Raw genomic sequence first — 55,473 nt, 5'->3', positions numbered from 1 at the left:
GCTCGTCGAGCAGCCCTGGCGCATCATGTCACTCGGACTGCGCCAATGGGCCCATGGGTTCTGATCAATGCACCTTGCTATAACGATGTGGCGAAAGCGCGTCCCTACTATGATGCCATTTTGCCCCTGACCGGCGGCACGATTTTCTCCGATTTCATGCCGCACGGCGTTTGCCACGAATTGCGCAACGGCGGGCACATCTGGGTTGCCCCTCCTCATAACCAGGAAGTTGCAATTCCGGGCAATCGCAACATGGTTGGCCTTTTGTGCGAATGCAAGGCTGAGGTCCGCGCCGTGCATGCCGCTGCATTGGCAGACGGGGGCAGTAACGAAGGTGATCCCGGCCCACGTCCGCAATATAGACCTAATTTCTACGGTGCTTATGCGCACGATATGGACGGTAGCAAGATGAGCGTCGTCAGTTAGGTGAGGAGTCCTAATTCCGTCACACAATGAGATATGAGGAGGGAAGTAGCCCCTCATACTCTGCCCTTCTTCGGTTTGGTCGGAAATCAGGACATTCTCGACGCCTGCAAGCCTTAGCGCATATCTGTGCCCGTTTTATGTGACGCCTCCCCCCTATCGGCGGATCGGGCAATCAGATCATGGAGGGCATGAACGACAACCGGGATTAGCTTAACTAAGCCGCCAAACTGTCCAAGAAGGCAAGACCATCTCGCTGTGCATCGCTGGACATGTCAGCAGCCTTTCCAGGCAGGCGGCCTTTTCTCGGCAAAGGCTTTCGGTCCCTCGGCCGCATCCGCCGAAGAGAGCATTGCTTTCATCGCGGGATACTCCCAACCGGCTAGGAGACTTTCCGCAACCGGGCTGGATAGGCTCCGAAGCGCCGCCTCCTTGGTCGCCCTCACCGACATCGGACTACAAGCCAGCAGGTCGGCCGCCCATCGCCTCGCGGCGCCCAGCACGTCATCGTCAACGACTTCATTGACCAGTCCCAGATCAAAAGCCTCCTTTGCCGAAACGCGGCGTCCGGTGAGAAGCAGATCCATCGCCCGTTTCAGACCTACCATCTGCGGCAAGCGTTGAATGCCGCCAGCTAGGGCCGCCAGCCCCACACGCGGTTCAGGCAATGCGAAAACGGCATTTGCAGACGCCACCGCAAGGTCGCACGCGAGAACGATCTCAAAGCCGCCGCCCATCGCCAAACCATTAACGGCTGCAATCACGGGCTTTGTGAGATTGAACCGCGATGCGAGCCCTCCAAATCCCGGAGACTGAGCCATATCTGAGGAGATCACCGGCTCGGCCCGAATGTCATGGCCAGCGCAGAAGGCTTTCGGACCCGCACCGGTTATGATCGCCACCCATTGACTGTCATCAGACGCAAAGTCGTCGAAAACAGCCCCCAATTCTCTCTGGGCCGCACTGTGTAAAGCATTATGCGAGGCTGGCCGGTTGATCGTGACGATGGTGAGGGTGCCTTCGTGCGCGACTTCGACAAACTCGTAGGTCATGCTGCTTCTGCTCCCTGCGGCAGAGCCGCAACCATGGAATTCAGCCTGTCGCGAATGATCGCCTCGGCTTCCCGGATGATGCGATCGATCAGGACCCGACAGGTCGGTACATCGTGGATCAGCCCCTGCACCTGCCCCGCCCAGACAAGGCCCGCGTCGAGATCGCCGGTCTCCAGCGCCTTGCGGCCCAGCGCGCCGCCGACCAGCGGCCGGATGTCCTCGAACACCGCACCGTCGCGCGCCGAGATTTCCACCACCTGATCCGACACGCTATTCTTCGCGACGCGGCCAGTATTGTGAAATTTGCGGAAGATGAGGTTCGTACCGCGCTCGTCATTGTCGACGATGAACTGCTTCACCTTGGCGTGGATCGGCGCTTCCACCGTGGCGCAGAAGCGCGTGCCCATGTTGATGCCTTCCGCCCCCAGTGCCAGCGCGGCGGCCAGGCCGCGGCCGTCACCAAAACCGCCGCTGGCTATAATCGGAATCTTCACCTTGTCGGCGGCGGCCGGGATCAGGATTAGGCCTGGAATGTCATCCTCGCCAGGATGACCCGCACATTCGAACCCGTCGATCGAGATCACGTCGACACCCATCCGCTCGGCCGACAGTGCGTGGCGGACCGCGGTGCATTTATGCAGCACCGTGATGCCGTGGCTCTTGAAATCCTCGACATGCTCCTGCGGCTTGTGACCGGCAGTCTCGACGACGCGCACGCCGCTTTCGATGATCGCTTTGCGATACTCCGCATAAGGGGGCGGAGTGACCGAAGGCAGGATCGTAAGATTCACGCCGAACGGCTTGTCCGTCATCGTCCGGCAGCGATCGATCTCGCGGCGAAGCTCATCGGGTGTCGGCTGCGTCAGCGCGGTCAGGATGCCGAGACCCCCGGCATTGGAGACAGCTGCGGCCAGTTCCGCACGGCCGACCCACATCATGCCGCCCTGCACGATGGGATGATCGATACTGAGCAGTTCCGTTATACGCGTGCTTATAGCCATTACAGGGCCTCCACGATCGTCACATTGGCGATTCCGCCACCCTCGCAGACGGTCTGAAGACCATAGCGGAGGCCGCGAGCGCGCAGTTCGTGGATCAGCGTAGTCATGAGCTTAGTACCCGTCGCGCCGAGCGGATGGCCCAGCGCAATGGCACCGCCATTGACGTTGAGCTTCTCCGGGTCGGCACCCAAAGCCTGGAGCCAGGCGAGCGGGACCGGCGCGAAGGCTTCGTTGACCTCGTAGAGATCGATATCATCGATCGTGAGACCTGCCTTTGCCAGCGCCTTGCGCGTGGCGTTGATCGGTTCCTCAAGCATAATGACGGGGTCGCCCGCGGTCACCCCCATGGTGACGATCCGGGCGATGGGAGTGAGCCCATGTACCTTGAAGGCCTGCTCGCTCACGACCAGAACAGCGGACGCTCCATCGCAGATCTGACTTGCATTCGCGGCCGAAATGACGCCGCCTTCCGTCAGCAGCTTGACCGAACCGATGCTCTCGAGCGTCGCGTCATAGCGAATGCCTTCATCCTTCACATGCAGTCCGCCCTCGATGGCAAGCGGTACGATCTGCTTGTCGAAGGCCCCCTTCTCGCTTGCTGCGGCCGCGCGTTGATGGCTGCGCAGCGCGAATTGGTCGAGCGTGTCGCGGTCGAAGCCATATTTGGCCGCAATCATCTCGGCGCCCTGGAACTGGCTGAAGGTCTCTACACCAAAACGCTGCTTGATGCGGTCGCTGAACGGGCCGATGCCCACACCGTCACGCTCATGATAAGAGATGTTCGAGAACATCGGCACGCGCGTCATGCTTTCGGAGCCGGCAGCCACGACCACATCCTGCGTGCCCGACATCACCGCCTGAGCCGCAAACTGCAGCGCCTGCTGCGACGAACCGCACTGCCGATCGACCGTGACGGCAGGTACGGTCTCCGGCAGCTTTGACGCCAGAACCGCGTTGCGGGCGAAGGCAAAGCCTTGCTCACCGGCTTGCGTCACGCAGCCCAGTATGACATCCTCTATCGCGCCGGGATCGATGCCAGACCGGTCGACGATGGCATTGAGCACTTCTCCGCCCATGTCGGCCGGGTGCCAATCGGCCAGCGCGCCTTTGCGGCGCCCACCGGCAGTGCGGACGGCTTCAACAATGTAGGCTTCGGCCATGGATCAGACTCCTTTGAAATCGGGTGTGCGTTTCGCAAAATAAGCGGCGAGCCCCTCGCGGCATTCAGGCAGAGCGCCGGCGCGGGCGATGTAGGCGGCCTCCTGCTCCATCTGGGTTTCGAGGCTGCTCTCGAAGCTCTGGCGCAGCAGACTGCGCGCCGCACCAATCGCGCCGACGGCGGCGTTGGCGAGCTGGCCAGCCATCGCATCGCCCTGTGCAGCCAGTTCATCATCATCGACGGTACGCGTCACCATGCCGATCGCCTCGGCTTCCTCGGCTTTGATGCGGCGGTTGGTGAGAATGATCTCCTGCGCCTTGCGCAGGCCGACCAGGCGCGGCAACAGCCAGCTCATGCCGCCATCGGGCGTCAGGCCAATCGCGCCATAAGCCGCCGTGAAATGCGCCGAGCGGCTCGCCAGCACCACGTCGCCGCAGATAGCGAGGCTGAGCCCCGCGCCCGCTGCCGGACCATTGACCAGCACCAGCAACGGCTTTTGCATCCGCGCGAAACGGGCGAGCGCCATGTGCAGCGTGCCGGCAAGTTCGCTCAGCAACGCATCGGCATGCTCGCCCGCCGCCTCGAACGCACCGAGATCGCCGCCAGCGCAGAACAGCCGCCCCGCGCCCGTCAGCACCACGCAGCGGATCGCCTTGTCAGTCTGGCAGCGGATCGCAATCTCGACCAGCGTGCGCGCCATGGAAAGGTCCAACGCATTACCTGCCTGCGGTCGGTTGAGCGTTATGCGGGCGATACCGTTCGCCACATCGAACAGGACTGGAGTCTCGCTCATCTGCATTTCTCCATCGAGGCGCGTGCGAGAGCAGCAAGACGCGGAAAGGCCTTCGCGCGTTCACGCGCATGGGCATTGGCGGCCGTGCCGCGGATCACCCGGCCCTTGATACCGTGGAAAATCGCCGCCATCCGGAAGTAGTTGAAGGCGATGTAGAAGTCCCAGTTGGGAATGCCGCTGCGCCCGGTACGCGCGCAATAGGCAGCAACATAGTCGGCCTCCGACGGAATATTCAGCACGCTCACGTCTATGCCGCCAAGTCCCGCCACGATGTCGGGCGGCATCTGGTACATCATCGCATGATAGGCGAAGTCGGCAAGCGGATGGCCGAGCGTCGAGAGCTCCCAATCCAGTACTGCCAGCACCCTGGGCTCGGTCGGATGGAAAATCATATTGTCGCAGCGAAAATCGCCATGGACGATGCTGCTTTCCTCGCCGACCGGAATATGGGCGGGGAGCCACTCGATCAGCGCGTCCATGTCGGCGTCGCGGCCGGCGTCCGTGTCCTCCAGATATTGCTTCGACCAGCGGCCGATCTGGCGGGCGAAATAGTTACCGGGCTTGCCATAATCACCAAGGCCGATCGCCGCATAATCGATGCCGTGCAGCTGCGCGATCGCGGCGTTCATCGCGTCGAAATAGGCCGGTCGCTCCTCACGCGGCACGTCGGGGAAAGTCGCGTCCCAGATGATGCGCCCCTCGACCATGTCCATGACGTAGAACCAGCTGCCGATGACGCTCTCATCCGTGCACAGACCGAACACATGGGCGACGGGGAACCCCACGCCGCCCAGCGCACTAAGCACCCGCGCCTCTCGATCGACCGCATGCGCGCCTTTCAGCGTCTCGCCCGGCGGCTTGCGGCGCAGTACATAGTTTCGCCCTGGCGTCACCAACTTGTAGGTCGGATTGGACTGGCCACCCTTGAACTGCTCGACCGTCAAGGGACCAGCATAGCCTGCGACATTTGCGTCCATCCACTGCGCGAGCGCGGCCTCGTCAAAGCGATAAGCCTCGCGCACGGCGGTCGTGCCGGCATTGGCGTCCTGTCCAACCACGCTCATGCCACTGCGGCCTCCTCAGCCTTTTTCCAGTCGCGCTTGATCTTCTTGGCGAGGCTCCATTTGTGGACCTCGGTCGGGCCGTCGTAGATGCGGAAGGCGCGGATCTCGCGGTAGACCTGCTCGACGATGGTATTGCTGGTGACACCGCTGCCGCCCATCACCTGCACGCAGCGGTCGGCCACGCGCATCAGCGCTTCGGAGACGGCGACTTTCGCCATCGAGCTTTCCGCCGTGCCAAGCGACCCGCCGTCGAGCACCTCGCCGCACCAGTCGATCATCAGTTCGGCCTGTTTGAGGTCGATGAGATTCTCCGCCAGCATGAAGCCGACGCCTTCATGATCGATCAGCGTCTTGCCGAAGGCCATGCGGCGATTGGCATAGTCAGTGGCTATCTCGTTCGCCCGGATGCAGGCGCCGAGCCAGCGCATGCAGTGCGACAGGCGCGCTGGGGACAGGCGCACCTGCGCATAGGTGAAGCCCTCTCCGCTGTTCCCGAGCATCTGGTCGGCCGGGACGCGCAGATTGTCGATGGTCAGCGTCGCATGGCCGCCGGGCATCGAGCTATCGATCGTGTTGGGCACATGATCAATGCGGATCGCGGGATCGGGAAGATCGACCAGGAACATGCAGGCGCCGTCCTGCGACTTGGCCATGACGATGCCGACACCCGCGCCCTGTGCGCCGGTGATGAACGCCTTGCGCCCGTTGATCACCCAGTGATTGCCGTCCTGATGGCAGGTGGTCTGCATCATTGAGGGATCGGAACCCGCGCCGCCCTCGGCTGCCGGCTCGGTCATGAAGAAAGCGGAGCGCTTGGTCCCGTCAACCAGCGGCTTCAGAAACCGTTCCTTTATCTCCGCGCTGCCGACCTGACCGAGCAGATAGATATTGCCTTCGTCAGGCGCCGCAGTGTTGCAGGCGAGCGGGCCGAGCGGCGACAAGCCTGTCTTGGCCAGAACGATCGCCGTTTCGCGCTGCGTCAGATGGCTCCCGTCAGGGAGGATATGCGGCGTCAGCACGCCGGCTTCCCGCGCTTTGTCCTTCAGCTCAGCGATAAGCTCATCGGTTGGGCAGTCATGATGATCCCGGCGCGGGTCACGTTCGTAGGGAACCACAACGCTGCGGACGAAAGCTTCCACTTTCGCCGCGATCTCAGCCGTCTTTTGCGGACCGGCCCCGCTTTGCTGCCCGCTCATTTCGGCGCCATCCGGATCGCGCCGTCGAGACGGATGACTTCGCCGTTGAGCATTGGATTGGCGATGATCTGCTCGACCATCAGCGCATATTCGTCGGGATGCCCGAGGCGGCTCGGGAAGGGCACCTGCTTGCCCAGCGAGTCCTGCGCCTCCTGCGGCAGACTGGCAAGGAGCGGCGTCAAAAAGAGACCGGGCGCGATCGTCATGACGCGAATGCCATATCGCGCGAACTCCCTCGCAACGGGCAGCGTCATGCCCACCACGCCGCCCTTAGAGGCCGCATAGGCGGCCTGGCCGATCTGCCCGTCATAAGCGGCAACGCTCGCGGTGTTGATGATGATGCCGCGTTCCTCGGGCCCGACGAGCTCGCCATCATGAATCCGCGCTGCAAATTTCGACAATATATTGAACGTGCCGATGAGATTGATGGACACGATCTTCGAAAAATCGCCGAGCGGAATCGCATTCCCGTCACGCCCGATGACCTTCGCAGGCGGTCCTATCCCTGCACAATTGACTAGGATGCGCGCCCTGCCGTTCAGGTCTTCGGCCTCCGCGATAGCCGCCTCGACGGCCGCTTCGTCGGTCACATTCACCTTGATGAAGTGACCGCCGATCTCTGAGGCGTGGGCGGTGCCGAGTTCCTCGTTGAGATCGAAGATCGTAACCTTCGCGCCGCCTCTCGCCAGCCTTGCGGCGGTAGCGCCGCCCAGGCCCGACGCGCCGCCGGTTACGATCGCCGCAACTCCCTTGATATCCATGACAAGCCTTTCTCGATTCTGGTTCAGTTGAGTTCGATCGCCACGGCCGTGGCCTCACCGCCGCCGATGCAAAGCGAAGCGAGACCACGTTTGAGACCGCGATTTTGCAGTGCTGCGATAAGCGTCGTCAGAATGCGCGCGCCGCTGGCGCCGATGGGATGGCCAAGGGCGGTCGCGCCGCCATTGACGTTGAGCTTCTCGGCCGGAATATCGAGGTCTTTCGCGGCAATCATCGCTACGACCGCAAAAGCCTCGTTGACCTCGTACAGATCGACATCGGAAGCCGACCAACCGGCCTTCTCCAGCGCCTTGCGCATCGCAGGCACGGGCGCCGTGGTAAAGAGCGCCGGCTCTTGCGCATGAGCGGCTGTGGCGACGACCGTCGCAACGATGGGCATGCCCTGCTGCTCCGCCACGGACCTGCGCGTCAACACCAGCGCAGCGGCTCCATCGGAGATGGAGGAGGCATTGGCCGCCGTGATTGTGCCGTCCTTGACAAAGGCCGGCTTGAGGCCGGGAATCTTGTCGGGTTTCGCCTTGCCTGGCTGCTCGTCAGTATCGACGATCACATTGCCGCCACGGCCAGAAACGGTAACAGGCGCGATCTCCCGCGCGAAAGCTCCCGATCCGATCGCATCATTGGCACGGGCAAGCGAACGGATAGCATAATCGTCCTGCTCTTCGCGCGTAAACTGATAGTCGCGCACCGCATCCTCGGCGAAGGCGCCCATCGCCTTTCCCGGCGTATAGGCATCCTCAAGCCCGTCCATCATCATCGTGTCGACGATGCGATCATGGCCGATACGCGCGCCCGCGCGATGCTTGGGCAGAGCATAGGGCGCATTGCTCATGCTCTCCATGCCGCCGGCGATGACGACTTCGACCGCCCCCGCCGCCAGCGCCTCGGCCGCCATGATGGCCGCTTGCATGCCGGAGCCGCACATCTTGTTGACCGTGGTCGCCTCGACCGATCGGGGAAGGCCCGCGCCAAGCGCTGCCTGCCGCGCCGGCGCCTGACCCAGACCTGCCGGCAATACGCAGCCCATGTAGATGCGGTCGATAGTTCGTGGATCGACACCCGCCCGCTCGACCGCCGCCTTCACCGCCGCCGCGCCAAGATCAGTCGCCTTGAGTGCCGAAAGCGCGCCCTGAAATACGCCCATCGGCGTGCGGGCGTACCCCGCAATGACTACCGGATCATCCTGCATCTCATGTCTCCTCAAAGGGCGCGCGCAATCACCATGCGTTGGATGTCGGACGTACCCTCGTAGATCTGGCAAACCCGCACATCGCGGTAGATTTTCGCGACGCCGAATTCTTCGAGATAGCCGTAGCCCCCGAGCGTCTGGATCGCCGCAGACACGACCGCCTCGGCTGTCTCGGATGCAAGAAGCTTGGCCATCGACGCCTCCTTGAGGCACGGAAGGCCGGCATCCTTCATCGATGCCGCATGCAGCACCAACTGACGCGCGGCCTCCAGCCGGGCAGCATGATCGGCGAGACGGAACCCCACCGCCTGATGCGCAATGATCGGCTGGCCAAAGCTCTTGCGGTCCTTGGCATATTCTACCGCGATCTCGAGCGCGGCCTGTGCCATACCGATGCACTGCGCGGCGATGCCGATGCGCCCGACCTCAAGATTGGACAGGGCGATGCCATAGCCCGCGCCTTCCGCGCCAAGCCGCAGTTCCTCAGCCACGAACAGATCGTCGAAGCGAATTGCGCAGGTATCCGACGCGCCCTGCCCCAGCTTGTGTTCGACCTTGTCGACCGAATAGCCCGCGCTGTCCGTCGGCACGATGAAGCCGGAAAGGCCGCGTTTTCCCGCCCCCGGATCGGTCACGGCATAGACAATGGCGATACCGGCGATCTTACCGGACGAAATGAACTGCTTGGCGCCGGTCAGCCGGTATCCGCCGTCCACCTTCACCGCGCGGGTGCGGATCGCCGACGCGTCCGAGCCGGCATCGGTCTCGGTCAAGGCGAAGGCACCGATCATCTTGCCGGCGATCAGGTCCGGCAGGAAGCGCGCCTGCTGGGCCGCAGTGCCATCCTTCAATATGCCCGATACGATCAAGCTGTTCTGGATCGACACGATGGTCGAGAGCGCGCCGTCCGCCGCCGCGATCTCTATCAGCGACAGCGCGTAGGACACATGGTCCGCGCCTGCGCCGCCCGCCGCTTCCGGAGCGGTCATGCCCAGCAGTCCCAGCGCAGCCATCTGTTCAAACAGTTCGGGCGGATAGGCCTTCGCCGCTTCATAGGCGGCGCTGTTCGGACGAATCTGCTCCTGCGCAAAATCGCGGACAGCATCGCGAATGGCGGATTGGGTCTCGGTGAGAATCATAAAACTCAACCTTCATAGGTCTACTCATTAGTAGATTGCTAAAGGAGGAGTTTTTTGTCAAGGAGTGTCGATGCAGACGGATGATTGAACGCTATGCCCGATGAAATCGTATCTCCCTTCCGCACGCGCGACGAACGAGCCTACGAGCGCGAGCAAAAGCGAGAGGCCGTCCTTCGCGTTGCAGTCAAACAGTTCAATGCGAAGGGTTTTCACGCCGCTTCTCTCGACGAGGTTGCGACGATCCTGAAAATCAGCAAGCCGACGATCTATTATTATCTTGGGAACAAAGAGAAGGTTCTGATTGAATGCCTTATACGTGGTATGGAATTACTGCGCGCTGCGGCCACGGATGTTGAAGCGCAAAGTGGATCAGGCTTCGACCGCCTCCGCGCCTTTCTCGTTCGCTTCGCGGAGAACAGCATGGAAGACTTCGGGCGCTGCGTCATTCGAACCAACGAAGACGCACTCTCTAAAGACGGAGCGAGGCAGTTCCGCGCCCTGAAGGCCGAAACCAATGACTTCATGCAATCGCTGATCGAAGATGGAATTGCGGATGGTTCCATTGCGCCGACCGATGCTAAACTCGCCGCCTTCGCCCTTGCCGGCGCCCTCAATGGACCGGCCAACTGGTACGACCCCAATGGTCCTAGGCCCCCAGCCGAGATTGCGAGGGACATGGTTGATTTTCTCACCGAGGGGTTTCGTCCCCGGACTTGAAACGCGCATTGACAGGAAATCGCGGACCACACACCAGCGCGGCTTCGCAGCGCAGCGCCTTGCCGCAAGTCCGTAAGATGACCGCATCGGGACGGCCGTCCAGCCCATCCGCAAGCCCGGGTCCGTCGCGGCCGAAAACGACCGTAGAACGACCGTAGCATGTACGTCAGCGATCACCCTGATCGCGTCATGCCGTTCGGCCAGTCATTGCGGTCCCGGCGCGGCCCGCCCCGCAGGAACAACGCCGCCCACTTGAGATGTGCATAGTGACGGAAATCGGTAGCCCCTGAGCCGAGACCGCATTTGAAGGCCAGCCGGACGACAGCCTCACCGCTTGGCGCGGAACTCGTCTGCAAGCTTGCGCTTCATGAGCTTGCCCGTGGGTTCGCGCGGCAACTCGGCCCGAAAGACGAATTGCCGGGGCGTCTTGACCCCGCCAAGCGCGGAACGCGCGAAATCGCGCAGTTGCAGCGCAAGCTGGTCGTCTTCTTGCACCCCCTCGGCAGGCTGGACAACGGCGAGCACGCTTTCGCCCAGATCTTCGTCGGGAACACCGATGACGGCGACGTCCGCGACGCCGGGATGGGTCACAAGGCAATTCTCGATTTCCTGGGGGTAGATGTTCACGCCGCCCGAAATGATCATGAAGCTCTTCCTATCGGTTAGGAACAGAAAGCCATCCTCATCAAGATGCCCCACATCCCCAAGCGACGCCCAGCCATTGCGGTCATAGGCCGCCGCGGTTTTTTCCGGATCCTTGTGATATTCAAAGGCAGGGCCGCCGGCGAAACAGACATTGCCATCGACGCCCGGCGGCACCTCCTGCCCCGCCTCATCGGTAATGCGAACCGTGCCCAGGACAGCCCGACCGACCGATCCGGGCTTGGCCAGCCACTCCATTGCTGAAATCGCCGTGATGCCGCACTGCTCGGTGCCCGAATAATATTCGTGGATGATCGGTCCCCACCAGTCGATCATGGCCTGTTTGACCGGGATCGGACACGGTGCGGCGGCATGAACCACGGCGCGCAGCGAGCGCATGTCATAGCGCGCGCGCATATCCTCATCGAGCTTGAGCATGCGGATGAAATGCGTGGGCACGAAGGTGGCATGTGTAATCGCGTACCGCTCGATGAGCGCGAGCGTCTCCTCTGCGTCGAACCGCTCCATCACGATGACGATACCGCCAAGCCTGAGAATCGTCATCGCCCAACGCAGCGGTGCGGCATGGTAAAGCGGCGATGTCGAAAGATAGATCGTATCGGGCCCCATTTCATAGAGTTGCCGCCCCATCGCCATGAGCGGCGTTTCCTGATCGACCAAGCCGACCGGCAAGGGAAACTTGACGCCCTTGGGCCGGCCGGTCGTGCCCGACGAGTAGAGCATGTCGGTGCCTGGACTTTGATCGGCGACCGGCGTGCCAGGAAATTCGCTCGTTCGGTCTGCCCACTCCTGCCAGCCGAACAGGTCAACATTGGCGGCAAGGGCTGTGGCTTGCCCTGCCAGGCCGAGGTAGCGCTCCGATGCGACGAGCAACGCTGCACCGCAATCTTCGAGGATGTAGGCGACGTCCGCCGCACTCAACTTGTTGGAGATCGAGGTCAGGTAAAGACCGATCCTTTGCGCCGCGAATCCGAAAATGAAGACTTCAGGTCCATTGTCGAAGAGCGTGGCAACCACGTCCCCCCGCTTTAGACCGAGCGCCCGCAGCGCATGCGCGATCTGATTGGACCGGACCTCGAGCGACGCATAATCGATGGTCTCGCCGGTCGCAGCCATGACGATCGCCGGCTTAGAGGGTGTTGAGCCAGCATGGGCCGACGGGTGCATCTCAGGTCCTCTCAATCGCTTCCTCACGCGATTTTTCGCGCCACATCAAAGAGACCGTTTGGGCCAGCATGCGCAAGATACGCGCAAGTTTTGTCAAATTCCGACACAAGCCTGTGCAAAGCCATTGGCGGTCCGCCCGGCTAGAAAAGACCATCGACGATCCGCAGCAAGACGGATTGACGACCGTGAAAAGGGAGAGGCTGATGACCCGTAATTCAAGAGATATTCACGCGCTGGCGGCTATGTTGCTTGCATCGGTTTCGACCCCCGTTCTGGCACAGACAAGCGCCCAAACCAGCAGCGATGTTTCCACCAGCGGAGCACCAGCCGCCGATGTAGACGCTGCGGTTGGCGACATCGTCGTTACCGCACAGCGCCGCTCCCAGTCCCTCCTGGATGTGCCGCTGGCGATCTCGGCACTGGGCGGCGACGCCCTGCAGAACAAGGGCATCACCAATTCCGCCAACCTCGCCACGGCCGTGCCGAATCTGCAGGTGAGCAGCCCCTATGGCAGCACACAGCCCAATTTCTCGCTGCGCGGCATCAGCGTCGCCAATGAGTATAATTCCAACCAAGCCTCGCCGGTCGGCGTCTATATCGACGATGTCTACATCGCCGCCCGCACCAGCCATGGCATGGGTCTCTTCGATCTTGACCGCGTGGAGGTCCTGCGCGGCCCTCAGGGCACGCTGTTCGGCCGCAATACCACGGGCGGCGCGATCAACTTCATCACCCGCGCGCCCAAGCTCAGGGGCAATGAGGGTTATCTCGAGGGCGGCTATGGCAATTTCGACACCTACAAGGTGCAGGGCGCTGTCGAGGCAACGATGGTCGAGGACCAGCTCGGCATCCGCGTGAGCGGCAACTATGAGAAGGGCGACGGCCAGTTGCACAATCTGGCGACCGGCGGACGCGACAGCAACAGTATCGATACGCTGCAGGGCCGCGTCTACCTGCGCATGAAACCCGGAAATGCCGGACTCGATATCAAGATCCGCGCCTATGCCGGACGTGACCGCGGGACGCAGGCGGGCATCCATGGCCTGACCGGTCCCACGACGCCGGGACAGGGCTTCTTCGACATCAACGAAAACCGGATTGGCGACAGCCGCACGGACGCATGGGGCGTTGCCGCCAATGTCGCCCTCGAACTTGCGCCGCGGGTCACCTTGACCTCCATCACCTCCTATGACGGGGGCAAGCAGGATCTCCAGCAGGCCGCGGATGGATCGCCCCTCGATGTGCTCGACATCAACTGGCGCTCGAATTTCCGCCAGTTCAGCGAGGAAGCGCGGATCAACTATGACGGCCAGAAGCTGAAACTGGTCGGCGGCGCCTTCTACGGATGGGACCGCACCATAACCGACAACACCTTCAATATCGGCAGCGCGCTTGGGCCCGGCGTGAACGGAGGCTTCTACCAGCACTATGTCCAGTCGCGCCGATCGAAAGCCGTGTTCCTGCAAGGCGACTATGACCTGACCGACAAGCTCGTGCTGACGCTCGGCGCGCGCTATACATGGGACAACGCTCAGTATCGGGATGGCCAGGCCTATCTGTTCGCCGGCGACGTCAACGGCGCGCAAACGCCGCTTGCAACGACCGTGCCCTGCACGGGTGTTGCCGGAACCTGTCCCTATAACCCGGCGGCGCGCTATGCGATCGACGGCAAGAACAGAGCTTTGACAGGCCGCGCAGCGCTGAGCTACACCTTCGACAGCGGCACGCTCGTCTATGCAAGCTATAGCCGCGGTTACCGTTCGGGTGCGTTTAACGGCGGCGGCTACACCTCGTCTGTCGGCATCACCTATATCAATCCCGAACAGGTCAATGCTTATGAGGCCGGCATCAAGGGCCGCTTCTTCGACCGCAAGCTGACGATGTCCGCGGCCACCTTCTACTATGACTACAAGAACCAGCAGGTGCAGGACACGCGCCCGGGCCCTGTGTCGTTCCTCGTCAATGCGCCCAAGTCGGAAGTCTATGGCGGCGAAGTCGAAGCCACGCTGCGCCTCCTCAAGGGCTTCTCGATCAACGCATCGGGCGGCTATCTCCATGCCACCTACAAGGAACTGACCCTTCAGGGCACCAATCTGGCGGGGAACGATCTCCCCTTCGCCCCGCGCTGGACAGCGACGGCCGGGTTCGACTGGACGGTCTTCGACACGGGTTCGGACTCGCTGACTTTCTCGCCGACGGTCAATTATTTCAGCCGGCAGTATTTCTCGCCGTTCAACGCCAGCAACGCCGCCGGCACCGGGCAACTGAACTCCGAACTGCAGCAGGGCGCCTATGCCAAGGTCAACGCTTCACTGGCCTGGACACACGGCCCGCTCATGGTCCGGGGCTGGGTGAACAACGCCTTCAACCGCAAGACCTACAGCTATGGGCTCGACCTGCGCGGAGCCGGTTTCCCTTACAACTTCCTCGTCCCTTCGACGCCGCGCACCTACGGCGTGACAGCGCGCTTCAGCTTCTGAAAGGACTAGGACCGATGCCATCAACAACCGCGCGGCCGGATCTCAAGGACCCCGATCTATACCTGGATCGCGCTCCCCACGACGTGTTCGCAGAGTTGCGGCGTAAGGAGCCCGTCTACTGGAACCCGGAGAGCGATGGCACCGGGTTCTGGGCCCTCACCCGCTATGCCGACATAGTTGAGGTCTCCAAAAATCCCCGCCAGTTTTCCTCGGCCTATGAAAATGGCGGCCACCGCATCTTCAACGAAAACGAGGTCGGCCTGACAGGTGCCGGGGAATCCGTCATCGGCATTCCCTTCATCTCGCTCGACCCGCCACTGCACACAAACTACCGCAAGTTCATCATGCCGGCCGTCTCGCCCACGCGGCTGGCCGGCATTGAGCAGCGGATCGAGGAACGCTGCCAGTCTCTCATCGAGAAGATTCCGCTTGGAGAAAAGGTCGACATCGTACCGCTCTTGTCAGCCCCTCTTCCTCTGCTGACCTTGTGCGAACTGTTCGATCTGCCTTCAGAGCTCTGGTCGAAGCTCTACGACTGGACCAACGCCTTCGTGGGCGAGGACGATCCTGATTACCGTCAATCCCCGGAAGCGATGGCGGCCGTTTTCGGCGAATTCCTCGCCTTCGCCGAGAAGCTGTTCAATGATCGGCGCCAAAATCCAGGCCCGGATCTGGCGACGCTTCTTGCCAATATGGAAGTGAACGGTGCGCCCGTGCCGTTCAAGGAATTTGTCGGAAACCTCATCCTTGCTCTGGTCGGGGCCAATGAGACCACGCGCAATTCCCTCAGCCACACAATGGCCGCCTTTTCGGCCAATCCGGACCAATGGGATCTCATCCGCGCAGACCATGACCTGCTGAAGACCGCGGTCCGGGAGATGGTCCGTTACGCCAGCCCCGTGATGCATATGCGCCGCACCGCAACGGCCGACACGGAAATCGGCGGAAAGCCGATCCGCCGCGGCGACAAGGTCGTGATGTGGTATATTTCCGCCAATCGCGACGAAGCGGTTTTTGCCGACCCCGATCGCTTCGATATCACTCGGGGGAATATCCAGCATGTGGGGTTCGGCACCGGCCAGCATGTCTGCGTCGGCTCGCGCCTCGCCGAAATGCAGCTGCGGGTGGCATTTCGTCTCCTGGCGAGCCATGTTCAGGCCTTTGAAGTCGAGAGCGCGCCGCGACGCTTCCGCTCCAACTTCATAAACGGGCTTAAGAACCTCGACGTCACGCTGGTTCCGGCCTGAGGGAGAGCACGCCATGGCCCAGAACAGCTACACCAACGACGAGGATATCATCGCTGACGCGCTAGGCCGCGCGCCCGACATGAGTCTCGGCGGCGAGCATGGCCGCTGGCGCCTGTGCCGCTGGCGCCAGTTCGTTGGAAGCTACACTCTCCCTGCCCTCCCCGACCCGATGTTCGTCGTCCATATCTCCGGCAAGCAGAACGTGCGCACCTGGGAACGGGACGGCTGGAGCGAGACCGCCTCCATCCCAGGCTGTGCGACCATCGTCCCGTCAAACCAGCCGACGGGCTGGCTGGTCGACGGCGAACTCGATGTCGTCACGCTGAGCGTCGCCTCAACCGATCTCCAGCGCGCGCCTGCCGTCGACCAGTTCAAACGGATGCGCTTTGCCTTCAATGATCCCCTGGGCGTCGCTCTCACCCGCCAAGTGCTGGGCGAACTCTATGCACCGCGCAGCGCCGAGCGCGATGTCTATGTGGGGGCACTGGTCGATGCGCTGAAAGCGCATATGCTCCGCGGGCCGGTCAATTCGACGGCAGCGGACATACCCACCTCGGCTTTTTCCTCCTACCGTATCCATCACATCATGAACGCAATCCTGGAGCGGCCGGAGGGGGACCACAGCATCGAGGAGCTGGCGGCACAGGCCGGTGTCGCCCCGACGCATTTCTGCCGGATCTTCAAGAAGGCAACGGGCGTCTCGCCCCATCAATATGTGATGAAGGCGCGCCTCAACCGGGCTCAGTACATGCTGGAACAGTCAGATGCGTCGATGGCGACGATCGCCGACTCCCTGGGCTTCACCAGCCAAAGTCACTTTACCCGCGCCTTTCGTCAGTTCGCCGGTGAAACCCCGAGCGACTTTCGCAAGCGCGGGCGGGAAACAATCCAATGAACCAGATACTGGGCTTTTACGACCTCACCCTTCCCGATCTCACCCTGTGGGCCGGCGCCGATCGGCTGGCGACGCCTGCAACTCTGTTCGACGTCGATCCCTGTTCGGGCGAACGCTTTGCCGAGATACCGGTCGCCAGCGCGACCGAGGTCGATCAGATCGTCGAGTCGGCTTGGCACGCGTTCAAATCTCCCGCCTGGCATGATCTCCACCCACTGGCGCGCGAGCGCCTGTTGCACCGGCTGGCCGATGCGATGGAAGCCGATCTGCTGACACTGGCAGCGCTCGAGGCGCTCGATACCGGTAAACCCGTCGCCATTGTCGAGACTGTGGATCTGCCGGCAGCCATTTCGTGGCTGCGCGCCTATGCTGGCTGGCCGTCCAAACTCGCTGGCCGTGCTGGAACGCTTGCCGCCACGCCAGGCCAGTATCATGTCTATTCACGGCGGGAACCCATCGGCGTCGTGGCGGCGATCACGCCGTGGAATTTTCCGCTCGTCCTGGCGATGTGGAAGATAGCCCCGGCTCTGGCGGCCGGCTGCACTATCGTGCTCAAGCCCGCACCCGAAACGCCGCTCACGGCATTAAGGCTCGCAGAGCTGGCGCGTCAGGCGGGCTTTCCCGCCGGCGTTCTGAGCGTCGTGACCGGGGACGGTGCAACAGGGGCTGCTCTCGCCGCCCATCCCCGCGTGGCCAAGGTCGCCTTCACGGGATCGACCGCCACGGGACAGGCGATCCTCCAGGCTTCGGTGCCCGATCTCAAGCGCGTGACCCTCGAACTTGGCGGGAAGTCGCCGACGATCCTCTGCGCCGACGCCGACCTTGCAAGCGCGATTCCGCAGGCGGCGATGGGCTGTTTCTTCAACTCTGGCCAGGTCTGCTATGCAGGCACGCGACTCTACGTCGACCGCTCGATCTATGACGAGGTCCTTGAAGGCATCGCCGCCGTCGGCGCTGCCCAAAAAATGGGCGTAAGCAGCGACCCGACGAGCCAGCTCGGCCCACTCATCAGCGCCCGCCAGCATGAACGCGTGACCGGCTTCGTCGAGAGAGCCAAGACGGCCGGCATCGAGGCGATCACCGCAGGTGCGGCGCTTCCCGACAAGGGGTTCTATTTTCCGCCCACAATCCTACGCAATGTCCCGGCCGATGCCGAGATCGCGCGGGATGAGGTGTTCGGGCCAGTTCTCGCCACGGCCGCCTTCGACGACATGGACGAGGCGATCGCGCTCGCCAATGACAGCGCCTTCGGCCTTGCGGCCCATGTCTTCACGAAGGATCTTGCAACTGCGCACAAGGCATCAGCCAGCATCGAGGCCGGCACAGTGTTCGTCAACTGCATCCTGCTGGCCGACCCAGCCTTTCCGTTCGGCGGCATGAAAATGTCTGGCATCGGCCGCGAGAATGGGAGCGAGGTACTCGACGCCTATCTCGAGCCCAAGTCCGTCATCATGGCGCTCGGTTAACGGCGCCATGGATTTCAGCAGGCCAGTTCGGACCATCGGACCAGGCCTGACAAGACCACTCTCCCGGCAAATCGGGAAGCGCACCCACTTCAGGAGAACCGACGATGGAAACGCTCGCTGCCATAGCACGCAAGCCCCATGGCGATTTCACGATCGAGACCGTCGAGGTCGAGCCCCCCCGCGCCGGCGAGGTTCGCGTGAAGATCGCTGGCGTGGGCCTGTGCCACACCGATCTCATCGCCCGCGATCAGTTCATTCCGATCCGTCTTCCGGCTATTCTCGGCCATGAAGGATCAGGGATCGTCGAAGCGGTCGGCGACGGCGTTATCAAGGTGCGCCCCGGCGACCGCGTCCTGCTCAGCTTCTCGAGCTGCGGGCACTGCGCGCGCTGCGAGGAACATCTTCCTTCCTATTGCCGTGATTTCCCCGCGCTCAACTATGCCGGCGTCCGAACCGACGGCAGCTCGGGCATCTCCATCGCGGGCGAGCCCATCTCGGCCAATTTCTTCGGCCAGTCTTCGTTCGCCGGCTATGCCCTCGCACACGAGCGCAATGTCGTAAAGATCGATGCCGAGGACGTTCCTCTCGACATTCTCGGCCCATTGGGATGCGGTCTACAGACCGGCGCCGGCGGGGTCATGCGTTCGCTTGCCTGCCCTGCGGGATCGACAATCGCGATCTTCGGCGGCGGCCCTGTCGGGCTTTCGGCCGTCATGGGCGCCCACATCCAAAATTGTGCCACGATCATCCTGGTTGAACCGGTGCCAGCCCGGCGCGAACTTGCGCTCTCACTCGGCGCTACGCACGTCATCGATCCAGGCAATGGGGACATCAGCGTCGCCATCCGAGACATCCTTCCAGATGGCGTGGGATTCGCCTTCGAAACAAGCGGGCGGGAACCAGTTGTCGAGGCGGCTCTGGCTTCGCTGACCAGCCATGGGCTGCTAGGGCTTGTCGGCGTGCCGCCGCGCCCCGAAAGTAGCCTGTCGGTCAACCTGGCATCGTTCATCACGTACGGCCACCGCGTCCATGGCATCATTGAGGGTGACAGCGATCTCGACGGCTTCCTGCCGGAGCTCGTTGAGCTGTATCGCGCAGGTCGCTTCCCGTTCGATCGGCTGATCAAAACTTACCCACTCAAGCAGATCAACGAAGCCGTGGCGGCGCAGGCACGGGGCGACTGCGTGAAAGCAGTGCTGATCCCCTGAACGTCGGCGCAACCGACTTCTTCACCGCTGCGGTCATACACCATTGCGGCTTTGACTGGGCAATGAGCTCTTTTAGCACGTCGCGATGCCGTCGGGATGGCGGCAACTACCCCATGTCTTTTGACGATGAGATCTCGTTCGATCGCTACCCGTGCCCGATCGCACGCCGACCAAGCTCAGCATCTCGGTTCTGCCCGATCTCCACCAGGCGATAGCCGACTATGCTGCGCTCTACGCCCAAACCTACGGTCGGGACGAGTCGGTCGCCGAGTTGATCCCTAGAAACGCGACAAGGTGGTTGATGTAGGATCGCCACTGATCGACTGTGGAAGGCGCAATCTTGGCTTGCGCCGCGGAGTTGTCGAAAAGGCCGGTAACCACAGGCGATGCGGCCGGGGCGGCAGGCTTATCGTGCCTGACAGGTGGCGCATCCGGGTTGGTCATCGGGGCGGTGACAGGACGGGCGATGTCGCGGCGCCTGCGGCGACCATAGCGCGCCTTGTACTGATCGCCGCGCGCCCGTTCCTCCGCCAGTAGGAGCATCGCGGGATGATCGGGCGGCAGGTTCGCAGCCCACGACTCGGCCGCCCCCATTCTTTCATCCTCGGCCGCGATCTTCCAAGCCTCGGCCCATTGCTCACGCTGGACGGCTTCCGCTTCCGCCTGGGTCATGCCTCCGAAAGGATAGAACGCGCCAGCATGCCCCGCCTGCCTGCGCGCCAACTCCTGTTCTGCTCGCTCGATAGTGACCTGTGCGGCGGCCAGCCACGCGGGATAGAGCGGGGTAGCTTCCTTCGCGTCCTTGGTCTTGAGCGAACGCCCCAGGTCGGACTTGCCGATTATCTGGCGAAGGCGGGGCGGCACGACAAGGCTGGTAGTACACAGCGCCACGGCGAAACATGTGAGAAGGCATGTTGCAATCCTCTGCATTTGTAGCAGTCACTTGCGACAAACCCTATGATTTCTACATTCCTGAGTATGTTCAAAGCCTTGAATGGCGATGGTCAGAAGAGCTTGATCGCTCGGCAGCTAAGCGATTTATTTCACAGTCAAATCATGGACTTGTTAAGTCGCCAACGGCACTATTAGCATACTTTCAAATCGTGGAAAAGGCTGGACGGCGATGGATGCAGCGGCTTGATTGCTCCCGCAGCCTGGTGCGTCTGATCCTGGGACTTTGCGGCCGTTCCCAGCGCACGCGGCGAACGGCCGCTTCCAACCAAACTCCCGACATTCAAAAAGTAGGGCGCGCGCGCCCACGAACGAGAAAGATTCGCCGGTTGCAGACCGACAGCTTTCGGATGGAGAAATGCGCAAAGCAGCGCTCACGTAGTTGCACGCGATGCCTCGATGTTCCAGCATCGCAGGATGCTATCTTGGACGTATATGAACGATCTGAAGAACACGTTCGGTTTCACTAATCCAGCGGGGAGGCTGGCAGATGCTGCCGACCTATCCTAAGCTCGAGTCCTGGCGCGCTCGCCTTAATCAGGACCGCGTTCGAACTAATGTTCGCGCGCTTGTGCCCATGATGGGCCTCGTAAAATCACATATCCAGTTCGAGGGCCGGCAATCTGCGATCCAGCGCGAGACCGGAGAACTAGACGAGACACCGATTACCTCGGCAAGCGGCGAGATATCGATCGAGTTCGTCGATCTGGCCGAGTTCACCGAAGAGCTGGTCGGCAAGCATCTCGACGACATCGCGCAACAGCTCGCTCGTGGCATGAGCGAGCATTTCCAGCAGAGGATGCACGAGGTCACCGAGAAGGTCGGGAATGTCGTCGACGGACAGGGTAAGCCCTTCAGCGAGGAGTTGTTTCTGGAGGTGATGGAGAAGATTGAACACAATTTCGGACCTGATGGCAGCTGGCAGCCGCCCACCATGATCGTCGGCCCCGGCATGGCCGAGAAGATCGCAGCGGCGGGCGAGATGTCGTCCGAGGGCAACAAGCGACTGAAGGCGATACTCGAAAGGAAGCGCGATGATCACCGTCGCCGAGAGGCTGCTCGAATCCTGGTTGGATAGCCAGACCGAACGGCGCTACCAGCCAGCCTTCATCCAGATGCTCGTGTCCGAGGGCTGGACAGTCCTCCATAACACGCGCCATGCGCCGATCGAGTTCGGCAAGGATGTGATTGCGCGCGATCCTGCCGGGGTGCTCCATTGCTTCCAGCTAAAGGGCAATCCCGGCTCGCGTGTCACCAAGAGTGAAGCCGCATCGCTGCTCACCCAGTTCAACGAACTGCTCATGACCGCGCCAGGACCCGAGTTCCGCAAAAGCGCCGACGAAAAGCATGTAGCGGTCTTTGTCACCAACGGTGAAGTTGACGAGGAGGCGCGCCTGCTGTTCGAGCGCGCTGCCGAGATCTGCAGGCAGCCGGGGGCCACGGCGTCGGGCTATCAGCTGTGGACCAGAGGCGACCTTCTCAAGAAGCTCGGACCGGCGATGCGCGTTTGGCCAGCAACGCTCGATGGCATCCGGCTCATTCTTAATCTACTCGCAGGTGACGGCCGCGAACCTCCCGATCCGCAGGACATTTCCCGGATCATGGCGTCGCTTTTGCCAGCAGCCGATGCATCGTCACCGGCCAAGGACGCGGCGCTGAGCTCCATGCTGGTTGTTGCCGAGATAATCAAGGCGCGCTGGTACGAGCGGGACAATCATCAAGCCTTGCACTGCGTGACAGTGCTCGCCGCCATCGCCGCCATGCCGCTCGCCGACACTGATACGCGCCTGTCCATGCTGACAAACTATGCGCCACTCGCGCTCGAACATTGCGCCGACCTGCTTGCCGAGGCGCATGCGAAGAACTTCTCGCCTAAACGGGCCTGGTCCGAGCGCGACATCCTTGGCGAATATGACGTGATGTGGGAGCGTCGGCGGCTGGTCGCCGACTGCGCCGCGATAGCCTTGCTCGGGCAGGTAGACCTATCGTGCGAGTTGCGCAGCTATGGAGCCGAGCTCGTCTCTGCCGTTGCCCATCACGTCATGCTCTGGGGACAGGCGCAGATTCCATCGCTGATCGCGGCGTTCTGGGCGCGTGGCCGGGTCGAGGCGAACATCGCCCGCGAGTTCGATCTTGCCGCGACTTTGCGCAAGGTCCAAGAGTTGAACGGTGGGCATGACGACACCGCCGCGTTGCCCCAACCCTATTACAACTGGCCGGACGCCTGGGCCTATTTCCGCAATCTGCCACACATGACCGGCAGCGGAATCTTCGAGGACAGCGCACACGGCCATCTATTCTTCGGTCGCGCCATGATGTTCATGCTCGCCAAGCGCAACATGAAGCGGACTTGCGGTGAACTCTGGGCCGGCTTCACCCGACCAATCCATGAGGAGGCGCATCTGCCCGACGATAGCTTTTTCTCTGCCGTGCATTGCGAAGATGGGGCAATGCATCAAATCCAGCTGCGCACCGGCGTCTGGGTCGACCTCGTCAACGAAGGGATCGACGCTGCGGGTGCTGCCGCCTTCCTCGACCGCTTCGGATCGCTCGCATGGCTGATCGCCGCTTATGTGTCGCTGGTCCCTTATCGGGGCTGGACGCGAGTCCTGATGTGGCTGGACGCGCGGCTTGATCGCACCTGGTATCATGCCGCTGCTCGGCCCGAATAGCTGCTGTACCGCTACCACCAACTTTTGTCTTTTTAGACAGTATACGGACGGCAGCTTTCGGGATCGTGCCGGGGCCGGCTGAACGGCGAGTGTTGGGGCGCAGACCGGCCGCTCAGGGGCACCAAAATCTTGATCGCGGCCCGCGCGCCGATCCCCGTGCCACCGATCCTTCTCTGCCTCGCTGAAAGCCATGCTCGCCTCCATTGATGTCGGAGGCGTTGGTGCCAACGTCACGCTAAATTTCGCCTACGGCGAGGCACGCACTGCGTGCTGCGCTCAGAAGGCCACGGTCGGCACATCGGCCGCGTTGCCCAGCAGGACGAGGCCGGCCGCGAAATGGAAACAGTCCTTGGCAAAAACGTCCTCGGTCGAGCCGTCCTCGTAATGTTCGGTGTAGCCGGTAATTGGCTCGATCACGGTCCCCGCGCTGGGCAACCCCGCTGACCATTTGAGCCAAGGACGCGAAGCAATCGCAGTAGCTAAGTGCGCCTGTATACCCTGCAGCAATGCCTGAGCCCGGACGCCTGCCACACCAGTATCGTTGCCTTCCTCCATCGAGTGAAAAACCGCAGCTCCGTAAATCGTGTGATCCTTCAGCAAACCTACGGCGTCATACATGTCGAAGAGGCGAACAAGCCGATCTATGTCCTCTATCACACCCTTCAGATTTCGGGCGCCAAGCTTGGCCTCGACCATCAGCAGGGGCGGCATCGAAGAGTCCGCCTGCCTGACCAGAATGTCGAGCCGCCGGCTGTCCTTCTTGCCGAACTTGTATGGGGTTAGCTTGGCGGCGACGACCTTCAGGTCGGCTTGGCTGCCACCGAGTTTTATCCAGGCGAGAGTACGCGCTTGCCGGCGTAGCTCCTTCATGTGGGCCTCGAGGCTGACTTGGCGATCCACGCCGGTCAGTTTCTTCGCCACCTCCACAGTGGTCACGTATTCCGGATGGATGTCTGCATTCTGGAAGGCGTCGACTTCGACCCCCAGAAACAGCTTGTTCGCGGCTAGCGCCGACGCGACACCCTCCCCGATCGCATTGACAATTTCCTGTGCGTCCATGTTCAACTCAATCCACTTTCGACATGCCGGCTCACCACCGGTCGGCCGAGCTTGGCTCGGCCTGAACGCAATCCTATAACGCAATCATGCGGACGAAGAACACGACGGCAAAGGGCAATGCATTCCGCGACGCGCTGGAGAAGGTGCTGAGCGCGGCGGGCTTTACGACGACCACCGAAACCAAGGTCGGCCACAAGAATGTCGACGTCTCTGCCGTCTGGACGCGTGACGCGATCACAGGCGTGCAGCGCTTCGCGTTCGAGGCGAAGGACTACGACGGCACGCTGCCGGCGAAGGAATGCAGCGAGTTCGCGACCGACCACCTGCCATACTTGCAGGCGGGCGAGCTTGATCAGGCTTGGCTCATATCGAAGGGAGCTATCGCGCCAGGCGGCCGGGAAGTCGAGAAGCTGCACCGTAACCTTCAGGTAATGACCTTCACCGAGCTCCAGCGCCGGCTGCTACTGATAGATTCCTATCTCAAGGATCTCGTCGACCAATACGACGGTTCGCGTCTCGCCAGCTACTACGTGCGGCCCGAGACCACCGATCACGCCGACCTCGAGCGCCATGTAGAGCAGTGGCTCGGAGCCGACGACGCGCCGCCGCTCTTCGTCCTGGGTGCATACGGCAAAGGCAAGTCGACCTTCGCGACCCATCTGGCCGCAGGCATGGCGAGGCGAGCGCTGCATGACCCCACCGCGCGGGCGCCGATCCTGGTCAGATTGGGTGAGATCGCTGACGAGCAGTCGATCGACGGCCTGCTGGGCAAGGTTCTCGCCAGCCAGCACCGCGTCACCAACTACCATTTTGAGACCTTCAAGGCGCTCAACCGCAACGGCCGCTTCCTCGTCATCTACGACGGATTCGACGAGATGAAGCACGGCCTCACCCCCGCCAAGTTTCAGCAGGTGCTGACCGAGCTGATGCGGCTGGACGAGGGCGACGCGCGCATCCTGGTGCTCGGCCGCGACACCGCCTTCCACGACGAGGACGAGTTCCGCGCGATCGTCGATGGCATCCAGCGCACCGGCGCGGGCAGGAAGATCGTCGCGCCCGGCAGGCGCGCCTACAAGCACGTCGAAATTCGAGGCTTCACCGCCGAAGAGGCCCGCACCTTCGTCGCGAACTACCTGCCGATCAGGGCGCAGACCGAACGGGACGGACCGGCAACGGATCCGAAATGGATCGAGCAGCGGGTGGTGGAGCTTAGCACGGGCAGATTCGACCGACTGCTTGAACGACCGGTGCACGCGCAGATGCTCTGCGAGATCGCCATCCAGCCCGACCAGTTGCGGGCGGACATGTCGGTCTACGAGCTGTTCGATAGTTTCGTGCACCTGCTCATCCACCGCGAGTTGGAGAAGCGTGGTCGCGATCCGTCGTTCCCGCTCGAAGTCCGCCGTCGCTTCAACGCCCACCTCGCCTGGTGGCTGTGGGAGAAGGGCGGGACCTCGACGACAACGCTCGCCGACATCCCTCAGTCGATATGCGATGCGGCCGCCCGCGACCTTAGCCACTCCCTCAGCCGCGACGAGATGCGTCGGGAACTCATCCAGGGCTGCCTCGTCGAGAAGGGCGTCAGCACGATCTACTTTCACCGTTCGCTGCAGGAATTCCTCGCGGCTGAGCATCTCATCGGCACCGACCTGCTGAAAGGGGCCGGCTCCTCGAACTGGCTTCGCGAGGTCACTGCCGCCGTGACCCCTGAGGTGATCGACTTCGTCATCGCCGGCGCGAACGTCTCCCAGGAGCGCCGGGACCGTGCGATCGGATGGTTGGGACAACTCGGCGAGGCACCGGCCGACCGCATCGAGCTGCCCGGCTTCGATCTCTTCACGCAGCTCGCTCGATCGATGAGCGTCTCGATCAAGAACCCGATGGATTCGCCTTGGCTGATCTGGCTCTCGTTCTTCCAGCGGACCGGCGCCAAGGACTTCGCCTTCAGGGGCCAGAACACCTTCCTGGTGCTCGCCGACCTCCTCGCGGCGGCAAGAGGCGCGTCGAGGGAGGCGCAGGCGGCGACGATCTACCTGCTCTGCCGCGTTCTGTTCCATCGTGTGGAGAACCAGGACTTCGGCGTGGCACTCGCAGCCATGGTCCCCGTCGGCAGGATGGTGGAGGCGGTTGAGAACGCGCGCGCCAGGAAGTCAGAGAAGCAGATCGTGCTCCACGGCGAGAACTTCATGCTCTGGTCGCTTCTGCGGGCGTGGCGGGTCGACCGGACGGACGACGATACCCAGAAGCTCACCATCGACCTGATCCGATTACATCACGATGCGATGACCGTCTTGCCCTTCGGCTTCGGTCAAGACGCGGGGGGCGACATCAGGACCGTCACACTTCCCGTACAGGCGCTCTACCGCGCCATGACCCAGATGAAGCCGCCGGTAAGCGAACGCGGCATCGACGGGATACGGCCCTTCTTCAACGACGGCGAGGTCAGGAAGCTGATCGCACCCGTCGAGGTCGAGCACCGTCGTCCCGCGATCCACGTGACCACACCGAAGCCGAAGCCGGCTGACCGCCCGATGCTGCGCGTCCGTGGCAAGGGGACGTCCGATGCATAGCCACGAACGTTCATGGCGGAATTCACCACCAAAAGCACGGTATGGGCACAGCGCCCATCAGATCGCTAACTCATCGTGGGCGGCGAACGGCGGCTTTCAAGCACGCTGGTAAGTCAGATGAATGGCCGAAATTGGGGCGCACTACTGCCCGGCCGCTCGACGGCAGGCGAGCGGCGGGTTTCGGCACGAGCAGCCGTTCATGCGCCAGTCGGAGAATGTCTCGAAGTGGTCGCAAGCTGACCCGAGGGCGGTGTTCCGCGAGGGAACGCCGGGACGGACGATCTGCGAAGGTGATCAGATGGGCTGCCAAGCCCGCTTCGAGTCAATGCAACGTCCGGCCTTGTGAGACCCGATACAGCACCACCGATCTCCGGATCGGGAGTGCGGACAGATCCTTGAAATCCTCAAGGGACAACCGCCAAGCAACTGCAAATTACAGATCGGATCCTATCATTGCTGTTGGATGACGCCATGACGAGGCAGCAGATGGCCGTGTGACATGCTATGCGAATTTTGTCGGCGATTGATTGCCATCTGCCCATCAGCGGCTTTCCGGCGACCTCGGGCGTTCGCTTTTGGGATGAAAATTTGACGGCCGCGCAACCGAAAGGGGTCATCGCACGACGAATGGTTCGCCGGTCTCACCCAGCTTATTCATTTCCTAAGGTCCGGTGCGGCGATCAGCATTTTAGTTGTGCCCCTTGCCGGCCTTAGCGCCTTCGCAGCAGACGCCCTTGGGATCACTCCTGGATGCCAAAACCAGCGTGACGACCCAGCCTGCAACTGCTGTTCCACCTAGCCAAAGCAGAAAGGCGGCGGCGTCGCCATAGAGAATAAAGTTCAGGCCAGGGAGGAAACCCCCTACCGCCAGCAGCTGGCGCAGACGCGCGCCATGCCCCTGTCCCTGGCGCGCGGCGCGGCGGCGCTTGGGGTCGCCGAGGCCGAGCAGCAGGATGAGGGCGGCAGAGACGAGGATCGCCAAGAGGGTGATGAGCGTCATTCGGCGGCTTGCAGCGCGCGGGACGGGCGGGGTGCGCCCACGGGACCCCGCAACTGCCAGAGCATCCATGCGCCCGCGAGCAGGAAGGCGATGTCGAGCGTGACGATGATCGGCTGGCCGGCGGCAAGCGCCGCGCCCCAGCCCGGCCCGCCGGTCAGCAGGCGCAAGGGTGGCAGCACCAGCAACAGCGCGCCGGTCGCGCTGCGCAGCCATGCGCCAAGCCGCGCGGTGTCGGGCGCGAGCGCGCCTGCCCCGATCGCCAGCGCCGTACCTGTAAGGAATCCCGCCGGCGTCCACCAGGTCGCGCTGCCGAGCGGCATGGCGAGAAGGAAAGCGGCGGCGGAGGCGGCGAGCGCAAAGGGGAGGCCGAGGCCCACGACCATATTGGTCCGCTCCAGCCAGGCGAAGGAGCGCACCCCGCCCTCACGCCGGACGAGCCAGAGACGGATACCGGTATAGGTGACGTAGCACATGGCAAAGCCCAGCCCGAACCAGATCGCCTTGGACAGCAGTCCTGCAAAATTGCCGAAATGGAGCGGCGACATGATAGCGGCGAGGGTGCCGCCGGCCGAGGGCTTTGGCCCGATCAGGGGCTTTTCTTGGAGGAAGGCAGCGGTCGCGCCGTCATAGAGCAGCGACATGGGGGCGATCGCGGCGGTTTTCGGCGGATGATAGGTGGTGACCTTCGCGTCGGCGCGGCCGAAATTCTCGATCGTGACGAAGGTCGGGATCGCACCGGCGCGGGCGATGGCGTCGGCATTGATGCGATCCATATTGCCGATCGCGACCGGACGGGGATCGGGCTTGCCGGGATTGCCGTAGACAGCTTCGGTCAGCGCCTGCACATTGCCGCCGAAGGCCGCCATCGCCACGACCGGCATCCCTACCGTGCCGAAGAAGGAGAAGAAGCTGCCGGTGAAGGCGAGGACGAAGGCGAAGGGCAGGCTCCACGTGCCGGCGACGCTGTGCGCATCGCGGTTTGCGAGCACGGCGCTGCCCGATCGGCGCAGGGTGAAGATGTCCTTGAAGAGATGGCGGTGGATGAGCAGGCCGGAAATGGCCGCCACCAGCATCGAGAGGCCGAGGATGCCGGTCAGCAACAGGCCCCAGGGATTGGGGACGTGCAGCCGGACATGGGTGTCGACCAGAAAGGCGCTCAGCGCATTGTCGTTGCGCGCGCCATAGACATCCTCATTGGTGCCGGCCTGGCGGTGGATCACGCGGCCGTCCTGCCCGACGACATAGAAGAGACCGCGACTGATGAGTTCGCCGCCGTCCATCTCGTGCCGGTGGAAGAAGAGGCCGAGATCATGGTCGCCGGTCTCGAACAGATCGACCGCTTCGCGATATCGGGCCGGGGTTTCGTCGCCCAGTCGGCGCAGCGTGTCGGCCATGGGGCGTTCGAAGGCGGACTGGGTCGCGACATGGCCGGCAGACCATGCGCCGATCTCCTCGGCGAAGACGGCGGCGGTGCCGGTCAGCACCACGGCATAGAGTAGCAGCCCGAGCAGGATGCCCGACCAGCCATGCACCGCGACCATCGTCTTGGTCTCTTGCTTGGGGAGGTGGATCATCGATGGGCCTCCGTGGACGCTGGGCTTTTATCGAGGAATTTCTGCGCGATGAGGACAGAATGGACGAGCAGCAGCCCCAAGGCAACGGTCGCCACGCGCCCCAGGCTACGATCGAGGCAGGCGTGGAAGAAGAGGCCGGCCCAGAGGAGCGGCGCGAGGATGAGCGGCAGCACCAGATTGTCGATCCCCGCCGCACCGCCTGGCAGCCACAGCGCCATGCCGGCCATCACGACGAGCGCGATGAGGACGGCGCCCGGCCCGGCGAAGGCGATCCTGATCCAGCGGCGCGACGTGACGGTCATCCTCTCTCCCTCCCCGCTCAATATCTCAGGCTGATCGTGCCCAGGATGGTGCGCGGCGCGCCATAATAACCCTGGTCGTAATTCAGCGCGGTCAGATATTTGGTGTTGGTGACGTTCTTGAGGTTCGCACTGATCTGAAGATTGTCGGTCAGCTTGTAGCTCGCGAGCAGGTCGAGCAGCGCATATTTGGGCTGGGTGACGCGGATCGGTGCGCCGGTGGTGATCGAGACGGTGCCGGGTTCGAGATAGATTTTGCTCTGATATTGCACCGCCGCGCCGACCTTGAGCGCAGGTAGTGCGGGCGGCGAGTAAGTGAGCGTCAGGCGGCCGAGCTGGCGAGGGACGAAGGTGCGGACCGGCTCGTCATCCTCGCCGCGCACGCGCATGATCGTGTAGCCGCCGGTCGCCTGAAGCCCCGGCGCGAGCAAGCCGGCGAACTCGAATTCGATCCCCTGCGATTTCGCATCCACGCCGCGATAGATTGTCTGACCGATGGTCGCGTCGAAGCCGGCGGCCTCGGCGGTGTTCTTCTGCCGCGCCTGGAAGATGGCGAGGCTGGCATTGAGGCGACCGCCCATCCATTCGCCCTTGAAGCCCGCCTCGATATTGTCGCCCTTGATCGGGTCGATCAGTTCGCGGTTGGCGGTCGTCTGTGTCTGCGGGTTGAAGATGGTGGCGAAGCTCGCATAGGCGCTGATGCTGTCGGTCAGATCGAGCGTCGCGCCAACGAAGGGGAGGAAGCGCGTCCAGTCATAGGCCATGGTCGCGCCGTAGGAGAAACCATCGCTGGTGGCGTGGGTGAGGTTGCCGCCGAGCATCAGCTTGAAGGGATCGGCAAGGCTCAAGCGGATGAGGCCGTAGGCGGTCTCGCGCTTGGTCGTGCGGTCGCCGCTTTCCAGGAAGCTGGTGTTGAAGACGGTCGGGAAATTCGGTTCGGGCGTGTTACCGCTCAGCACGTCGTCGATCGAAAGTTCGAGGCCGATCGCGCCATAATCATAGCCCGATGTCTGGACATAGCGCTGGGCGCTGCGGTTGACGCCAAACATGACATCATGCTCGCGTCCGAACAGCGCGACCTTGCCGGCGACATAGGCGTCGATGGTGAGGTTGCGAGTCTCCGCCCGGAAGGCGCCGGGATAGCTGCGGATATTGCCGCCGGTGGCGCTGAGCGCCGGGTCGATGCCATCAGGGAAAGCCGCGCTGGGATTGCCATAGACGTAGAAGAGCCGGTCATCCTCGCTGACGGCGCGGCGCACCACAGTCAGCTTGGCGTGCCAGTCGTCGTCGAAGTGATGGACGATATCGCCGAAAATCTGGCGGTCGATGACGTTCCAGCCGGCCCAGTCGGGGCCGCTGTTGGCCGAGCGCGGCAGGTCGATGCGGGTGCCGTCGATGTAATAGAGCGGGAGCGCCCCCCAGGTCGCGCCGCGGCTCTGATGATCCTGATGCCCATAGCCGACCGTCAGCGTGGTCTGCGGGCCAAGATCGGCCTCGATGATGCCATAGCCGGTCCAGCGGCGCAGGCCGTAGCGGTCGAGATAGCTGTCCTCGTCGAGATAGGCGCCGACCGCGCGGGCGCGGATGCTGCCGTCCGAGGTGATCGGCACGCTCACATCGGCGTCGAGGCGCAGATGGTCGTAGGAGCCATATTGCGCGCTGCCGCTCGCTTGGAAGGTCTTGGTCGGGCGCTTGCGGATGAAGTTGACGACGGCGGACGGGTTGCCAGTGGAGGAGAGCAGTCCCGGTGCGCCGCGCACCACGTCGATATGGTCGTAGATGGCGGTGTCGATCGAGCCGGTCTGCACTTCGAAGGCGAAAGGCAGGCCAATGCCGTCGATCTGGAAGGTCTGGATGTCGAAGCCGCGCGCCGAATAATAGATGCGGTCGGTTTCCTGTGCCTGCACCTGGACACCCGGCACGGTCTTCAGCAGATCGTTAATGTCGTTGAGCTGGAAATCCTGGATCTGGGCACGGGTGACGACGCTGACCGACTGGGGCGTTTCGCGCTGGGAGAGCGGGAAGCGCATCGTCGTCGTTTGCTTTTTGACCGCATAATCCTCCTGCCCTTCGGTCCGCTCGCCGGTGACGATGATCTCGGTATCGCCGGGCGCTGCCGGAGCTTCGGCAGCGGGGACGGCGGCGGCGGCGGCGAGGATGGTCAGCAAGGCAGGCATGAGAGAGCGGGTTCCCCTGTTCGGTTTTCCGCTGGCTATTCATTTCCAGACGATTCTGCAAGTCATTTGCAATAGCATGTTTTATGTGCTCTCTTCCTTGAGTCGATCGACTGCAGCCCATTCCTTCCCTTCTTAAACGTCAGCCAAGCCTCCGCCTGAACGAGCAACGGGTCAGACGAATGCATAGGCGGCGCTGCGTATCCATGATCCCTAACTCACGCATATTTTCTGCACTTAGCGCTTTACCATCAGGCAAATTTCGGAACATAGGGGACCGAGATGCGCCCTTCTAGCAAGGGCAACCCTTGAAACACGCATCACTTAATCAATTTACTCTCACCGGAACGCCCGCAAGCGGCCGGCGTAAAGCGCTCGGGTGCGAAAAGCAGACCGTCAGCGTTGGGAAATCGAAAATCAAAGCATGAGCGTCTCATAAGGGGTGAGATAGATGATGTATCGACCTGAGCTGTTCACATGTGCGGATTGACCTCCCCCTGACATCCCGCGCACATCTCGGTCGCAAATCTGAATCCGGGGAACGTTTTGGATCGCTGGCAGGCCATGAAGATATTCGTCCGCGTAACGGAAACCTCCGGTTTCGCCGAAGCCGCGCGGCAATTGCATATGAGTCCACCGGCTGTGACGCGGGCGATCTCCGCGTTGGAGGACGAGATCGGCGTGCGGTTGCTGACCCGGACGACGCGCTCGGTTAAACTGACCGAGGCGGGCCGCGGCTATCTCGACGATTGTCGCCGCATCTTGGCCGATATGGCGGATGCAGACGCGGCGGCGGCTGGCGCCCATGGCAATCCCTCCGGCACGCTGATCGTCACGGGATCGGTAATCTTCGGCCAAATGTACGTGCTGCCGATCCTGCTCGACTATTTGGATTGCTTTCCCGCCGTGACCGGGCGCAGCCTGTTCGTCGACCGGCTGGTCAATATCGTCGAGGAAGGCATCGACGTCGCCATCCGGATCGGTCATCTGCCGGATTCGGGCTTGAGCGCCATCCGGGTCGGGACGGTGCGGCGGGTCATGTGTGGCGCGCCGGCCTATTTCGAGCAGCATGTCATGCCCCGGACCCCGGCCGACCTTGTCCATCATCGCATCATCGGCCCGACCGGGGCATGGGCCTCGCCCGAATGGCATTTCGGTCCGGAGGGTCGGAGCAGCGTCACGGTCCACCCCCAACTCTTCTGCAATACCAATGAAGCGGCGATCGCCGCCGCCGAACAAGGCTGGGGGCTGACCCGCGTGCTGTCCTATCAGGTCGAGCCGGCACTGGCGGCCGGGCGGCTGGTTACGGTGCTGGACGAGCATATGGAAAAGCCGCTGCCGATCCATGTCATCCACGCCGAAGGGCGGCGGGCGGCGGCCAAGGTTCGCAGCTTCGTCGATCTCGCGGTCGATCGGCTGCGGGCCAATCCGCTGTTCCAGCAGGCATGACCATTATTCCTCCATAAGGAATAATGACTTCCAGTTTTCCCGAATTATCAGGAATGAGGACAAGGATTATCTCTGCCTCCAGAAGCTGAAGCCCTTGCTCAGCGACCCCAACAGGGTGGAGGACATGATGAAGAAACTGGTCATTTCGATGCTGCTGGCGACCGCCGGCATCGCTGCCTCGGTCGACGCGATCGCCGCGCCCGCCAGCGCCGTTGCCACGCAGCCTGCGGTTGCCACGGTCCATTATCGCAGCGCCACCATCGACGGCGTGAAGATGTTCTATCGCGAAGCCGGTCCCGCCGACGGCCCGGTTGTGCTGCTGCTCCACGGTTTTCCGACATCGTCGCACATGTTCCGCAACCTGATCCCGCTGCTAGCCGACCGCTATCATGTGATCGCGCCGGACTATCCGGGGTTCGGCCAGAGCGACGCGCCGGACCATCGCCAGTTCACATACAGCTTTGCCCATTATGCAGAAATGGTCGACACGCTGATGGGCAAGATCGGCGCACAGCGCTACGCCATGTATGTCATGGATTATGGTGCCCCGGTCGGCTATCGCCTCGCCCTCAAGCACCCCGAGCGCGTCAGCGGTCTTATCGTCCAGAATGGCAATGCCTATGAGGAAGGACTGGGCGCCTTCTGGGATCCGATCAAGACCAATTGGAAGAGCGGATCGGCCAAGGATCGCGAGGCGCAAGCATGGCTCGTCGGCCTCGACGCCACCAAGTTCCAATATACCGATGGTGTGCGCGACCTTTCGCGGATCAGCCCCGACAATTGGGTGCAGGACTAGGCCTTGCTCGACCGGCCGGGCAACAAGGATATCCAGCTCGACCTGTTCTACGACTATCGCACCAATGTTCCGCTCTACTCGGCGTTCCAGGCCTTTTTCCGCGAACGCAAGCCGCCGACGCTGATCGTCTGGGGCAAGAATGACAAGATCTTCCCCGAATCCGGTGCGCATCCCTACAAGCGTGACCTGCCCGACGCGGAAATGCATATTCTCGACACCGGCCATTTCGCCCTTGAAGACAAGCTCGATGAAATGGTGCCGCTGATCCGCGACTTCCTCGATCGCAAGGTCGCGACGCGCTGAACCCCGGCGGGGCCATGGTGATGCATGGCCCCGCAACTCGCGGATGATGGGAGACAGACCATGTCCTACGGTTTTCTGGATATCGCCACGACGCCCAGCGTACGCGCAGCGCAGGCGGAGATGGGGGCGGATGCCCATTGGGCGGCGTTCAGCGGCAATCGCGCCTTTGACCGCTTCACCGATAATGAAGCCCATTTCCTGGCTGCCCGTGACAGTTTCTACATGGCAACGGTGTCGGAGGATGGCTGGCCCTATGTCCAGCATCGCGGCGGTCCGGCCGACTTCCTCAAAATGGTGGATGACCGGACGCTGGCCTTTGCCGATTATCGCGGCAACCGCCAATATATCAGCACCGGCAACGTCGCCGCGAATGACCGCGCCTGCCTGATCCTGTTGGACTATCCTCGTCGCGCCCGGCTGAAAATCTATGCCCATGTCGAGAAGCTGGTGCTCGATGCCGATCCGGCGCTCACCGAACTTGTCATGGACAAGCATTACAAGGCGCGGGCCGAGCGCATATTCCGGCTGCGGCTGGAGGCGTTCGACTGGAATTGCCCGCAGCATATCACGCCGCGCTTCACCGAGCGCGAGATCGAGCAGGCGATCCGGCCGATGCATGAACGGCTGGCGCAACTGGAAGCCGAGAATAAGGCGCTGCAGGATCGCCTTGCCCAGTTGGGAAACGCATGATGGACAATCCGAGCCCGCCGTTGCCGCCCTTCACCCTGGAGGGCGCGATCGAGAAGGTGCACCTGGCCGAGGATGGCTTGAACAGCCGCGATCCGGCCAGAGTGGCCATGGCCTATACACCGCTCAGCCAGTGGCGGAACCGGGCGGAGTTCGTCAATGGCCGCTCCGCGATCATCGCCTTCCGCACCCGCAAGTGGCAGCGCGAACTGGATTATCGGCTGATCAAGGAATTATGAGCCTTTCGCGACAACCGCATCGCGGTGCGCTTTGCCTATGAATGGCATGACGACAGCGGCAACTGGTTCCGGTCCTATGGCAACGAGAATTGGGAGTTTGACGAGAGCGGCCTGATGCAGCGGCGGCTCGCCTGCATCAACGATGCGCCGATTAATGCGGCGGAGCGGAAATTCCACTGAACGCAGGGACGCCGTCCCGACGATCATCCAGGGTTGAGTGACCTTGGGCTGTAAGGGCGATCTGCGATAAAGCTCGCCACCCGAAAGCGGGCTGACCGCACTTCGAGGCGGAAAAATCCGCCTCTCAATGGCAACAATGGGTCGGCTTCTCCTGAAGCGTTCTTCCTACGGCCATTACGGCCACAGGAGATGTGTCATGGGATTATCAGAGTTTGATCCCGCCGCTCGCGAGCGGGTATGTTGGAACGCCGGGCGTAAGGTTGGAGCAAAACGAGCGCTCAAACCTCGTCAGATATGGGCGATCCGCTTCTTTCTTGACCAGCATGGGCGGGTCCGCGACCGGGCCCTCTTCGACCTGGCCATCGATAGCAAGCTTCGCGGATGCGATCTAGTGAAGATCAGGATCAGCGATATCGTGTGTGATCGGAAAATTCGAACACGGGCAACGGTCGTACAGCAAAAGACTGGCAGACCCGTTCAGTTTGAACTGATGACTGATGCCCGCGCCAGCCTGCTCAAATGGCTGGAACTGAGAGGTGGATCCTTGGAGGATTTTGTATTTCCAAGCCGTACCGATCACGCAGCCCACATAAGCACTAGGCAATATGCTCGCCTTGTTGACGAATGGGTCACGGGGATCGGACTGCCCGGCGAAGATTATGGCACCCACTCTCTGCGCCGAACCGAAGCTTCGATCATCTACAAGGCGACTGGAAATCTCCGCGCCATCCAGATTTTGCTTGGGCACACGAAGATCGAAAGCACAGTTAGATATCTCGGCGTGGACGTGGAGGATGCTTTGACCCTCGCAGAGGGCACTGAAATCTGAAACTGCCTTGGGTCCCTGCCGTTGCAAGGACCCAAGGGTCACAGCTTGGCGGCTGGTGGCGGTCATAGCCCTTCGATAAGCTCAGGTGGGCGACCCGAAAGGGTGCTGACCTGGCGGCTGTCGAATACAATGGATGTAGGCTTCTGTGTCGCGGCGCTGGAAGACGCGCTGGGCCGGTGCGGCAAGCCGGAATTTTTCAGTACGGACCAAGGTAGCCAGTTTACCAGCTTCGTCTTTACCAGCGTACTGCGTGATGCCGAGGTCCGCATCAGCATGGATGGCGAGGGGCGGTGGATGGACAACGTCTTCCTTGAACGCCTCTGTCGATCCCTGGAGTACGAGGGCGTCTGCCTCCATGCTTTCGAGACCGGATCGGAGCTACGGACTGGTCTTGGCCGGTAGATCACCGATCACAACACCCATCGTCCGCACTCGGGCCTGCCGGGAGAACCCCGTTCGAGGCCTATCTGCAGATCTGGAAGTCTATGCCGACGCCTGTCAATCGCTGTTAACTTGGTTAGTGTGTCCCAAAGGGAATCGCCGGGAGACGAAACAGTGCCAGACCTTTCGCGCCTGAGCGAGCCACAGCGGCGGATTCTGGAACTGGTGGCAGATGGGGTGACGGCGAGCAAAGACATCGGGCGGATGATAGGGAAGTCGCCCGGCACGGTCGACGTATACCTGAGTAGAGCGGCAGCCGACCTTGAGGCTCGCGGGCGATTCGACGCTGCTAGAATTTACAAAGAGTTATCCGATTTAGATTCTAAATTTAGAACGGAGCCTCTTGCCGAACCTGAACAAAATGAAGTTTCTGAGGGCACCGGATCGGCGCCGGTCAGCGAGCAAACCAGATGGATCCGTTCGCTGTTTCCGCCAATCGGAGGACCTTCGGATGATCTCACAGGACCGCTAGCGCTCAAGCTCATAATCCAGCTGACAGCTATGGCTGGAATGGCGACGGCGATCGTCGTTTTGATCTATCTTTGGACCATGAGCCAGTTCGCCAAACTGGCATCGTAATCCGACGTTCAAACTATAAACCTGGGCAGGCGTGCGTCTGCCACGGAGGATCTATGTCAAAATCCGAAGACCGCTTGCCCCTCGATCGCAACGAGTGCCAAGACATAGCGACAGGGCTGACCGAGGGCTATGTAAAGCTCGATGACGCAATCGCCCATACTCTCCGCATCGGCACCATGATCGTGGAGACCGGCAAGGCCGCCGGCCTTGATCCCCTCTCTAGCCAAAAGCTTTATGCGAGCCTTGCCGACTGCGCGGCGAACATGGTGAAGAGCCGCGGCGATCTGATCGCCGCACATCAGCAGGCACATAAGATCCGTATGCGGTCCACCGCTTCTGACGTGCACCTTTGGGGATGCACCATACCCAGGGTTGCGGCGGTCCCAAGCATGGACGATCGTTCCGCTGTTGCGGCTTGACCGAGAGCCTGCGATCTCGTCTGTGAACTGATGGTCCTCGTGGTCATCTTCACTGTGCTGGTCGTTGCGTGCAGCGCCTTCTCCGCTCTGGCGGCGGGGCCTGCCGGACGGTGGACCGCTGCCGCAGCGATCGGAACAACGCTCATGGGCGTGGCCGTCTCGATATTCCATCCCGAGCTTACCAGAATTGAACTGCTCAGGTTGACGGTAGACGTGATCTTTTTGGTTTCGTTGGTCGCACTGGCCGTCATTTACCGTCGGTGGTGGCTGATCTGGATGTCGGCCTTTCAGGCAAACGGCACCCTGTCGCACATCGTCGCCATGATCAGTCCCGTGTACGTGAAGGTGGTGTATTATACGCTTACGACCATGTGGGGCATTCCGATCCTGGCAATATGGGTGCTGGGCATCTTCAAGGATCGCGGTTGGCGGCTGTCTCCACTGCGCCATGCCGCCGCCCTGGCGCGCGCCATAGGTCGCGCCAGGGCGCGGCCCACGCCCTGACAGTAAGTCGTTTTGATATTCGGAAGGACGCCTATGGCTGTTCTAACTTTGGCGGAAGCGCCGCAGCCTGCTGCGGCATCTACTTCGGCGTGGTTCGCCTCAATAGCTTGCATGTATAGCGGGCTGACGCATGAACGCATTCATTTCATGTTTCACAATGCAGCGGGCCGACACGTCGGGGCTGTCAGCTTTGAAGGCGACGTCGGCAGCGCATCGTTCGATACACTAACTGTCCTCCGAACGGCGATCGTTCGGGAAGCCGCATCGATCCTAGTCGCGCATAACCATCCCAGCGGGAAGGCGCTGCCATCGCTCGGCGACTGCGAAGCGACAAGGAACTTGGCCGTCGCGTGCCGGGCAGTCGGCTTACGCTTGAGTGATCATCTGATCGTTGCGGAAAACAACGTCTTCAGCTTCAGGGGTAACGGGCTGATGTGACGCCAGCGGAAGCCTAAGCCGCTTGAGCCTCGTCCAAGATGTCGCGGGCATGCTGGAGATGGTTGGCCGCCATCATGAATTGGCGCGCCAAGTCGGTAGGCACGTCGGCCATGATCATATCGAGCCGGTCGAGCACGCGCTGGGTCAGTTCGGCGCAGTTGTTTGCCTCACTCAGCCCGAATTTATCCTGCTCCACGCACATCTCCGACTCGCCGAAATGCTGCTTATAGTTGATCGAGGTCAATCTGCCGAATCGCGGTCATTTAACCCTGCTGCCTGTCCACACTACTCGCCCGACAATGTCGACCAGCGCAGGGTCGATGTCGGTCCAGTCGGGATAATGGACATTGTCGCTGAGCACGCTGAACCGCCCGCGCAGCGGCCCCGGCGCAATCCTCTTGACCATCAGCACCCCGTCGAGCCGCAGCACATAGACGCCATCGCGCAGCCGTTCGGCCGCATCGTCATGATCGACCATGATATCGTCGCCGTCGCTGAGCGTCGGTGCCATCGATTCGCCATCCACGCGGATGATCGACACGCGCTGCGGCCGCACCCCCAGATGGCGCAGCCAGCGCGCGTCGAACGCCATCACGCCCGCTGCCCGCTCATCCTCGTCCATCGATCCAACGCCCGCCGAAGCGCCTAGCGCCAGCCGGGGAATAGCGACGACCGCCGGCGTCCCTCGCACGCGCGGCGGCGCGGCCTCTTCCGCAGCGCCGCCCAGCATCGCTTCGGGCACGCCGAAATAGCGGGCTAATGCGCGACGATCGATTTCATCGAGCTTGCGCGGCGTTCCGCGCTGGATGAACTGTTGGATGTAGGCAGGATTGCGCTTGAGTAAGCGGGAAAGGCTGACAGCGGTCTCACCGCGCTCCATCATAAGGCGAGTCAATGTTTGGCGTGAATCGTCCATCAGACAAACCTGCCACGGTGACATGGCCCCTCACAAGAAAATCCGCTTTTGCTGAGCCTAACGATGCAAGAACTTGCGAATGGACAACGCCTGTCCGGACGTGTTCGGGCGGACCGCTGATTGAGCTGTGGAGCGCTGTATTACTACCGCAGCTTTCCATATCCAGGCGCCTTCCTCGCTACTGCGGAGAACCAGAAAGTCTCATCGCGGTCGTTCCCGGCCACGCGCGAGCTTTGATGATAGCAAAGTAGACTGTCCGCAGTTGGGAAGGGAAAAATGGTAGCTGAGCGTCTCATAAGGGTCGATGGTTGCCGGCAGCATATGCCGCGTCGTGGGACATTCCCGTCATTCCGATGACACAAGTAAAACGTCAACTCCTTGTCGAAGCCGACGTTCGGTGTTTGTCCGCCAGCCGCCCTGCCTGCGGTTGTCATATATTTGGACATCAATGAAATGGGTCTCGACATGCGTGGCTGTGGCGAGGCGCGGCAGCTATATAAAGATCGCTGTCTCCCTCGACCATTTCAATACGGTTAGCCCGTCCGGCGGCGTCCCCGAGAGGCTAGAATGGGACTGTTTGCCGGTGCCCCCTTGACCGCGCGGTGTGATTGCCCGACCTGCCGCCCTCATGCCTGGCGAGTCAGCCCCATGAGAATCGTCATCATCGATGACAGCGGCCTACGCGCGACCATCCTGGAGGAAGGACTGCGTGAGGCGGGCTATGACGACATCCACATCGTCCCGCCGCGCGGCGCGTTCGTCGCCAGACTGGAGCGGATGGCGCCCGATGTCGTGCTGATGGACCTGGGCAACCCAAGCCGGGACACGTTGGAAGAGATGTTGACCGTCAGCCGCGCCCTCGCCCGGCCCATCGCCATGTTCGTAGACCAGTCGGATGACGCGATGATTGGCGCGGCGATCGACGCAGGCATATCCGCCTATGTGGTCGACGGATTGCGCAAGGAGCGAGTCAAGCCGGTGCTGGAATTGGCGGTCCGCCGCTTCAACGCCTTTGCCCGGATGCAGGCCGAGCTGGAGGAGGCGCGGACCGCGCTCAGCGACCGCAAGATCATCGATCGCGCAAAGTCGATCCTGATGAACCAGCGATCCTTGAGCGAGCAGGACGCCTACGCACTGCTGCGCTCCAGCGCGATGAACCAGGGGAAAAAGATCGTGGACGTGGCGCAGGCGCTCATCACCGCCAGCGACCTGTTGGGAGGGGCGTGATGACGGATATTTTACGCATCGCCTTCCTACCGCTGACCGACGTCGCCGTACTGGCTGTCGCGAAGGAACGGGGCTTTGCGGAAGAAGAAGGGCTGACGCTCGACCTCATCCGATCGACCAGTTGGGCGACGCTGCGTGACCGGCTGGTCTATGGCCAGGTACAGGCTGCTCATATGCTCGCGCCGCTGGCAGTGGCGGTGACCTTGGGTCTCAGCCAGCAACCCGCCGCGATCGCCGCACCTTACAAGCTCAACGTCAACGGCAATATGCTGGTGATGGCGCGCGATTTCGCCGCCGCGCTCGATCCGGATCCGGTGCGCCGGCTCGCCGACCCGCTGGGCACCGCGCATGATTTCGCCGCCGCCATCGGCCTGTGGCGGCGCAAGCCTGTGATCGGCGTGGTCCATCGCTTTTCCAGTCATGCGATCATGTTGCGCTACTGGCTCGCCAGCGCGGGCGTAGACCCCGATCGCGATGTGGTGCTGCGGGTCCTCCCGCCCTCATTGACGGTGGAGGCGATGCGGGCGGGCGAAATTGACGGGTTCATCGCGGGCGAGCCATGGGGCAGCGCGGCGGTGGAGGCAGGACTTGCCGAAACGGCTGCGATCGGCGAGCGCATCTGGCAGCGGGGGGTGGAGAAGGTTCTGGCCTTCCGCGAAGCCTGGCTTGAGGAGCATCCTGACCTGGTCGATCGCCTCCTGCGTGCGCTCATTCGCGCGGCGGCCTGGTGCGACGATCCCGTCCATCATGGGGAGCTGTCCCACCTTCTGTCCGACCCGCGCTATGTCGACCAGCCCGCAGACCTCATTGCGCGGGCATTGACCGGCCGGATGGTGGTTCGCGCTGGCGAAGCGCCAATCGCCAATCCCGATTATCTGCTGTTCGGACGCGAAGCGACGCCCTTCCCCTGGCGCAGCCAGGCTTTGTGGATCTATTCGCAGTTCGTGCGCTGGGCGATGATCGACCATTCGCCCGACCATATGGCGCGCGCGGGCGCGGTGTTTCGACCCGACGTCTTCCGCCGGGCGCTCGCCGGCACGCAGGTGCCGATGCCCGGGGCCAGCATGAAGGTGGAAGGGGCGCTCGGCCTGCCGCTCGCGGTCGGCTCGCGCGGGGGCGTGGGCATCACGCTTGGGCCCGACCGATTCTTTGACGGGCGCATCTTCGACCCCGAACGGATGGACGAGTTCCTGGACGGGTTCCGCCCGACACGCTGAAAAGCGAGCGAAAATTGTGCCTTGCAACATAGGGCGAATCGCGGGATAACATGGTGGTCGCGCGACGAAGCGCGACGCAACGGATGCGCCGTCCCAAGGGTGGGATCGTCATCCTCACCTTATCGCAGCAAAGCCGCTGACCGGACCGTGCCCATGGCACGCCTCCGGCCTGCGGCTTTTTTCATGTCCATTTTCCGTTTTATGGGGGGCGTCACATGGCTACCGTTTATTGGGATCGCGAAGCAGAGGCCGACCCTGCCGCGCCCGCGACGAGTTTCTGGAAGGCCGGCCACGCGCCGACACTGATTGCCGCCTTCCTCTATTTCGACCTGGCCTTCATGGTCTGGGTGCTGCTGGGGCCGCTTGCGCCCGCCATTTCCAAGACGCTGGCGCTGACCCCTGCGGAAAAGGGGCTGATGGTCGCGGTCCCAACCCTGGCCGGCGCTTTCCTTCGTGTCGTCAACGGCCTGCTGGTCGATCGCATCGGTCCCAAGCGGGCGGGCGCGATCAGCCAGATCATCGTCATCGCCGGGCTGCTGACCGCCTATCTGGCGGGCGTCAACAGCTTCGGCGGCACGCTGGCGCTGGGCGTGATCCTGGGCTTTGCCGGGGCCAGCTTCGCGATCGCGCTGCCGCTCACCAGCCGCTGGTACCCCGCCGAGCATCAGGGCAAGGCGATGGGCCTTGCCGGTATGGGCAACTCGGGCACGGTACTTGCGTCGCTCTTCGCGCCGATGCTGGCCAAGCTGTTCGGCTGGAACGCGGTGCTGGGCCTCGCCTGCATCCCCCTCTCGCTTGTGTTCGTCGTTTACATGATCATGGCGAAGGACGCGCCGAACGCGCCCGCGCCCAAGCGACTGATCGATTATTTCCAGCCCCTGAAGCAGGCCGACGCCTGGTGGCTGATGGCCTTCTACGCTGTCACCTTCGGCGGTTTCGTGGGTCTTGCGGCATCGCTGCCCATCTATTTCACCGACCAGTTCGGCCTGACCCCTATCGTCGCGGGCTATTGCACCGCCGCCTGCGTCTTCGCCGGATCGCTGGTGCGGCCGATGGGCGGCGCGCTGGCTGACAGGATCGGCGGGTCCAAGGCGCTGATGATCGTTTACGTCATGGCCGCCGTCGCGCTGGCCGGGGTCAGCCAGGCGCCTACGCTGGCTGCGGCGCTCGCCTGCTTCGTCCTCGCCATGCTGGCGCTGGGCGCGGGCAACGGCGCGGTGTTCCAGCTGGTGCCCCAGCGGTTCCAGGCGGAAATTGGCATCATGACCGGCCTCGTCGGCTTCGCGGGCGGCGTCGGCGGCTTCTACCTCGCCAGTTCGCTCGGCCTTGCCAAGCAGTTCACCGGCAGCTTCGCGCCGGGCTTTCTGATCTTTGCGGGCCTTGCCGTACTGGCCTTCGCCGGCATCGCGCTGGTGCGGGGCAAGTGGCGCAAGAGCTGGACGACCGGCGCGCGCATCTGATTGAAAGGGAAGGCGGGTGGCATCAAAGGGCCCGCCCGCCTTCCCTGGTCTGCACGATATTCGCGTCCTAGGGGGGACGAGCATCCATGAAAACGTTTCTTCTATCGGCGGCCGGGCTGGCCGTCGCAGGGCCCGCTTGCGCCCAGCAAGTCGCGCTCAAGCCGGTCGCCGAAGCGCGGCTGCGCTACGAACATGTCGACCAGGACGGCCTCGCGCGGTCGAAGGCCAGCGCGCTCACCGCCCGCGTCCGCGCCGGCGTGACCGCCACCACCGGCGCGCTGAGCGCCACCCTGGTCGGTCAGGGCACGCTCGCCCTCATCGACCATTATTATGACGGGCTGCATGGCGCCGCCACCCGGCCGCTGGTCGCCGATCCGCAGAATGTCGCGCTCTACATCGCGCAGGTCCAGTACCGGACCAAGGCGGTGACGCTGACCGCCGGACGGCAGAAGATCGTGCTCGACGATGAACGTTTCGTCGGCAATGTCGGCTTTCGCGACAACGGCCAGACGTTCGACGCCGTGCGCGCCGAAATCACGCCGGCCAAGGGGCTGAAGCTGGACGTGGCCTATGCCTGGAGCGTGCGCACCATTTGGGGCATCGACGGCATCGGCGCGCGGCAGCAGGCGATCGGCGGCGACAATGTCTTCGCCAATCTCTCCTGTGCGACGCCCATCGGCACGCTGACCGGCTTTGCCTATCTGGTCGATCAGGACGAGACGGCAGTGCAGGGCTATCGCCTGTCGAGCCAGACCTATGGCGCGCGCGTTGCGGGTTCGCGCTTGCTCTCGAAGGCCGCGAAATTGGGCTATCAGCTGAGCTATGCGCGCGAGTCCGACTATCATCGCAACCCCAACGCTTATGCCGCCGACTATTGGCTGGCCGACGCGACGCTGGACGTGAAGGGCTGGAAGCTGAACGGCGGCTATGAAATATTGGGCGCGAGCAAGGGCATCGCCCTCACCAGTTTCCAGACGCCGCTCGGCACCAATTTCAAGTTCCAGGGCTGGGCCGACAAATTCCTGATGACCCCGCCCAACGGCATTCGCGACCTCTATGTCGGCGGCGGCTATGGCTGGAAGACGATGGGGCCGCTGTCGGCCGTGTCGCTGACGGGCAGCTGGCACCGGTACGAAAGCGATCGCCTGAGCCAGCATTATGGCAATGAGATCGATCTCCTGGCTTCAGCGAAGCTCAAAAAGACCATGTTGTCTGTCCGCTACGCCCATTATGACGCGCGCGCGCTTGCGACCGACACGGACAAGCTCTGGCTCCAGGCCGACTGGTCCATCTGACTGAAAAGCGCTGAGAGGAATCGCTTGAGCCGTCAGGCGATTTCTCTTATGCTGCACTGCAAGGGACAAAGTTGTCCTTCTTCACATAGCCGACGCGGTCCATGGACGGACCGGTGAGGCGCATATGATGGCAAAGCCGCCATCCCGACCCCCGGACTTTAATGCCCGGGGGTCGGGATGGCGGCTTTTTTGTTTTCTGGAGTCACGGGCATGGAATTTCAGGACGGGACGCAGGCCGGCATGGCGCCGGAACCCGATAGCGGCGATGCGCTGCTGACGCCGGCCGCCGGCGGGCGCGAGCATCTGGTCGTCGTGGGCAACGGCATGGCGGGCTGCCGCGCGGTGGAGGAGTTGCTGGCGCGCGACGCGACACGGTACCGGGTCACGATCTTCGGCGCCGAACCCCATGTGAACTATAACCGCATCATGCTCTCCCCCGTGCTGGCGGGCGAGAAAAGCTTCGACGACATCGTCATCAACCCGCGCGAATGGTATGCCGACAATGACATAGACCTGATCGCGGGCGATCCGGTGTCGGCAATCGACCGCTCCGCCAAGGCGGTGACCAGCCGGTCGGGCCGCACCGTGCATTATGACAAGCTGCTGATCGCCACCGGATCGGATCCCTTCATCATCCCTGTACCGGGCAAGGACCTGCCCGGCGTCATCAGCTTCCGCGACATGAAGGATGTCGACATGATGCTGGAGGCCGCCGGGAAAGGCGGCGACGCCGTGGTGATCGGCGGCGGCCTGCTGGGGCTGGAGGCGGCGCACGGCCTGACGCTGCGCGGCATGAAGGTCACTGTCATCCACCTCATGGACACGCTGATGGAGCGTCAGCTCGACGAAGCGGCGGGCTGGCTGCTCAAGAGCGCGCTGGAGGCGCGGGGCCAGACGATCCTGACCGGCGCGAACACGGCGGAGATATTCGGCGACGGCAAGGTGGAGGGCGTGCGGCTGAAGGACGGGCGTGAGATACCCGCCAGCCTCGTCGTCATGGCGGTCGGCATCCGCCCCGCGACTGCGCTGGCGCGCGAGGCGGGCCTTGCGGTCAATCGCGGCATCCTGGTCGACGATCATATGGTGACGAGCGACCCCGATGTGCTGGCGGTCGGCGAATGCGTCGAGCATGACGGCAATGTCTATGGCCTCGTCGCGCCGCTGTGGGACATGTGCCGCAGCTTGGCCGACGGCCTGACCGACCAACATACGGGTTACAAGGGCTCGGTCACCTCGACCAAGCTCAAGGTCGCCGGCCTCGACGTCTTTTCCGCCGGCGACTTTTTGGGCGGCGAGGGGTGCGAGGACATCGTCCTGCGCGATGCGTCGCGCGGCGTCTACAAGCGGGTCGTGGTGAAGGACGACCGCATCGTCGGCGCGGTGCTCTACGGCGATACGGCGGACGGCGGCTGGTATTTCGACCTGCTGAGGAAAGGCGAGGACATCGCCGACATGCGCGACCTGTTAATCTTCGGTCAGGCCTTCGCCTCGGGAGGAGGCGCGCTGGACCCTAAGGCGGCCGTTGCGGCGCTCTCGGACGAGGCCGAGATTTGCGGCTGCAACGGCGTCAGCAAGGGCAAGGTCGTCGCGTGCATCGAGAAGGGCGCTTGCAGTCTCGACACTGTCCGCGCCACCTGCAAGGCGTCGGCCAGTTGCGGCAGCTGCACCGGGCTTGTCGAAAATCTGCTGGCTGTTGTGCTGGGCGATGAGGTGCAGTCCGGCCCCAAGACGATGTGCAAATGCACCAGTTTTACCCATGACGATGTGCGGCGGGAAATCGTCGCCCAGTCGATGCGCTCCATCCCTGAAGTGATGCAATTGCTGCATTGGACCACGCCCGACGGCTGCTCCTCCTGCCGCCCCGCGCTCAATTACTATCTCCTTTGCGCGCTGCCGGGCGACTATCAGGACGACCAGCAGAGCCGCTTCGTCAATGAACGGATGCACGCCAACATCCAGAAGGACGGCACCTATTCAGTCGTCCCGCGCATGTGGGGCGGCCTCACCAACCCGCGCGAGCTGCGCGCCATCGCGGATGTGGTCGAGAAATATAACGCGCCGATGGTCAAGGTGACCGGCGGTCAGCGGCTCGACATCTTCGGCATCAAGGGCGAGGATCTGCCCGCGGTCTGGGCCGATCTCAACGCCGCCGGCATGGTCTCGGGCCACGCCTATGGCAAGTCGCTGCGCACGGTGAAGACTTGCGTCGGCTCCGAATGGTGCCGCTTCGGCACGCAGGATTCGACTGGCCTCGGGGTCAAGACCGAGCGGATGACCTGGGGATCGTGGATGCCCCACAAGTTCAAGATCGCGGTGTCGGGCTGCCCTCGCAATTGCGCCGAAGCGACGATCAAGGATTTCGGCATCGTCTGCGTGGATTCAGGCTACGAACTGCATGTCGGCGGCAACGGCGGCATCCATGTCCGCGCCACCGACCTGCTGTGCAAGGTCGCGACCGAGCAGCAAGCGCTCGATTACTGCGCCGCCTTCATCCAGCTCTACCGCGAGGAGGCCCGCTATCTGGAGCGCACCGCGCCGTGGATCGAGCGGGTCGGCGTCGACTATGTGAAGAGCCGGATCGTCGAGGATGATGCGGGCCGCGAGGCGCTGCGGGCGCGCTTCCTCTATGCGCAGAGCTTCAGCCAGGAAGACCCGTGGGCCGAGCGCGCGACGGGCGCACGCGCCGATCTGCACCAGCCCCTCGAAACCATCGCCATCGCCGCGGAGTGACATTGATGACCGACTGGATAGATATCGGCACGCTGGACGACATTCCCCAGCGCGGCGCACGCACCGTGCGCATCGCGGGCGGAAAGGAGATCGCCGTGTTCCGCACCGGTGACGACCAGATCTTCGCGCTGATCAACGAATGCCCGCACAAGCAGGGGCCGCTCAGCCAAGGCATCGTCCATGGCCACAGCGTCGCCTGTCCGCTCCACAACTGGACCATCGCGCTGAAAACCGGCGAAGCGCAAGGTGCCGACACGGGCTGCACGCCCACGGTGGCGGTGCGGATTGACGGTGACCGCATCCTGATCGCGCGGCCTGCGATGTTGAAAGCGGCCTGATGGATCAGGCGGTCCGCACCACCTGCGCCTATTGCGGCGTCGGCTGCGGGATTGCCGCGACGCCGACCGGGCCGCGCTCGGTGACGATCGAGGGCGATGAGGCGCACCCCGCAAATGCCGGTCGCCTCTGCTCGAAGGGCACGCATCTGGGTGAGACGGTGGGCCTTAACGGTCGCCTGCTCCATCCGATGATCGGCAGCAAGCGCGCAAGCTGGGACAAGGCGCTCGACCTTGTCGCGCGGCGCTTCCGCGACACCATCGACCGCCACGGCCCCGACAGCGTCGCTTTCTACGTCTCGGGTCAGTTGCTGACCGAGGATTATTATGTCGCCAACAAGCTGATGAAGGGCTTCATCGGCTCGGCCAACATCGACACCAACAGCCGCCTCTGCATGTCGAGCGCGGTCGCCGGCCATAACCGCGCCTTCGGCGAGGACATCGTGCCCGCGACCTATGATGATCTGGACGAAGCCGACCTCATCGTCCTCGTCGGGTCCAATACGGCCTGGTGCCACCCGATCGTCTATCAGCGCATCCAGGCCGCCCGCGCCGAACGCGGCACGAAGATCGTCGTCATCGACCCGCGCCGCACCGAGACATGCGAAGGCGCGGACCTGCATCTGGCGCTCAAGCCCGGCACCGACGTCGCCCTGATGAACGGCCTCTTGGCCTGGTGTGATCAGGAAGGCATCGCCGCATCCGATCATCTGAGCGTGCCGGATGGCTTCTGGGATCATATCCGCGCCGGTCATGACCTGTGGACCACCGCCAAGACCTGCGACCTGCCACCCGCGCAGCTGGAGCAGTTTTTCCGCCTGTTCGCCGACACCCCGCGCACCGTCACCCTGTTCAGCCAGGGCGTCAACCAGTCGATCCGGGGCACCGATCAGGTGAATGCGATCCTCAACGTCCATCTCGCCACGGGCCGCATCGGCAAGCCCGGCGCCGCGCCCTTCTCCATCACCGGCCAGCCCAACGCCATGGGCGGCCGCGAGGTCGGCGGCCTGGCCTCCACGCTCGCCACGCATATGGATTTCGCGCCCGACAATGTCGCGCGTGTCGGCCGCTTCTGGGCCGCGCCCAGTATGGCGGTGAAGCCCGGCCTCAAAGCCGTCGATCTGTTCCGCGCGATTGGCGAAGGCCGCATCAAGGCGCTCTGGATCATGGCGACCAACCCCGCCGCGTCCATGCCCGATGCCCGCCGCGTGCGCGAAGCGCTGGCCTCGATCCCCTTCCTCGTCGTGTCGGACATCATGACCGCCACCGACAGCAGCACGCACGCCCATGTCCGCCTGCCCGCCGTCGGATGGGGGGAGAAGGACGGCACCGTCACCAACTCCGACCGCACGGTCAGCCGCCAGCGGCCCTTCCTGCCGCTTCCCGGCGAAGCGAAACCCGACTGGTGGATCGTCAAGGAAGTCGCCCGACGCATGGGCTGGCGCAACGCCTTCGCCTATGACCGGCCCGCCGACATCTGGCGCGAACATGCGCGCCTCACCGCCTATCAGAATGACGGGCAGCGCCTGCTGAACCTGCGCGCCCATGCGACGATTGGCAACGACGCTTATGAAGCGATGGCGCCGTTCCGTTGGGGCGGCACGCCCTTCGCCGACGGCCGCTTTCCCACGCCCGATGGCAAGGCGCGGCTGGTGCTGACGAAGCAGATGGAGCTTCAGCCGCCGCTGCGCGACTGGCCCCTGACGCTCAACACCGGCCGCTACCGCGATCAGTGGCATACGATGACTCGCACCGGCCTCTCGCCCAAGCTCGCCCGCCATCGCGAGGAACCGCTGGTCGAGGTGCATCCGGCCGACGCCCAGGCGCTTTGCCTTGCGGAAGGCGATCTCGTCCGCGTCGCCACACCGTCGGGCGACAGTCTGTTCCGCGTAGCCTTGAGCGAAGGCCAGCGCTTCGGCGAAATCTTCACGCCGATTCACTGGACCGATCAGGTCTCGACAGGCGGCCGCACCGGCCTGCTCCCCCGGCCGCTGGTCGATCCCCATTCGGGCCAGCCTGGCTTCAAATCCACCCCGGCCCGCCTCGCCAAGGTGGCGGTCGAATGGAAAGGCTTCCTCATCCTGCGAGGAGCGGAGCCGGTAGCGCTGCCTTGCCTGTGGGCGACGCGGGTCACGGTCCCTGGCGGGGCGCTCTACGAGGTGGCCGGCAATGGCGATCCCGCGCGGCTCGACGCCTGCCTGCCCAAAGGCGACCGGGTCGAGGCGGCCGATCCCGCGCGCGGCACTCGCCGCGTCGCGATCCTCCATGAAGGCCGGCTCGCCGCCATCCTGTTGGTCACCCGCACCGGCCTCCTGCCCTCGCGCGACTGGCTGATCGGACAATTGGAGGCAGTGGGCGTCACCGCATCCGTCCTCGCCGCGCGCGGCCCCGGCGCACAGCCGGACAAGGGCGCGACCATCTGCGTCTGCTTCGACATTGGTTTGAACCAGATTGTCGCTGCGATCCGCGACCAGAGCCTTGTCGACGTGCCTGCCATCGGCCAAGCGATCGGCGCCGGCACCAATTGCGGCTCCTGCCACCCCGCGCTCGCCAACATCCTTGCCCAGACCATGCAGGAGACGCTTGATGCCGCAGAATGATCTGATCGCCCCCGGCGACGTCTGGCTGGTGGGCGCCGGGCCGGGTGACCCGGACCTGCTGACCCGCAAGGCGGAACGGTTGATCGGCGCGGCGGACGTGGTCTTTTACGATGCGCTGGTTGGACCGGGCGTGCTCGACCTGATCCCGCCCGGGGTCGAGCGGATCGGCGTCGGCAAGCGGTCTGGCCGACACAGCAAGGCGCAAGAAAGCATCAACGACCTGCTGCTCGCGGCGGCGAAGGCGGGGCGGCGCGTCGTCCGCCTGAAGGGCGGCGATCCCTCCATCTTCGGCCGCTCCGCCGAGGAAATGGCGCATCTTGGGCGTGAAGGCGTCCCTGTCCACATCTGCCCCGGTATCACCACGGCGAGCGCGGCGGCGGCAAGCGCTCACATGTCGCTGACCTTGCGCGGGCTTGCGCGCGGTTTGACGCTGGTGACGGCACATCTGCGCGCCGGTGAGCCGCTCGCGCTCGACTGGGCGGCGCTCGCCGGCGACAACACGCTCGGCATCTACATGGGCCGGGCGGCGGCGGGCGCGATCAGCCGCAATCTGATCGCTGCGGGGCGGCACCCCGACACGCCGGTCATGGTCGCGGTCAACGTCTCGCTCCCGACCGAGCGGCTGATCCGGGGCAAGCTCTCCGCGCTTGCCTTCTTGGTTCAAGCGGTCAGTGACAAGGAGCCGACCTTCCTGCTGGTAGGGGACGCGGTCGCCGCACATGAGCGTACCGAAACAGCAGCGGATGGAGCGCTGCTGTATGCCTGAAAATATCGAACGGGTTCGGTCGTTTCCCACACTCCCATTCACTTTTCCGAATACGTGGAGCCATCAAGACTGGAACGGATTGGCCACCGCAACGCAGGCGAGGCTTTGTCCGTGTGCGTTCAAAGAGCGCCGCAGCTCCGAGGGAGAGCAAGGGATGAGTTGTTCGCGATACCCTCAGGTTCGATTTAGGCCTGTTGTTGCTCGACCGCCTTGCACCAGAGTTGAACGGCAAGTTGTGTCAGGACCTGCCGTTCAAAATCCGACCGGGGAACGACCGGGTTTGGTCGCTTCCTGAGATGTCGAGCGCCGGTAACCTGCGATTCGAACGTCAGATTTGTTCAAGCCGTATAACGACCTGACTGCTTTATCTCGGAAAGGGCCAATACTTCTACCTTGGGCATGGCAACTAGTCAGTACGCTGGACAAAACGCCGCTGACCGCAACTCGGAATGGCCAATTTACGCCGCCGCCATCTTCCCAAGCTTTGCGAGGAAGAAGCGGTCGCTCCATAATTCCAGCGACTTCGCCTCCGCTGGGCGAAGGAAGCGCATGACGTCGTTGGCGGCGGCTTTCCAGTCGATAGTGGCTATGGTGTTCCGCAGCGTGTCCTCCAGCCATGCCATATTGATCTTGAGGTCTTCCTGCCCCGCCCATGGGCCCGCCTGGATGAGGGCCGCCTGGAGATGCGCCAGATTGGGAGACACCCCGTTCGAGACATACCAGGAAAAGTCATACCAATCCCTGCCCTTCAGATATCCTCGGCAAAGGAGCGCATGGATTTTCAGCGCGAAGTTGGACGGCAGATCCTGATGCCGTACCTCATAGTCGGCGGGGAAATCGAGAAAGGTGCTGGCTTCGCCGGACCCGGGCGGTGGATTGGTGTCGATCTCCAGCTTAATCCTGATCGTTCGGCGGCGTCCCGTGCCTGCGAAGGTCAGATCGAGCTGACTCGCGATGGAGTCATCTTTGAGCACCGCCTCCCGAACCGCCTTGTCCATCCTCTCCTTGGGCTGGGCATCGAGCTTCAATCCGAACTGCGAGAAAACCTCGACCAGAATTTTGAGATAGGGTGCCCAGTCAAACTCGGGGTTCGGCGACCTGAGCATGAAATCGAGGTCTTCGGAGAACCTGGGCAGGCGGTGCAGAATGCGCAGGCTGGTGCCACCCTGGAAAAGAGCGACGTCGAAAAAGTCGCTACGCCAGAGCGCATACAGGGCGATCTCTTGGATGATCTCCTTGGTCGCATTCTCCTCCTCGACCGCGTTGGTCGCTCGATATTGGCGAAGCTTCTCCTGAATGATTTCAATCATCCGCGAGGCGTCCTTTGGCTGCGCCTTTGTTCGTCAAAATGGCGCCTTTGAGTGAATGGAGAAAATCGTTGGCGGCTTTGTGCTTGTACACGGGCCGGAGTGCCGAGAAATCCTTGTACCTAAGCGACAGCAGCCGATCCACGTCGATCCGCATGCCGGTGACGAGCCAATCCAAACCGGACCAATGTTCCTTTCGTAAAGCGACAAGATCCATCAGCGCCCGCAAAGGCTGCGCGACGAATGACGTGAGTTTGCCGAACTTTTCCCGTTCCACGCTCGTCAGGAATTGGTATTCCCGGAGCGCGAGTGGATGAAAGCTGAATTGCCCGAGGGATGGCGTATCATAGGCAATCGTCTTGCGGCCCGGTGAAACGCTTGCCGTGGTAAAGACGGCCTCCGGAATCCAGCCGTGATAGGCCAACGCTGTTTCAAAGGAGATATAGCTCCCGGGCAGGAGCGCCTGCGCCACGGAGAAGGGATGACCCGCCTCGCTGCGGCTGCTTTGGCCGAGCATATAGGTGGCCCGCTTGAGACGGATCAGCGAACCGTCTTTCAGCGCCCTGTTGACCAGAGCATAGCGGCGGGCATCGCTGTCGCCCAGCAGTTCACGAAGCTGGCTTTCGTTGAAGACCCGCTCAGCGAGGCTTGACCCCATAATTTGTTCAGAAAGCGCGCTCATAAAATTCCAGATACTTTCAAACGATGAAAGTTTCAAGAATTTCTTAAATCGGCAGCGAGGGCCACCGCCTCCCCAAAGCAGCTTATCGAATCACTTGGGCACACTCATAATTTCGGGGCTTCAGGACCCGAACCGCTCCAACAAAAAGTCCCTGGGTATCGATCATGGTATCAGCTTGCGGCAATGCTCAAGAAATGGCGGTTTTCTGCGCTAGAAGCGCTCGTTTTCGAGTCCTCTTCTGCACCATTTGTTCTCAAAGCATTGGTAATGCTGGGGGATCGTCCAAAGAACGGTCCCCAGAGAGCGTCTGCTACACAAAACTGCTACACAGTTCGGGGCACCAATCGTCCCCAAACCCTCCGAAAACTGCCGTAAATGGTCATGAGGGCTGCTAGCTGGCGTTCCACGCCAGATGGGAGATATCCACTTCGAGGAAGGTAAGCTGGCTGACCGCCTCTGCCAGCACGGCCACCCGATGCCCGCTGCCGTAGTTCTCGGATGCTCCCCGCTTCCCCGTTCCGTTCGTCCATCCGCCGAGCGCCATTGCAAGGTCATGGTCTACACGTGCGGCACGCAACTCGTCGCGGAAGTTATGACGGAATGAGTGGAAGCAGGTGCGAGGTTGATAGGCACCGCAGCTTCGAAGAAACTGCGTGAACCATTTTGAAAACGCGACCGACCGCACGCCCTTGACGCCGGGGTCAATCTCCTCGAACAGCTTGGTGCGACCGTTGCGGCGCTGCTTGTCCACGAAGTGCAGTAACCCGCAGTCGATCAGGTTCTTGTGGATTGGCATGAGACGCTCACTCGCGCCCGTCTTGAGGTTCTTGTCAGTGCTCCCGGCAAAAGACTTCTCGGTGATCGCGAAGCAACGCACCCCATCGACCGTTCGGATATCGGCGACATCGAGTTGGCAGATTTCGTTCAGTCGCATGCCCGTGTGTAGGCCGATCAGCGGCACCCAGAATCGTGCATTGCGAGGCCGCTCGATTCCCGGTTTGGCGTATCCGCGCTCCCCATCTACGCACCCCCGATAAAGCGGAGCGTTGAAGATCGCGTGTAGCTGGCTCGGGTTGAACGGAAAGCGCTTGTCCTTCTTTGCAGTGTCGTCGGGCAGACGCAGGCCGCGTATCAGATTTCGATCGAGTAGCTCCTCATTGACAGCCCAGTTCAGGAAGCTCGACAAGTTGGCGAGACAGGTGTTGGCGTTGGCTGCGCTGATGAGGTCGGTTTCGCCGCGCGTTCGAGCGCGATCAGCGGCTTGGCGGGCGGTGAGCTTCGGGAACCGCTTGGCGGCATTGCGCGGCATGAAACGCAGCACGTCGATGTAGTCGCGACAATGGGCGCGAGCGAGCGAGCGCATGGGAACGTCTTTGCCGATGATCGACACGGCGAGCCTGCGGCTCGTCTCATATGCCTCCCGCGTTCGGGCTGACCACGCCTGCGTCGGGTCGGTCATATACTGCTCATACGCTTCGCCAAGGGTGAGGCTGCTGGACGGAACAGGCGGCGACGGCTCCACCTCGACCGGTGCCGCATCAGGGATCATCTGACGCTTCGCCACGGCATCGTCCGACGTCGGTGTGAGCAGCGTCGGATCGCAATGAAGACCAGCGACCCACCTGTGATGTTCGATCTCCGCCTCGACCCGAGCCATGGCGCTGGGCAACCGCCGCAAGGCGATCTTGAGGCTATCCGTCCGAAGCGAACGCCAAATCTCGGCGCGACCGATCAGGTCGCGAGCGTCATGCGGAACACGGCGGCGATAATAGAACTGAGTGCCCCGGATACAGAGTCCGACAGGCCGATTGTGTAGCATTGCTGTGTAGCAGCCCTCACGACCATTTGCGGCGGTTTTCCGAGGGTTTGGGGACGATTGGTGTCCCGGACTGTGTAGCAGTTTTGTGCAGCAGATGCTCTCTGGGGACCGTTCTTTGGACGATCCCCCAGCATTATCAATGCTTTGAGAACAAATGGTGCCAGAAGAGGACTCGAAAACGGCCCGAAAGCTTTAGAAAACCGCCATTTTTTGATGGAGATCCGAAGCGATACCCTCGTTGATACCCTGAAACTTTTTAGCTGAATGGTTCGAGTCCTTTCGCGGCCCGACCTGGTTTTTTCGACCTGCGATTCGCA

48 protein-coding genes and 4 pseudogenes are annotated in these 55,473 nt (G+C 62.6%); 29 read left to right on the top strand and 23 right to left on the bottom strand.

Annotated elements, in window-relative coordinates:
• Nucleotides 1–426: VOC family protein (locus tag ACETPF_RS19715; RefSeq protein ID WP_373936314.1), on the top strand; the 426-nt coding region annotated here is incomplete at its 5' end.
• 272 nt (nt 427–698) lie between these two features.
• Here ACETPF_RS19715 and ACETPF_RS19710 read toward each other — a convergent pair.
• From ACETPF_RS19710 to ACETPF_RS19670, 9 genes are read right to left on the bottom strand one after another with little or no spacing between them, the layout of a single operon-like run.
• Nucleotides 699–1,475 carry an enoyl-CoA hydratase-related protein gene (locus ACETPF_RS19710; protein ID WP_373936313.1) on the bottom strand — a complete coding sequence of 259 codons (777 nt, stop codon included), beginning with the start codon at nt 1,473–1,475 and terminating at the stop codon, nt 699–701.
• Nucleotides 1,472–2,476, bottom strand: coding sequence for an NAD(P)H-dependent flavin oxidoreductase (locus tag ACETPF_RS19705; protein ID WP_373936312.1), 1,005 nt, complete (start codon nt 2,474–2,476; stop codon nt 1,472–1,474). The genes ACETPF_RS19710 and ACETPF_RS19705 overlap by 4 nt, the downstream gene beginning before the upstream one ends.
• Nucleotides 2,476–3,636 (bottom strand): acetyl-CoA C-acetyltransferase, encoded by a 1,161-nt coding sequence (locus tag ACETPF_RS19700; protein WP_373936311.1) that lies wholly within the window; start codon nt 3,634–3,636, stop codon nt 2,476–2,478. Before ACETPF_RS19700 ends, ACETPF_RS19705 begins: the two co-directional genes overlap by 1 nt.
• Nucleotides 3,637–3,639: 3 nt before the next feature.
• Nucleotides 3,640–4,434, bottom strand: a complete 795-nt coding sequence (locus tag ACETPF_RS19695) for an enoyl-CoA hydratase/isomerase family protein (RefSeq protein WP_373936310.1) — start codon at nt 4,432–4,434, stop codon at nt 3,640–3,642.
• A complete protein-coding gene (locus ACETPF_RS19690; RefSeq protein ID WP_373936309.1) occupies nt 4,425–5,492 on the bottom strand; it encodes a phosphotransferase in 1,068 nt (355 codons plus the stop codon). The genes ACETPF_RS19695 and ACETPF_RS19690 overlap by 10 nt, the downstream gene beginning before the upstream one ends.
• Nucleotides 5,489–6,688: an acyl-CoA dehydrogenase family protein gene (locus ACETPF_RS19685; RefSeq protein WP_373936308.1), complete on the bottom strand. Its 1,200-nt coding sequence runs from the start codon at nt 6,686–6,688 to the stop codon at nt 5,489–5,491. Before ACETPF_RS19685 ends, ACETPF_RS19690 begins: the two co-directional genes overlap by 4 nt.
• Complete coding sequence (locus ACETPF_RS19680; RefSeq protein WP_373936307.1) at nt 6,685–7,449, bottom strand: SDR family NAD(P)-dependent oxidoreductase; 765 nt, start codon at nt 7,447–7,449, stop codon at nt 6,685–6,687. The genes ACETPF_RS19685 and ACETPF_RS19680 overlap by 4 nt, the downstream gene beginning before the upstream one ends.
• A gap of 23 nt (nt 7,450–7,472) precedes the next feature.
• Complete coding sequence (locus ACETPF_RS19675) at nt 7,473–8,657, bottom strand: acetyl-CoA C-acyltransferase (RefSeq protein WP_373936306.1); 1,185 nt, start codon at nt 8,655–8,657, stop codon at nt 7,473–7,475.
• Between the two features lie 11 nt (nt 8,658–8,668).
• Nucleotides 8,669–9,796: an acyl-CoA dehydrogenase family protein gene (locus tag ACETPF_RS19670; RefSeq protein ID WP_373936305.1), complete on the bottom strand. Its 1,128-nt coding sequence runs from the start codon at nt 9,794–9,796 to the stop codon at nt 8,669–8,671.
• A gap of 93 nt (nt 9,797–9,889) precedes the next feature.
• Here ACETPF_RS19670 and ACETPF_RS19665 point away from each other — a divergent pair, with 93 nt between their 5' ends.
• Entirely contained in the window at nt 9,890–10,513 is a 624-nt protein-coding gene (locus tag ACETPF_RS19665; protein ID WP_373936304.1) for a TetR/AcrR family transcriptional regulator, read from the top strand.
• 327 nt (nt 10,514–10,840) lie between these two features.
• Here the strand turns inward: ACETPF_RS19665 and ACETPF_RS19660 are convergent, their stop codons facing one another.
• Nucleotides 10,841–12,343 (bottom strand): acyl-CoA synthetase, encoded by a 1,503-nt coding sequence (locus ACETPF_RS19660; RefSeq protein ID WP_373936303.1) that lies wholly within the window; start codon nt 12,341–12,343, stop codon nt 10,841–10,843.
• A 203-nt stretch (nt 12,344–12,546) separates the two neighbouring features.
• Here ACETPF_RS19660 and ACETPF_RS19655 point away from each other — a divergent pair, with 203 nt between their 5' ends.
• The 6 genes from ACETPF_RS19655 (at nt 12,547) to ACETPF_RS19630 (ending at nt 19,946) form a co-directional block, all read left to right on the top strand.
• Nucleotides 12,547–14,823, top strand: coding sequence for a TonB-dependent receptor (locus tag ACETPF_RS19655; RefSeq protein ID WP_373936302.1), 2,277 nt, complete (start codon nt 12,547–12,549; stop codon nt 14,821–14,823).
• Nucleotides 14,824–14,837: 14 nt separating this feature from the next.
• On the top strand, nt 14,838–16,070 hold the full coding sequence (locus ACETPF_RS19650) for a cytochrome P450 (RefSeq protein WP_373936301.1): 1,233 nt from the start codon (nt 14,838–14,840) through the stop codon (nt 16,068–16,070).
• A gap of 13 nt (nt 16,071–16,083) precedes the next feature.
• Nucleotides 16,084–16,965: a helix-turn-helix domain-containing protein gene (locus ACETPF_RS19645; RefSeq protein ID WP_373936300.1), complete on the top strand. Its 882-nt coding sequence runs from the start codon at nt 16,084–16,086 to the stop codon at nt 16,963–16,965.
• Nucleotides 16,962–18,431 (top strand): aldehyde dehydrogenase family protein, encoded by a 1,470-nt coding sequence (locus ACETPF_RS19640; protein WP_373936299.1) that lies wholly within the window; start codon nt 16,962–16,964, stop codon nt 18,429–18,431. Before ACETPF_RS19645 ends, ACETPF_RS19640 begins: the two co-directional genes overlap by 4 nt.
• 104 nt (nt 18,432–18,535) lie before the next feature.
• Nucleotides 18,536–19,639, top strand: coding sequence for an NAD(P)-dependent alcohol dehydrogenase (locus ACETPF_RS19635; RefSeq protein ID WP_373936298.1), 1,104 nt, complete (start codon nt 18,536–18,538; stop codon nt 19,637–19,639).
• 151 nt (nt 19,640–19,790) lie between these two features.
• Nucleotides 19,791–19,946, top strand: a complete 156-nt coding sequence (locus ACETPF_RS19630) for a DUF2274 domain-containing protein (RefSeq protein ID WP_373936297.1) — start codon at nt 19,791–19,793, stop codon at nt 19,944–19,946.
• Here the strand turns inward: ACETPF_RS19630 and ACETPF_RS19625 are convergent.
• Complete coding sequence (locus tag ACETPF_RS19625) at nt 19,883–20,503, bottom strand: DUF6538 domain-containing protein (protein WP_373936296.1); 621 nt, start codon at nt 20,501–20,503, stop codon at nt 19,883–19,885. The genes ACETPF_RS19630 and ACETPF_RS19625 overlap by 64 nt on opposite strands.
• Nucleotides 20,504–21,080: 577 nt before the next feature.
• Between ACETPF_RS19625 and ACETPF_RS19620 the strand changes: the two genes are divergently transcribed.
• Nucleotides 21,081–21,668, top strand: coding sequence for a hypothetical protein (locus tag ACETPF_RS19620; protein WP_373936295.1), 588 nt, complete (start codon nt 21,081–21,083; stop codon nt 21,666–21,668).
• Complete coding sequence (locus tag ACETPF_RS19615) at nt 21,625–23,262, top strand: hypothetical protein (RefSeq protein ID WP_373936294.1); 1,638 nt, start codon at nt 21,625–21,627, stop codon at nt 23,260–23,262. The genes ACETPF_RS19620 and ACETPF_RS19615 overlap by 44 nt, the downstream gene beginning before the upstream one ends.
• A 276-nt stretch (nt 23,263–23,538) precedes the next feature.
• Here ACETPF_RS19615 and ACETPF_RS19610 read toward each other — a convergent pair whose 3' ends face one another.
• Nucleotides 23,539–24,321, bottom strand: a complete 783-nt coding sequence (locus ACETPF_RS19610) for a hypothetical protein (RefSeq protein ID WP_373936293.1) — start codon at nt 24,319–24,321, stop codon at nt 23,539–23,541.
• A gap of 86 nt (nt 24,322–24,407) precedes the next feature.
• Between ACETPF_RS19610 and ACETPF_RS19605 the strand changes: the two genes are divergently transcribed.
• Nucleotides 24,408–26,891, top strand: coding sequence for an NACHT domain-containing protein (locus ACETPF_RS19605; RefSeq protein WP_373936292.1), 2,484 nt, complete (start codon nt 24,408–24,410; stop codon nt 26,889–26,891).
• Between the two features lie 688 nt (nt 26,892–27,579).
• Here ACETPF_RS19605 and ACETPF_RS19600 read toward each other — a convergent pair.
• Genes ACETPF_RS19600 through ACETPF_RS19585 form a run of 4 tightly spaced genes read right to left on the bottom strand, consistent with a single transcriptional unit; the run spans nt 27,580 to nt 31,941 of the window.
• The gene (locus ACETPF_RS19600) at nt 27,580–27,891 is read right to left on the bottom strand and encodes a hypothetical protein (RefSeq protein ID WP_373936291.1); all 312 of its coding nucleotides are present in this window, start codon (nt 27,889–27,891) and stop codon (nt 27,580–27,582) included.
• Complete coding sequence (locus ACETPF_RS19595; protein ID WP_373936290.1) at nt 27,888–29,465, bottom strand: PepSY-associated TM helix domain-containing protein; 1,578 nt, start codon at nt 29,463–29,465, stop codon at nt 27,888–27,890. Before ACETPF_RS19595 ends, ACETPF_RS19600 begins: the two co-directional genes overlap by 4 nt.
• Nucleotides 29,462–29,767, bottom strand: coding sequence for a hypothetical protein (locus ACETPF_RS19590; RefSeq protein WP_373936289.1), 306 nt, complete (start codon nt 29,765–29,767; stop codon nt 29,462–29,464). The genes ACETPF_RS19595 and ACETPF_RS19590 overlap by 4 nt, the downstream gene beginning before the upstream one ends.
• Nucleotides 29,768–29,784: 17 nt before the next feature.
• Nucleotides 29,785–31,941, bottom strand: coding sequence for a TonB-dependent siderophore receptor (locus ACETPF_RS19585; protein WP_373936288.1), 2,157 nt, complete (start codon nt 31,939–31,941; stop codon nt 29,785–29,787).
• Nucleotides 31,942–32,502: 561 nt separating this feature from the next.
• On the opposite strand from ACETPF_RS19585, the gene ACETPF_RS19580 reads away from it, so the two are divergent.
• The 10 genes and pseudogenes from ACETPF_RS19580 to ACETPF_RS19535 all read left to right on the top strand — a co-directional run bounded on the left by ACETPF_RS19580 (nt 32,503) and on the right by ACETPF_RS19535 (nt 38,802).
• Complete coding sequence (locus ACETPF_RS19580; protein ID WP_373936287.1) at nt 32,503–33,387, top strand: LysR family transcriptional regulator; 885 nt, start codon at nt 32,503–32,505, stop codon at nt 33,385–33,387.
• 127 nt (nt 33,388–33,514) lie between these two features.
• Nucleotides 33,515–34,486: pseudogene (locus tag ACETPF_RS19575) on the top strand (alpha/beta fold hydrolase).
• A 60-nt stretch (nt 34,487–34,546) separates the two neighbouring features.
• Nucleotides 34,547–35,176: a pyridoxamine 5'-phosphate oxidase family protein gene (locus tag ACETPF_RS19570; RefSeq protein WP_373936286.1), complete on the top strand. Its 630-nt coding sequence runs from the start codon at nt 34,547–34,549 to the stop codon at nt 35,174–35,176.
• Nucleotides 35,176–35,592, top strand: a pseudogene (locus ACETPF_RS19565) (nuclear transport factor 2 family protein). The gene ACETPF_RS19570 and the pseudogene ACETPF_RS19565 overlap by 1 nt, the downstream one beginning before the upstream one ends.
• A gap of 196 nt (nt 35,593–35,788) precedes the next feature.
• Nucleotides 35,789–36,421 carry a tyrosine-type recombinase/integrase gene (locus ACETPF_RS19560; protein ID WP_373936285.1) on the top strand — a complete coding sequence of 211 codons (633 nt, stop codon included), beginning with the start codon at nt 35,789–35,791 and terminating at the stop codon, nt 36,419–36,421.
• An 86-nt stretch (nt 36,422–36,507) separates the two neighbouring features.
• Nucleotides 36,508–36,933 (top strand): annotated as a pseudogene (locus ACETPF_RS19555) (transposase); the annotation flags it as partial.
• 43 nt (nt 36,934–36,976) lie between these two features.
• Complete coding sequence (locus ACETPF_RS19550; RefSeq protein ID WP_373936284.1) at nt 36,977–37,441, top strand: helix-turn-helix domain-containing protein; 465 nt, start codon at nt 36,977–36,979, stop codon at nt 37,439–37,441.
• Nucleotides 37,442–37,494: 53 nt separating this feature from the next.
• Nucleotides 37,495–37,860, top strand: coding sequence for a hypothetical protein (locus ACETPF_RS19545; protein WP_373936283.1), 366 nt, complete (start codon nt 37,495–37,497; stop codon nt 37,858–37,860).
• 30 nt (nt 37,861–37,890) lie between these two features.
• A complete protein-coding gene (locus tag ACETPF_RS19540) occupies nt 37,891–38,364 on the top strand; it encodes a hypothetical protein (protein ID WP_373936282.1) in 474 nt (157 codons plus the stop codon).
• A gap of 33 nt (nt 38,365–38,397) precedes the next feature.
• Nucleotides 38,398–38,802 carry a JAB domain-containing protein gene (locus ACETPF_RS19535; RefSeq protein WP_373936281.1) on the top strand — a complete coding sequence of 135 codons (405 nt, stop codon included), beginning with the start codon at nt 38,398–38,400 and terminating at the stop codon, nt 38,800–38,802.
• Between the two features lie 13 nt (nt 38,803–38,815).
• Here ACETPF_RS19535 and ACETPF_RS19530 read toward each other — a convergent pair whose 3' ends face one another.
• Entirely contained in the window at nt 38,816–39,046 is a 231-nt protein-coding gene (locus ACETPF_RS19530) for a hypothetical protein (RefSeq protein WP_373936280.1), read from the bottom strand.
• 15 nt (nt 39,047–39,061) lie between these two features.
• A complete protein-coding gene (locus ACETPF_RS19525) occupies nt 39,062–39,718 on the bottom strand; it encodes a S24 family peptidase (RefSeq protein WP_373936279.1) in 657 nt (218 codons plus the stop codon).
• A 648-nt stretch (nt 39,719–40,366) separates the two neighbouring features.
• Between ACETPF_RS19525 and ACETPF_RS19520 the strand changes: the two genes are divergently transcribed.
• The 8 genes from ACETPF_RS19520 to cobA all read left to right on the top strand — a co-directional run bounded on the left by ACETPF_RS19520 (nt 40,367) and on the right by cobA (nt 51,348).
• A complete protein-coding gene (locus tag ACETPF_RS19520) occupies nt 40,367–40,945 on the top strand; it encodes an ANTAR domain-containing response regulator (protein WP_373936278.1) in 579 nt (192 codons plus the stop codon).
• Nucleotides 40,945–42,162, top strand: a complete 1,218-nt coding sequence (locus tag ACETPF_RS19515; RefSeq protein WP_373936277.1) for a CmpA/NrtA family ABC transporter substrate-binding protein — start codon at nt 40,945–40,947, stop codon at nt 42,160–42,162. Before ACETPF_RS19520 ends, ACETPF_RS19515 begins: the two co-directional genes overlap by 1 nt.
• 215 nt (nt 42,163–42,377) lie before the next feature.
• Entirely contained in the window at nt 42,378–43,622 is a 1,245-nt protein-coding gene (locus tag ACETPF_RS19510; protein ID WP_373936276.1) for a nitrate/nitrite transporter, read from the top strand.
• Nucleotides 43,623–43,708: 86 nt separating this feature from the next.
• Complete coding sequence (locus tag ACETPF_RS19505) at nt 43,709–44,917, top strand: hypothetical protein (RefSeq protein WP_373936275.1); 1,209 nt, start codon at nt 43,709–43,711, stop codon at nt 44,915–44,917.
• 210 nt (nt 44,918–45,127) lie between these two features.
• Entirely contained in the window at nt 45,128–47,647 is a 2,520-nt protein-coding gene (nirB, locus tag ACETPF_RS19500) for a nitrite reductase large subunit NirB (RefSeq protein WP_373936274.1), read from the top strand.
• Nucleotides 47,648–47,652: 5 nt separating this feature from the next.
• Nucleotides 47,653–47,985 (top strand): nitrite reductase small subunit NirD, encoded by a 333-nt coding sequence (gene nirD / locus ACETPF_RS19495; protein WP_373936273.1) that lies wholly within the window; start codon nt 47,653–47,655, stop codon nt 47,983–47,985.
• Nucleotides 47,985–50,582 (top strand): molybdopterin-dependent oxidoreductase, encoded by a 2,598-nt coding sequence (locus ACETPF_RS19490; RefSeq protein WP_373936272.1) that lies wholly within the window; start codon nt 47,985–47,987, stop codon nt 50,580–50,582. The genes nirD and ACETPF_RS19490 overlap by 1 nt, the downstream gene beginning before the upstream one ends.
• Entirely contained in the window at nt 50,569–51,348 is a 780-nt protein-coding gene (cobA, locus tag ACETPF_RS19485) for a uroporphyrinogen-III C-methyltransferase (protein ID WP_373936271.1), read from the top strand. Before ACETPF_RS19490 ends, cobA begins: the two co-directional genes overlap by 14 nt.
• A 458-nt stretch (nt 51,349–51,806) precedes the next feature.
• Here cobA and ACETPF_RS19480 read toward each other — a convergent pair whose 3' ends face one another.
• The 5 genes and pseudogenes from ACETPF_RS19480 to ACETPF_RS19460 form a co-directional block, all read right to left on the bottom strand.
• Entirely contained in the window at nt 51,807–52,658 is an 852-nt protein-coding gene (locus tag ACETPF_RS19480) for a nucleotidyl transferase AbiEii/AbiGii toxin family protein (RefSeq protein ID WP_373936270.1), read from the bottom strand.
• Entirely contained in the window at nt 52,651–53,337 is a 687-nt protein-coding gene (locus tag ACETPF_RS19475) for a type IV toxin-antitoxin system AbiEi family antitoxin domain-containing protein (RefSeq protein ID WP_373936269.1), read from the bottom strand. The genes ACETPF_RS19480 and ACETPF_RS19475 overlap by 8 nt, the downstream gene beginning before the upstream one ends.
• Before the next feature lie 391 nt (nt 53,338–53,728).
• Nucleotides 53,729–54,994, bottom strand: a complete 1,266-nt coding sequence (locus tag ACETPF_RS19470) for a tyrosine-type recombinase/integrase (RefSeq protein WP_373936315.1) — start codon at nt 54,992–54,994, stop codon at nt 53,729–53,731.
• Between the two features lie 24 nt (nt 54,995–55,018).
• Nucleotides 55,019–55,069 (bottom strand): annotated as a pseudogene (locus ACETPF_RS19465) (hypothetical protein); the annotation flags it as partial.
• Nucleotides 55,069–55,473 (bottom strand): hypothetical protein (locus tag ACETPF_RS19460; RefSeq protein WP_373936316.1); only part of this gene is annotated, 405 nt, incomplete at its 5' end. The pseudogene ACETPF_RS19465 and the gene ACETPF_RS19460, both read right to left, overlap by 1 nt.

Source organism: Sphingobium agrisoli (assembly GCF_041877245.1).
Classification (GTDB): domain Bacteria; phylum Pseudomonadota; class Alphaproteobacteria; order Sphingomonadales; family Sphingomonadaceae; genus Sphingobium.
This window is presented reverse-complemented; position numbering and strand designations above follow the sequence as displayed.

What these genes read in the sequence shown, in the direction of transcription:
- ACETPF_RS19685 (WP_373936308.1), bottom strand. Translation starts at nt 6,688, where the DNA reads ATGAGCGGGCAGCAAAGCGGGGCCGGTCCGCAAAAGACGGCTGAGATC.
- ACETPF_RS19570 (WP_373936286.1), top strand. Translation starts at nt 34,547, where the DNA reads ATGTCCTACGGTTTTCTGGATATCGCCACGACGCCCAGCGTACGCGCA.
- ACETPF_RS19600 (WP_373936291.1), bottom strand. Translation starts at nt 27,891, where the DNA reads ATGACGCTCATCACCCTCTTGGCGATCCTCGTCTCTGCCGCCCTCATC.
- ACETPF_RS19535 (WP_373936281.1), top strand. Translation starts at nt 38,398, where the DNA reads ATGGCTGTTCTAACTTTGGCGGAAGCGCCGCAGCCTGCTGCGGCATCT.
- ACETPF_RS19480 (WP_373936270.1), bottom strand. Translation starts at nt 52,658, where the DNA reads ATGATTGAAATCATTCAGGAGAAGCTTCGCCAATATCGAGCGACCAAC.
- ACETPF_RS19540 (WP_373936282.1), top strand. Translation starts at nt 37,891, where the DNA reads ATGGTCCTCGTGGTCATCTTCACTGTGCTGGTCGTTGCGTGCAGCGCC.
- ACETPF_RS19700 (WP_373936311.1), bottom strand. Translation starts at nt 3,636, where the DNA reads ATGGCCGAAGCCTACATTGTTGAAGCCGTCCGCACTGCCGGTGGGCGC.
- nirB (WP_373936274.1), top strand. Translation starts at nt 45,128, where the DNA reads ATGGAATTTCAGGACGGGACGCAGGCCGGCATGGCGCCGGAACCCGAT.
- ACETPF_RS19645 (WP_373936300.1), top strand. Translation starts at nt 16,084, where the DNA reads ATGGCCCAGAACAGCTACACCAACGACGAGGATATCATCGCTGACGCG.
- cobA (WP_373936271.1), top strand. Translation starts at nt 50,569, where the DNA reads ATGCCGCAGAATGATCTGATCGCCCCCGGCGACGTCTGGCTGGTGGGC.
- ACETPF_RS19475 (WP_373936269.1), bottom strand. Translation starts at nt 53,337, where the DNA reads ATGAGCGCGCTTTCTGAACAAATTATGGGGTCAAGCCTCGCTGAGCGG.
- ACETPF_RS19675 (WP_373936306.1), bottom strand. Translation starts at nt 8,657, where the DNA reads ATGCAGGATGATCCGGTAGTCATTGCGGGGTACGCCCGCACGCCGATG.
- ACETPF_RS19490 (WP_373936272.1), top strand. Translation starts at nt 47,985, where the DNA reads ATGGATCAGGCGGTCCGCACCACCTGCGCCTATTGCGGCGTCGGCTGC.
- ACETPF_RS19605 (WP_373936292.1), top strand. Translation starts at nt 24,408, where the DNA reads ATGCGGACGAAGAACACGACGGCAAAGGGCAATGCATTCCGCGACGCG.
- ACETPF_RS19690 (WP_373936309.1), bottom strand. Translation starts at nt 5,492, where the DNA reads ATGAGCGTGGTTGGACAGGACGCCAATGCCGGCACGACCGCCGTGCGC.
- ACETPF_RS19470 (WP_373936315.1), bottom strand. Translation starts at nt 54,994, where the DNA reads ATGGCTCGGGTCGAGGCGGAGATCGAACATCACAGGTGGGTCGCTGGT.
- ACETPF_RS19515 (WP_373936277.1), top strand. Translation starts at nt 40,945, where the DNA reads ATGACGGATATTTTACGCATCGCCTTCCTACCGCTGACCGACGTCGCC.
- ACETPF_RS19595 (WP_373936290.1), bottom strand. Translation starts at nt 29,465, where the DNA reads ATGATCCACCTCCCCAAGCAAGAGACCAAGACGATGGTCGCGGTGCAT.
- nirD (WP_373936273.1), top strand. Translation starts at nt 47,653, where the DNA reads ATGACCGACTGGATAGATATCGGCACGCTGGACGACATTCCCCAGCGC.
- ACETPF_RS19710 (WP_373936313.1), bottom strand. Translation starts at nt 1,475, where the DNA reads ATGACCTACGAGTTTGTCGAAGTCGCGCACGAAGGCACCCTCACCATC.
- ACETPF_RS19560 (WP_373936285.1), top strand. Translation starts at nt 35,789, where the DNA reads ATGGGATTATCAGAGTTTGATCCCGCCGCTCGCGAGCGGGTATGTTGG.
- ACETPF_RS19505 (WP_373936275.1), top strand. Translation starts at nt 43,709, where the DNA reads ATGAAAACGTTTCTTCTATCGGCGGCCGGGCTGGCCGTCGCAGGGCCC.
- ACETPF_RS19705 (WP_373936312.1), bottom strand. Translation starts at nt 2,476, where the DNA reads ATGGCTATAAGCACGCGTATAACGGAACTGCTCAGTATCGATCATCCC.
- ACETPF_RS19680 (WP_373936307.1), bottom strand. Translation starts at nt 7,449, where the DNA reads ATGGATATCAAGGGAGTTGCGGCGATCGTAACCGGCGGCGCGTCGGGC.
- ACETPF_RS19660 (WP_373936303.1), bottom strand. Translation starts at nt 12,343, where the DNA reads ATGCACCCGTCGGCCCATGCTGGCTCAACACCCTCTAAGCCGGCGATC.
- ACETPF_RS19545 (WP_373936283.1), top strand. Translation starts at nt 37,495, where the DNA reads ATGTCAAAATCCGAAGACCGCTTGCCCCTCGATCGCAACGAGTGCCAA.
- ACETPF_RS19510 (WP_373936276.1), top strand. Translation starts at nt 42,378, where the DNA reads ATGGCTACCGTTTATTGGGATCGCGAAGCAGAGGCCGACCCTGCCGCG.
- ACETPF_RS19610 (WP_373936293.1), bottom strand. Translation starts at nt 24,321, where the DNA reads ATGGACGCACAGGAAATTGTCAATGCGATCGGGGAGGGTGTCGCGTCG.
- ACETPF_RS19580 (WP_373936287.1), top strand. Translation starts at nt 32,503, where the DNA reads ATGAAGATATTCGTCCGCGTAACGGAAACCTCCGGTTTCGCCGAAGCC.
- ACETPF_RS19635 (WP_373936298.1), top strand. Translation starts at nt 18,536, where the DNA reads ATGGAAACGCTCGCTGCCATAGCACGCAAGCCCCATGGCGATTTCACG.
- ACETPF_RS19640 (WP_373936299.1), top strand. Translation starts at nt 16,962, where the DNA reads ATGAACCAGATACTGGGCTTTTACGACCTCACCCTTCCCGATCTCACC.
- ACETPF_RS19665 (WP_373936304.1), top strand. Translation starts at nt 9,890, where the DNA reads ATGCCCGATGAAATCGTATCTCCCTTCCGCACGCGCGACGAACGAGCC.
- ACETPF_RS19695 (WP_373936310.1), bottom strand. Translation starts at nt 4,434, where the DNA reads ATGCAGATGAGCGAGACTCCAGTCCTGTTCGATGTGGCGAACGGTATC.
- ACETPF_RS19520 (WP_373936278.1), top strand. Translation starts at nt 40,367, where the DNA reads ATGAGAATCGTCATCATCGATGACAGCGGCCTACGCGCGACCATCCTG.
- ACETPF_RS19585 (WP_373936288.1), bottom strand. Translation starts at nt 31,941, where the DNA reads ATGCCTGCCTTGCTGACCATCCTCGCCGCCGCCGCCGCCGTCCCCGCT.
- ACETPF_RS19590 (WP_373936289.1), bottom strand. Translation starts at nt 29,767, where the DNA reads ATGACCGTCACGTCGCGCCGCTGGATCAGGATCGCCTTCGCCGGGCCG.
- ACETPF_RS19525 (WP_373936279.1), bottom strand. Translation starts at nt 39,718, where the DNA reads ATGGACGATTCACGCCAAACATTGACTCGCCTTATGATGGAGCGCGGT.
- ACETPF_RS19650 (WP_373936301.1), top strand. Translation starts at nt 14,838, where the DNA reads ATGCCATCAACAACCGCGCGGCCGGATCTCAAGGACCCCGATCTATAC.
- ACETPF_RS19620 (WP_373936295.1), top strand. Translation starts at nt 21,081, where the DNA reads ATGCTGCCGACCTATCCTAAGCTCGAGTCCTGGCGCGCTCGCCTTAAT.
- ACETPF_RS19615 (WP_373936294.1), top strand. Translation starts at nt 21,625, where the DNA reads ATGATCACCGTCGCCGAGAGGCTGCTCGAATCCTGGTTGGATAGCCAG.
- ACETPF_RS19670 (WP_373936305.1), bottom strand. Translation starts at nt 9,796, where the DNA reads ATGATTCTCACCGAGACCCAATCCGCCATTCGCGATGCTGTCCGCGAT.
- ACETPF_RS19655 (WP_373936302.1), top strand. Translation starts at nt 12,547, where the DNA reads ATGACCCGTAATTCAAGAGATATTCACGCGCTGGCGGCTATGTTGCTT.